A 57,671-nucleotide genomic window follows, 5' to 3' on the forward strand; every position below is an offset into this window, starting at 1 on the left:
CCGACAATTCGAACAACGGGCTCATCCGCGCTACCAGGAACACTCCGGCGGTGACCATCGTCGCGGCATGGATCAGGGCCGACACCGGGGTCGGGCCTTCCATCGCGTCGGGCAGCCAGGTGTGCAGGCCAAGCTGAGCCGACTTGCCCATCGCGCCGACGAACAGCAGCAGACAGCAGACGGTGATTGCGTTGATTTTCAGCCCCAGCACGGTCAGCGTCGCCCCGGCCTTGGCGGGAGCGGCGGCAAAGATCGCGTCGAGCCCGATCGTGCCGAACAGGGCGAACAGACCGAAAATCCCCAACAGGAAGCCGAAATCGCCGACCCGGTTGACGACGAAGGCCTTGATCGCCGCCGCCGAGGCCGAGGGCTTCTCGTACCAGAAGCCGATCAGCAGGTAGGAGGCGAGACCGACCCCTTCCCAGCCGAAGAACAACTGGACCAGATTGTCGGCGGTCACCAGCATCAACATCGCGAAGGTGAACAGCGACAGATAGGCCTGGAACCGCGGAATCGACGGATCGTGGGCCATGTAGCCGATTGAATAGAGGTGGACCGCGGCCGAAACCCAGGTCACCACCACCAGCATCACCGCCGTCAGGGTATCGACCTTCAGCGCCCAGGACAGCTCGAGCCCGCCCGACTTGATCCAGTCGGCCAGGATCACGGTTTCGGTCTGGCCGCCCAGCGCCACCCGGTCGAACACCATGGCAGCGGAAACCGCCGCCATCATCAGCAAGCCGGTGGTGACGATCTGGGATCCCCGCGCGCCAAGGACACGGCCGAACAGACCGGCGGCGACGGCCCCCAGCAGCGGCAGGAAAACGGTGGCGATGACGGTCATCTGACGGCTATCCCTTGAGCTGACTGATGTCCTCGACCGCGATGGAGCCGCGGCTGCGGAAGAAGACAACGATGATGGCAAGGCCAATGGCGGCTTCGGCGGCGGCGACCGTCAGAACGAACATCGCCAGCACCTGCCCGACCAGATCGTGCAGGACCGACGAGAACGCCACCAGATTGAGGTTGACCGCGAGCAAGATCAGCTCGATCGACATCATGATGATGATGACGTTCTTGCGGTTGAGGAAGATTCCGACCACTCCCGACGTGAACAGGATCGCCGCGACAGTCAGATAGTGGGAGAGGCCGATTTCAAACATCGCGGTCAAATCCCCCGTCCTGATTGGACCTTACGCAATTCGACCGAACGTGGGCTGCGGGCGATCTGATCGGCGATGACTTGGCGCCGTACCCCGCCACGGCGGCGATGGGTCAGCAAGATCGCACCGATCATCGCCACCAGCAGGATCAGCCCCGCCGTCTGGAACAAGAAGATGTAATCGGTATAAAGCAGGTGCCCCAGCGCCTGGGTGTTGGTGACCTGCATCGGATCGGGCTGGGGCGCGCGGGTCAGACCCTCGGCGCTTTCGCTGGGACGCCAGGCGAAGGCCACCGCCACCAGTTCGCCCAGCAACACCGCTCCCACCAGCCCGCCTAGCGGCAGGTAATGGAGGAATCCGGCGCGCAATTCGGCCCGGTTGACGTCGAGCATCATCACCACGAACAGGAACAGCACCGCCACCGCGCCGACATAGACGATGACCAGGACCATCGCCAGGAATTCGGCCCCCAGCAGCAGGAACAGCCCCGCCGTGTTGAAAAAGCATAAAATCAGCCACAAAACGGAATGAACCGGGTTACGGGCGGACACGACCATCGCGCCGCTCGCCACCGTCAGTCCCGCAAAGAGATAAAATATCAACGCCGTCGACATTCCGGGTTTCCCCCCTTCAGCGATAGGGAGCTTCGGCGGACAGACGGAAGGCCAGCTCGGCCTCCCAGCGATCACCGTTGGCGAGAAGTTTGGCCTTGTTGTACATCAGTTCTGACCGGGTCTCGGTGGCATATTCAAAGTTTGGTCCCTCGACGATCGCATCGACCGGACAGGCCTCCTGGCACAATCCGCAATAGATGCATTTGGTCATGTCGATATCGTAGCGCAACGTGCGCCGCGACCCGTCCTCGCGGGGCTCGGCCTCGATCGTGATCGCCTGGGCCGGGCAGATGGCTTCGCACAGTTTGCAGGCGATGCAGCGCTCTTCGCCATTGGGGTAGCGGCGCAGAGCGTGTTCGCCGCGGAACCGCGTGCTGAGAAAGCCTTTCTCATACGGGTAATTGATCGTCACCTTGGGCTTGAACAGGTAACGGAAGGTTACCGACAGGCCGGAGATCAGCTCGACCAGCAGGAAGGCGCGCGCGGTGCGGTCTATGAACGACATCGGTCGGGCTCTCCTATCCCTGTCCCGGCAACCGGCCGAGAGCGGTCAGCGTACCGGCGGTCAACACCACCCAGATCAGCGAGAAGGGCAGGAACACCTTCCATCCCAGCCGCATCAACTGGTCGTAGCGGTAGCGTGGAAAGGTCGCCCGGACCCAGATGAAGATGAACATCACCAGGCAGACCTTGGCGAAGAACCACACCGGTCCCGGCAGGAAGGTCCAGCCGAACGGGGCCAGCCAGCCACCCAGGAACAGAACCGAGGTCATCGCGCCGACGACCAGCATATTGATATATTCGCCCAGGTAGAACAGCGCGAATGGCATTGCCGAATATTCGACGTTATAGCCCGCCACCAATTCGGATTCGCATTCGGGCAGATCGAACGGCGAGCGGTTGGTTTCAGCCAGTCCCGAGGCGATGAACAGCACGAACAGCGGCAGGTGGGGCAGAACGAACCACATCTCCTCCTGAGCCCGGACGATCGCCGACAGGTTCAGCGATCCGGCGGTCACCAGCACCGACACCAGGATCAGGCCGATCGACACCTCGTAGGACACCATCTGCGCCGCCGAGCGTAGCGCGCCCAGGAAGGCATAGCGCGAGTTCGAGGCCCATCCCGCCATCACCACGCCATAGACGCCCAGGCTCGACACCGCGAAGACGTAAAGGATGCCGACATTGATGTCGGCCAGCACCAGACCGTCGCCGAACGGGATCACCGCCCACACCACCAGCGCAACGATGAAGGTGATCATCGGGGCGAACAGATAAATCCCCCGGTTCGCGCTGGTCGGCAGCACGGTTTCCTTGAAGAATAGCTTAACGCCGTCGGCGAAGGGTTGCAGCAGCCCGAGCGGCCCGACCACGTTCGGCCCCTTGCGCAGGTGCATCGAGCCGATGACCTTGCGCTCGGCATAGACCAGATAGGCCATCACAACCAACAGCGGCAGGATGATCACGACGATCTTTGCGACGATGACGATCAGCGTCCACAGAACGGGCGGAAACTGCGCGGCCACGAGGTCAAGCATGGTGTCCCGCCTTATGGTGGTTGCAGCCGCCACCAAACGCCGCCACGCAGGCGGCCATCGTGGTGGAGGCGCGGCTGATCGGATCGGTCATGTAATAGCTGTCGAGGATCGAGGCCAGCGGCCGGTCATCGGTCGCGCCGGGGCGGCCGAACGGCTCCCACAGCGCCCGCTCCAGGCTGCCCGGATGGCCGAACAGCGGGTTGAGATTGGTCAGTCGCGCCCGGATCTGATCGAGCGAGTCGAACGGCACGGTGTGGCCCAGCACCTCCGACAGCGCCCGGATCACCCGCCAATCCTCCTTGGCCTCGCCGGGCGGGAACACCGCGCGGCGGGTGCGCTGAACGCGGCCCTCGGTGTTGACGTAGGTGGCGTCCTTTTCGGTATAGGCGGCACCGGGCAGGATCACGTCGGCGCGGTGCGCCCCGGCATCGCCATGACTGCCGAGATAGACGACGAAGGCATCACCCAGGGCACCCATCTCGATTTCGTCGGCGCCGAGCAGGAACAGCACCTTGACCGCGCCCGAGGCGGCTCCGGCGATGATCGCCTTGGTGTCGCGTCCACCCGGTCCCGGCACGAAGCCGAGATCGAGGCCGCCGACCCGGGCGGCGGCGGTGTGCAGCACGTTGAAGCCGTTCCAATCCTCGCGGACCATCCCGGCGGATTCGGCGATGCGCCGGGCCAGACCGAGCAGAACCGCGCCATCGTCGCGGGCCAGCGCGCCTTGGCCGATAATCAGGGCCGGATGCTTGGCCGCCTTCAGGGTGGCGAGGAAGGGGTGACGGCCTTCGGCCAGCTCGGTCAGCAGAGCGGGGGAATCGCCCAGCCAGTCATGGGCGAAGGTCAGGTCGGCCTTCGGTCCGATCGCGGCGGCGGCAAGCCCGTGCTCCAGCCAGCGCTTGCGCAGCCGGGCGTTCAACACCGGGGCCTCGATCCGGGGATTGGTGCCGATCAGCAGCAGGGCGTCGGCCTGTTCGATCCCGGCAATGGTGCTGTTGAACAGATAGGAGGCGCGGACGGTGGGGTCGAGCGCGGCGCCATCCTGGCGGCAATCGAGATGGAGCGAGCCTAGCGCGGCGAGCAAATCCTTGGTCGCGGCCATCGTCTCGGCATCGGCCTGATCGCCCGCGATCGCGGCAATGGCGCTGCCCTCCAGACCGGTCAGCCGGGCGGCGATCGCGGCGAACGCCTCGGGCCAGGTCGCAGGCGTCAGCTTGCCGTCCTTGCGGACATAGGGGCGGTCGAGCCGCTGCCGCTTCAACCCGTCGCAGGCGAAGCGCGAGCGGTCGCCCAGCCATTCCTCGTTGATGTCCTCATTGATCCGGGGCAGCACCCGGATCACTTCGTTGCCGCGCGAATCGACCCGGATCGCGGCACCCAACCCGTCCATCGCATCGACGGTTTCGGTGCGGCGCAGTTCCCACGAGCGATAGCGGAACGATGCGGGCTTGTTGGTCAGCGCGCCGACCGGGCAGAGGTCGATCAGATTGCCCGACAATTCCGACGATACCGTCTCGCCGACATAGCGGGTCACTTCGAGATGCTCGCCCCGGCCGAGACCGCCCAGCACCGGAGTTCCGGCGATTTCGGCGGCGAAGCGGATACAGCGGGTGCATTGGATGCACCGGGTCATGTGGGTCGCGATCAGCGGGCCGTAATCCTTGTCCGGCTGGGCGCGCTTGGTCTCCTCGTAGCGGCTGCGGTCCGACCCATAGGCCATCGCCTGATCCTGAAGGTCGCACTCGCCGCCCTGATCGCAGATCGGACAATCGAGCGGATGGTTGACCAGCAGGAACTCCATCACCCCCTGGCGCGCCTTGCGCACCACCGGGGTGTTGGTCTGCACCACCATGCCGTCGGCGACCGGCATCGCGCACGACGCGACCGGCTTTGGCACTTTCTCGACCTCGACCAGACACATCCGGCAATTGCCAGCGATCGCGAGGCGTTCGTGATAACAGAATCGCGGAATCTCAATGCCCAGACGATCCGCCGCCTGGAGAATCGTGGTTCCGGGCTCGACGTCGATTTCCCTGCCGTCGATGGTCAGCTTGGGCATGTGTTCATTCCGTCCTCAAGCGGCCCGGCCCCGCGACTGGCGCTCCGCGATGCGGCGCTCCAGTTCGGGGCGGAAGGCGCGGATCAGTCCCTGGATCGGCCAGGCGGCGGCATCGCCCAGCGCGCAGATGGTGTGTCCCTCAATCTGGCGGGTCAGTTGGTCCAGCCGTTCGATCTCGTGCGGTTCGGCGTCGCCGGTGACCATCCGCGCCATGATCCGGGCCAGCCAGCCGGTGCCTTCGCGGCAGGGGGTGCACTGGCCACAGCTTTCGTGGGCATAGAATTTCGACAGGCGGGCGATGGCGCGGACGATGTCGGTCGATTTGTCCATCACGATCACCGCCGCGGTGCCGAGGCCAGAGCGCACGTCGCGCAGGCTGTCGAAATCCATCAGCACGGTGTCGCAGATATCCTTGGTCAGCACCGGAACCGACGAGCCGCCGGGGATCACCGCCAACAGATTGTCCCAGCCGCCGCGCACACCGCCCGCGTGAGTCTCGATCAACTCGCGCAACGGAATGCCCATTTCCTCTTCGACGTTGCAGGGATTGTTGACATGGCCGGAGATGCAGAACACCTTGGTTCCGCTGTTCTTCGGCCGACCCAGCGCGGCGAACCACGCGCCGCCGCGACGCAAAATCGTCGGGGCCACCGCAATCGATTCGACGTTGTTGACAGTGGTCGGGCAGCCATAAAGACCGACCCCGGCGGGGAAGGGGGGTTTCAGACGCGGCTGACCCTTCTTGCCTTCCAGGCTTTCGATCAGCGCGGATTCCTCGCCGCAGATATAGGCTCCGGCACCGCGATGAACATACAGCTCGAACGGCCAGCCCGACCCGCAGGCGTTGGGGCCGATCAGTCCGGCGGCGCGGGCTTCGTCGATCGCGGCCTGAAGGTTCTGGGCCTCGGCGACGAACTCGCCCCGAATATAGATGTAGCCGACCCGAGCCCCGATCGCGAAGCCGGCGATCAACGCGCCCTCGACCAGCTTATGCGGCTCGTGGCGGATGATGTCGCGGTCTTTGCAGGTGCCCGGCTCGCCCTCGTCGGCGTTGATGACGAGATAGTGCGGGCGCTCGCCTTCGACCTTGGGCATGAACGACCATTTGACCCCGGTGGGGAAGCCCGCGCCGCCGCGTCCACGCAGGCCCGAACTCTTCATTTCCTCGATCACCCAGTCGCGGCCCTTGGCCAGCAACTCGCGGGTGCCGCTCCAATCGCCACGCGCCTGCGCGCCCTTCAGCCGCCAGTCGTGGAAGCCATAGAGATTGGTGAAGATCCTGTCGCGGTCGCGCAGCATCACGCTCTCTCCGTCGCAGCGGCGGGGGACGTCAGGGTGGTCGGACCACCAGCGGGACACGAGGTCTGGCGGCCGGTCTGCGATCCCGTCTTCGGGGTCTCGCCGCGTCCCAACGCTTCCAGCACGGCGCGGGTGCTGGCGGCATCAAGATCCTCGTAATAATCGTCGTTGATCTGGATCACCGGGGCGTTGACGCACGCCCCCAGACATTCCGCCTCGGACAAGGTGAACAGACCGTCGGCCGTGGTCTCGCCGATACCGATCCCCAGCGTTTCCCGCACCGAGTCCAGCACCGCGTCCGAGCCGCGCAACATGCAAGGCAGGTTGGTGCAGATCTGGACGTGGAAGCGGCCGACCGGGCGGCGGTTGTACATCGTGTAGAAGGTGGCGACTTCCTCGACCTGGATCGGGGCCATCCCCAGCATGTCGGCAATCGCTTCGATCGCGGCGCGGCTGACCCAGCCTTCCTGACGCTGGGCGAGATCAAGCAGCGGCATCACCGCGCTCTGTTGCCGCCCAATGGGATAGCGGGCAATGAAGGCGCGGGCCTGTTCGGCGCTTTCCGCCGTGAAGGCGAAGGCGGCGGGTTCTGCGGGGCTGTCGCTCATCGGTCGATCTCGCCGAAAACAATGTCGATGGAGCCGATATTGGCCACCACGTCGGCCAGCATATGGCCTCTCGACATCATGTCGAGAGCTTGAAGATGGACGAACCCCGGCGGCCGGATTTTGCAGCGATAGGGTTTGCCGCTGCCGTCGGCGATCAGATAGACCGCGAACTCGCCCTTGGGCGCTTCGACGGCGGCATAGACCTCGCCAGCGGGGACGCGGAAGCCTTCGGTGAACAGCTTGAAATGGTGGATCAGCGCCTCCATCGAGCGCTTCATCTCGGCGCGCGGCGGGGGAGTCACTTTGTTGTCGTCGACCTTGACCGCGCCGCCCGGCATCTTTTCCAGACACTGGCGGATCAGCAGGATGCTCTGGCGCATCTCCAGCACGCGGACGAGGAAGCGGTCGTAGCAATCGCCGTTGCTGCCGACCGGAATGTCGAACTCAAGCTGGTCGTAGACCTCGTAAGGCTGGGCCTTGCGCAGATCCCAGGCGATGCCCGAGGCGCGCAAATTGGGTCCGGTGAAGCCCCAATCGAGCGCCTGCTCGGCGGTGACGATGCCGATATCGACGGTGCGCTGCTTGAAGATGCGGTTTTCGGTCACCAGCGCTTCGATGTCGTCGAGCGCCTTGGGGAAGGTCTGGGTCCATTCGCCGATATCGTCGAGCAGATCCTGCGGCAGATCGGCGGCGACGCCGCCCGGCCGGAAGTAATTGGCATGGAGTCGCGCGCCGCAGGCCCGCTCGTAGAACTCCATCAGCTTGTCGCGTTCCTCGAACCCCCACAGCATCGGGGTCATGCCGCCGACATCGAAGATGTAGGTGCAAATGTTGAGCAGGTGGTTGAGAACCCGGCCGATCTCGCTATAGAGGGTGCGGATGTATTGAGCCCGCGGCGGCAGGGTCAGCCCCAGCAGCTTTTCCGCCGCCAGGACGAAGGCGTGCTCCTGGTTCATCGTGCCGACATAATCCAGCCGGTCGAAATAGGGCACCGATTGCAGGTAGGTCTTGTGCTCGATCAGCTTTTCGGTGCCGCGATGGAGCAGCCCGATATGCGGGTCGGCGCGTTCGACCACTTCGCCCGACATTTCGAGGATCAGGCGCAGCACGCCGTGCGCAGCCGGATGCTGCGGTCCGAAATTGAGCGAATAGGTTTCGATCCGGGTCTCGGCCATGATCTTTAGACTCTCCCCCCGGCTTTCTCGTCGCCGGGAAGCGGACCGCCACCCTCCCACGGCGATTGGAAATCGAAGCGGCGGAAATCCTGGACCAGCTGCACCGGCTCGTAGACCACCCGCTTCTGCTCGTCGTCGTAACGGACCTCGACCCGGCCGGTCAGCGGGAAATCCTTGCGCAGCGGGTGTCCGTCAAAGCCGTAATCGGTCAGAATCCGCCGCAGGTCGGGATGGCCCGAGAACAGCACGCCGAACATGTCCCACACTTCGCGCTCGAACCAGCCGGCCGAGCTGAACAGCCCGGTCGCCGAGGGGACCGGATTGTCGTCGTCGGTCGCCAGCTTCACCCGGATGCGCTGGTTGTGCTTCATCGACAGCAGGTGATAGACGACGTCGAAGCGGGGGTCGCGGCCGGGCCAATCGACCCCGCAGACGTCGAGAAGCTGCTTGAACTGGCAGGCGGGATCGTCGCGCAGGAAGGCCAGAACCGACAGGATCGAGGCGGCGGAGACCTCAAGCGTCAGCTCGCCGACGCGATTGACCTCGGCCTGGCGCACGTCCTGCGGTAAGGCGGCGGCGATCAACTCGCCCAGATCCTTCAGCGCTTGCGTCATGGTTCGGCGGTCCTTACGTTCGATCGCTAGCGGGTGATCGCGCCGGTGCGACGGATCTTCTTTTGCAGTTGCAAGATGCCGTAGATCAGAGCCTCGGCGCTCGGCGGACAGCCGGGAACATAGATATCGACCGGGACAATGCGGTCGCAGCCACGCACCACCGAATAGCTGTAATGGTAGTAACCGCCGCCATTGGCGCACGATCCCATCGAGATCACCCAGCGCGGCTCGGCCATCTGGTCGTAGACCCGGCGCAGCGCCGGAGCCATCTTGTTGGTCAGGGTTCCGGCGACGATCATCACGTCGGCCTGACGCGGCGTCGGGCGGAACACCACCCCGAACCGGTCCATGTCATAGCGGGAACAGGCGGCGTGCATCATCTCGATGGCGCAGCAGGCCAGACCGAAGGTCAGCGGCCACAGGCTGCCGGTGCGAGCCCAGGCGGCCAGCGCATCGACATTGGCGACGACGAAGCCCTTGTTGGAAATCTCGTCGGTGACGGCGGCCAGCAGGGCATCCTGCTCCGGACCGGGAGGCAGCAACCGGGCGCCACCCGCCGGCAGGGCCGCCGGTGATTCCCCGCTTATTCCCATTCCAGGGCTCCCTTGCGCCATTCATAGACGAACCCGACGGTCAGCACCGCCAGGAAGACCATCATCGACCAGAAACCAAACATTCCGATTTTCCCCAGACTGATCGCCCAGGGGAACAGGAAAGCGATTTCGAGATCGAAAATGATGAAGAGAATTGAAACCAGATAGAAGCGGACGTCGAAGCGGGACCGCGAATCGCTAAACGGTTCGAAGCCGCATTCGTAGGGGGTGGCCTTTTCCGTGTCGGGCTTTTGCCGCGCCACCAGCCACGAACCGCCGACACACAGTCCGGCCATCGCAACGGCGATGCCGAAGAAGACGAGGATCGGCAGATATTCGACCAGCCAAGCGTCCATCATTCTTTCCCCGGCCCAAGTTTCTACACCACGAGGATCGCCCGGCACAGTGTCGCGCCCGCTTCGTCGAAGCGCGAGCGGAGCCGACGTTACCGCCGCCGCCGCTCGATGACGACCCCTGCTGAGACCGATCCGACTCCAACCCGGACCGATCGGGGCCGGGTGGCGGGAGTGACGGGGCTCGAACCCGCGACCTCCGGCGTGACAGGCCGGCGCTCTAACCAACTGAGCTACACCCCCTCCGTCCGGTCACCGGTACGGGGAGAGTCGGTCTAATACAGTGATCCCAGACTGTCAAGCAAACAAGGATGGGGCATGGATAATTTCGCGTCGGCATTCGTGACAAATACCTACATGCGAAAAGCGACCTTTCCATCCGTGGTACAGGCTGGGGTCAGCGATTAGACTATGTTTCCCTCGATTTACAGTATCATAAATATTGGATTGAGTTAACGGTACAAAATTACCAATAAGTCTTAGTATCCTTGGTTGGTCCGCCAAAAAGGCTCGGCGACCAGTGCCGCAGAGGGTGGCAAAGACATCGTTCCGCTTTTGCCGCTCATTCGGAAGGAGAGGATCTGCTTTGCCGAAGAGGCAATGCCCGCGACGGCGGGACGCGGTCAGATATCGTACATCAGGACCGGCTCGATCCGACCCCGTCGGCGCGACATGTCGATCAAGGTGGTGTTGTCGACGATCGCCGCCATGGCATCGCGAACGTCCTGCATCACGCCGCGAACGGCACAGGTCGCTTCGTCCTGACAATCGGGACAGGGGCGGTAGGCCGACCGCGACACACAGGGCACCGGGGCCAGCGGGCCGTCGAGGATGCGGATGATCTCGCCCGTCATGATCCGTTCGGCCGGGCGGGCCAGGGTATAGCCGCCGCCCTTGCCCTTCTTGCTCGACAGCAGGCCGTGATTCTTCAGTTCGAGCAGAATCGTATCGAGAAATTTCTTGGGAATGCGTTCGGCCTCGGCGATTTCGGCGATCAGAACCGGTCCCCGTCCTTCGCGTTCGGCCAAATGGACCATGGCCTTTAACCCGTACTTCGCCTTGCTCGACAGCATCACACCACCCAGTTGATAGATCATAAGAAGAAGCGATTGGAGCAGGGGCTGTCAATGCTCGAATCGGCCCGACGGGGAGGGTTGGGGCAATCAACGCCGAAAGCCCCCCGTCTCGATAGGACGGGAGGCGTCTGCCGTTGGGCCGGATCAGGGCTTCGCGGGCTTGTTCCAGGCGCAATATTCCTTCTTGGCGCGGGGTTGACCCAGGGTGCCGTCGGTGGCGGCTTCCTGATAGAACGCGACCGACCCGTCCGGCATACAGACCGGGTCGCCTAATCCGCCAAAGGGCTCGAAGCGGCCCTCGACACATCCGGCCAGCAGCAAAGCGGCCCCCATCACGATCCCTACTCTGCTCATGACGTCCTTCTCCGTGTTCATTAGGAATATGGACCAGATGGACGTGGTCATCCCCGGCACCGAAATCCAGTCCCTCGTCCTCGCTCTTTTTCAGCGCGGACTCATCTTGTCTCGTACCGGTTGTTGCCGGTGACGGACTTGTATGGTCGCGAGATACCTCTAATGCGCGAGACTTTCATGTCGGGGATGGATTTGCTATCATGGGAAAGCGGGAAGAAGTCCCGCCGCAATGATGGGGGTTAGAATGCCCAATATCGGATTTTCCGTGACCTCGCAGGGGATCGGCGCGCAGTCGCTGTTCCAAAGCATCCGCCAGACTCCGATCAAAGAGGACGTCTTCGCCCGAGCCGATCCGGACGCGAAGCGCCAGTTCGAGGATGCCATCAACATCTCGAAAAAGCTGGCCCAGGGCGCAAAGGATGCCCAGGCCTTCGCCACTACCAAAGATCTCGAAGCAAAGAAAGCGCGTCTCAAGCTCTTGAAGATGCTGGCCCAATCCGCGACCGATCCCCGGACGATCCGGGCGATTGCCCGGGAAGTCGCGGAAATCGCCCGCAGCCTCGGCAATGCTGCCGCAAGCGGGGGCGGCGGCGGCGGCATGGTTCAGGCCAATGCCACCGCCAGCGTCGCGTCGGGCGAGGGTGCCGCCACGCTCGATAATGCCACCGCCAGCGTCGCGTCGGGTGAGGGTGCCGCCACGCTCGATGCGGCATCCGGGACCGAAGCGGCGGCCTCGGACGCTGTCGTCGCGACCGGGGCCGGGGCGGAGGGGGCGGACGCGGAGGAGGGAAGCCAGACGGCTGACACCGCCGCCGCCCAATCCCAAGGCGAGGCGGTCGCGGCACCGGGGGCGGGCGGAGCCGACCCCTCGATCAAGGAACAGGTCCGGGAATTGCTGCAACTGGCGAAAAAAATCCTGGAGAATCTTCGTTCGAAGGTTCTGCCCGGCAGCCGGGCCTCCGAAGAGATCGAAAAGGCCAACCGCGAGGTTCTGAAGGCGGCGTCCGCGTTCGGAATCTCGCTCGACGGATCGTCCGACCCGGCGTCCTCCCCGGAAGGGGGCGGATCGGAAGCGGTTGCGGTCGGGTCCGACCTGTCGCTATCCGTCGTCGAAGTCACTACCGTCGCATCGATCAACATCGAGGTGTGACAGGAAGGAGGGCGTTGCCCTCCTTCCTTTCTCCTAATCGGGTAAAACCCGCGATTTCGATAAAATTCCATTAAAATTACGACTAATTACTCTACGGGTACCAGGAAAAACCCGCATTCCCTACGGTCAACGCCCCACCTACGCCTTTCCGTTGTTCGATATGGACCAAAGTCCACAATTGACACTAAGTGATCGCTGGTAATAATGGCGAGGATAGCTATCAATTCCGGGTGTTCGTATGACCGCAGCGGCGCAAGTTCAAAACGCGGCCCGCCCCCAGGGGAGCGGGGGGCTCGCCGCCGTGATGGAGCAGGAGCGGCAGCCGAAACCGGTGCTGCACCCGTCGCCCGGTCTTGGCGCCTGGTTGAAAGAGATCGGCGGCTCGCTCGCCTTTTCCACCTACCAATCCTCGCGCCTGTTCTTCCTGTTCGCCGACGAGGATGGCGCGACGGTGGCGCAAGAGCGGATCGTCGGTTCGGCGATGGGGCTGGCCGTCAACGAGCGCGCGCTGTGGGTCAGCAACAAGGAGCAGATCTGGCGGTTCTCCAACGTCGGCTCTCTCACCATCAAGGACGAGCTTTGGCAAGCGGTCTACATGCCGCGCAAGGGCTATTTCATCGGCCGCTGCGACACTCACGACATCGTTCCCGGCGGCATCTTCAAGGGACGGGGCTACGAACTGGCCTTCGTCAACACCGCCTTTAGCTGCATCGCCACGGTCGATCCCCATTACGGCTTCCGTCCGTTGTGGAAGCCCGATTTCATCACCGCTTTGTCGCCCGAGGACCGCTGCCATCTCAATGGAATGGGGGTCCAGGACGGCCAACTGGCCTATGTCACCCTGTGCGGCCGGTTCGACACCCCGATCGGTTGGAAAGCGGTCAAGAACGGCGGCGGCTGCGTCATCGACATCCGCACCGACGAGGTGCTGTGCGCAACCGGGCTGTCGATGCCGCACAGCCCGCGCTGGCACCAGGGGCGGTTGTGGCTGCTCAATTCCGGCGATGGCGATTTTGGCTATCTCGATAACGGGCGGTTCGTCCCGGTGGCGCTGTGCCCCGGTTTCGCGCGCGGGCTGTGTTTCATCGGCGATTACGCCGTGATCGGCCTGTCCAAACTGCGCGACAATTTCTTCTCGACCGGGATGGCCCTGAAATCGCGGCTGGAGGATTTGCACATCCCGCAGCGCGCCGGTCTGCTTGTCATCGACCTCCGCACCGGCCAGACTGTCCATTGGCTGACGATCGAAGGGGTGGTGACCGAATTGTACGACGTCGCCTTCTTGCCCGGTATTACCCGCCCCTACACGCCGGGATTCGCCGAGCCCCAGTTGCACCGGCGGGTCATTCACGCTCCCGAAGGGGAGTTCGTCTTTGCCCCGCCCCGGCCCCTGCCGGATTCCAAACCCGAGACCCTGACCGAGGGGACACCGTCATGAACGTGATCGTCAAGGACAGCAAGCGCAAGCATGGTCTGGCCTCTCCGCTGATCATGGCTTTGGAACCGCGAATGATGTTCGACGGTGCCGCCGCGTCCGACGCGGCGCATGCGGCCTCGGACTCGGCTCCCGCGGCGGAGGCCGCCGCCGCCGAAGCCGGGTCGGCCAGTGCCGCCGCGAGCGAGTCCTCCGATGCGTCCAAGACGAGCGAGGCAACGTCCAACACGGCCGGTTCGGATTCGGCGGCCGATCAGACTGCTGCGGCCAAGGAGGCCGACACGTCGAACGCGGCGAAGGAGGCGGCCTCGGCCGCCGGATCGTCGGCGCTGCCCTCGTTCGATGCGGTCAAGGAAGTGGTGATCGTCGATGGCACCGTCGATGATTGGCAGACCCTGGTGGCGGGGATCGATCCGTCGATTCCGGTGATCGTGCTGACCCCCGACGCCAACGGGCGGGGCGAATTGGCCGAACTGACCGCGATTTTGTCGAAATTCCACGATCTCGACGAGATTCATCTGGTCACCGAGGGCAGCAGCAGCGGCGTCGTCATCCTGGGCTCCGAAGGGTTGTGGAGCGAGAATCTCGACTCGGTGTCCGCCTGTCTCGATGCGATTCGCGGCGCGCTGAAAGAGGGCGGCGAGTTGTCGCTGTACGGTTGCTCGATCGCGGCGACCGACGCGGGCAAGGCCTTTGTCGATTCCCTGGCCGCCAAACTCGGCAACGACATCACGGTCGGGGCCTCGACCGATTTGACCGGTCCCACCCGCCTCGACGGCGATTGGACGCTGGAATACACCACCGGGGTGATGGATACGGTGCTGCCCTTCACCTTGCAGGGGATGCAGGACTTTTCCCATTGCCTCGGCTGCAATTTCAACGGGACGCTCAACTCGGCGGGAGCGACGATCACGTCACAAAGCGGGACGGTTTTGCTGACCTCGCAGGCCTATGGCGGTTCGTACTACTGGTTTGTGACCAACACGATTCACATGAACGGCCAGCAATTTGACGCCGGATATCAGACCGCCTACACGAACACAAACGATGGGGCGGCTAACACCGCTCTATTTGCCATGGTTGCCGAGTGCGCCGACAATGTCGCTCCCAACAATACGGCGATTCCGACGGTCAGCGGCGGGACGACGGTCGGGACCGGTTTCACGGCGACGACCGGAACCTGGGCCGATGCCAATAGCGACCCGATCACCTATAGCGAGCAATGGCAGGTCGCCAACGATGCCTCGGGATCGGGGGTTGCCGTCATTAACGGCGCGAACGGCACCACCTTCACCCCCACTTCGGCGCAGGCGCATAAATATATCCGGGTGGTGGTCAGCGCCTCCGACGACCACAGCAACACCGCCACGGCGAACTCGGCCTGGGTTCTTGTCGCCGACAGTGCCCCGGTCAACTCGGCCCTGCCCGCGATCTCCGGCACCGCGACCGAGGGGCAGACTCTGACCACCAGCAACGGCACCTGGACCGATGCTGACGCCGATTCCCTCACCTATACACGGATATGGCAGCGCGCGTCCGACGCCAGCGGAACCGGTATGGCGACCATCGCCGGGGCGACCGCGACCACCTACACCACCACCAACAGCGACGCCGGGTACTGGGTCCGCTCGGCGGTGACGGCCGCCGACGGTTATGGCGGTTCTGTGGTGGCCTATTCGGCCTGGACCTATGTCGCGGCGTTGCCGCCGTCGGTGTCGTCGATCGTCCGCGCCAGCGGGTCCGGTGCCACCAATGCCAGCCAGGTCAGCTATACCGTCACCTTCTCCCGGGCGGTAAGCGGAGTCGATGCCAACGACTTTACCGCGACGGCGGCGTCGGGAACGGTGGCCGGAACGGTGACCTCGGTCACCGGCAGCGGCACCACCTACACCGTCACCGTCGACAGCATCACCGGCGACGGCGCTCTCCGGCTCGATTTGAACAGTTCCGGCACCGGGATCACCGCCAATTCGGACAGTGCGGCGATTTCGGGCGGCTATACCGCCGGTGCGACCGTCACCTTCGACCATACCGCGCCGACGATCACCAACGTCACCCTGGACGGCATCGCCTACAAGATCGGCCAGACCCTGACGGCGACGATTACGGTGTCGAGCGATAGCGACAGCTACACGCTGGCTTCGGGCACGATCAACGGCCGGGCGCTCTCCAGCCTGGCCAGGATCAACGCCACCACCTATACCGCGACCTATACGGTTCAGGCTGGCGACACCGACGTCTTTTCCGGCAATCCCTCGGTTAGCATCGTCCTGACCGATGCCGTCGGCAACAGCAACACCGCCTACACCACCGCGATTGCCACCGCGACGACGATCGACGCCCATGCCCCCACCGACATCGTCCTCTCCACGACCACGGCGATTCTGACGGCGGGCTCGACGGTGAGCAGTCTGTCGGCGACCGACACCAACAGCGGGTCGGAGACCTTCACCTATGCCCTGGTGGCGGGCTATGGCAGCAACGACGCCGACAATTCCAGCTTCGTCATCAGCGGCAATAATCTGAATATCGGCCCGAACGCGCTGAATGTCGGAACCTACAAGATCTATGTCCGGGTGACCGATGCCGGTGGCAACGCCTATTACAAGGCGCTGGTGATCACCGCGGTCGATGCCCCAACGGTCAGTTCGATCACCCGTGTCGGTGGGTCCAGCCTGACCCAGGGGAGCAGCGGGCTCGATTTCACCGTCACTTTCAATCATGCGATCGACGGCCTCGATTCCAGCGATTTCACCGTCACCACCGGCGCCGGGGTGACCGGAACCCCGGTGGTCACGGTGACCGCCGGGGCGGACGGATCGTCGAGCTATACCGTCCACGTCGCCGGGTTGTCGGGCGACGGCACCGTCCGGCTTGATCTGAATTCCAGCGGGACCGGTATTGTCTCCCACTCCAACGGGACCACCGCGATCGTTTCCGGCTTCACTTCGGGCCAGACCTACACGCTTGACCACACCCCGCCCGCGATCACCAACGTCACCCTGGACGGCAGCGCCTACAAGATCGGCCAGACCCTGACGGCGACGATCACGGTGTCGAGCGACAGCGACAGCTACACGCTGGCTTCGGGCACGATCAACGGCCGGGCGCTCTCCAGCCTGGCCAGGATCAACGCCACCACCTATACCGCGACCTATACGGTTCAGGCTGGCGACACCGATATCATCGGCGGACATCCGGCGGTCAGCATCGTCCTGACCGACAGTGCGGGCAACAGCAACACCGCCTATACCTCCGCGATCGCCGCCGCGACGACGATCGACACCTATCTTCCGACCGATATCGCCATCGCCGGGGCGGATACCGCCACCCACGCTTATTCCGGCCTCGCGTCGGAAACGGTCGTCGGCGCGCTGTCGGCCACCGATGCCAGCACCGGCGACAGCTTCACCTATACCCTGTCGGGGGCCGATGCCGCCAAGTTCGAGGTGGTGGGCGGTGCCCTGCGGGTGAAGACCGGCCAGACCCTGGTCGCCTCGACCGTCTACAATGTGACGATTGAGGCGCAGGATCTGGGCGGCAACACCTATTCCAAGGCGTTCACCATCACCGGCGCGCCCGGCCCGACCGTCGCCGTCGGCGGCACCGCCGCCTATACCGAGCGGGGCACGGCGGTGACGCTGGAATCCGGGCTGACCCTGACCGCCAACGGGTCTGCGACGATGACCGGGGCGACGGTGACGATCTCGGCCGGAACGCTGGCGACCGGCGACACCCTGAATTGCGTCACCGCCGGCACCAACATCACCGCCAGCTATTCGGGCGGGGTGCTGACTCTGAGCGGCAGCGACACCGTCGCCCATTATCAGGCGGTGCTGGATTCGGTGACCTTCGTCAACAGCGTCAACCACGACCCGACCGTAGCCAGCGCTACCCGCTCGATCAGCTGGCAGGTGCGCGATCAGTACGCCTTCGGGTCGGCGGCGACGACGACTTTGACCATTACCCCGGTCAACGACGCGCCCAGCCTGTCGGCGACGGGGGCGACCCCGACTTATACCGAAGCCGGATCGGCGGTGGCGCTGTTCAGCGGATCGTCGATCAGCGTGATCGAAGGAGGGGGGCAGTCGATCACCCAGGTGGTGCTGACCGTCTCGGGGCTGGCCGACGGAGCCAACGAGAAACTGGTGATCGACGGTGTTGCCGTCGCGCTGACCAACGGGACCAGCGGCACCACCGCGACCAACGCGATCGGCTATGCTGTGTCGGTGACGGGGAGCACCGCGACGGTGACCCTGTCCAAAACCGACAGTGCCGCCAACTGGCAGGGCTACGTCAACGGGCTGACCTATCAGGATATCGGCACCGGGGCGGGGATTACCGGAGGAAATCGGGTGGTGACGCTGACCAGCGTCAAGGATAGCGGCACCACCGCGAATGGCGGGGCCGATACCAGTGCGGTTTCGATCGCGGCTACGGTGAGCGTGGCGCGGCTCAACCATGCGCCCTCCCTCTCCGTCACCACCGCGACCCCGACCTTTACCGAAGGCGGCACGGCGGTGACTTTGTTCAGCGGCGCTTCGGTCGGGCTCGGCGTGGGCGACAGCGGGCAGGCGATCCATGCCCTGACCTTCACGGTGTCGAACGTCAGCGACGGCAGCAGCGAAATCATCGTCGTCGATGGGCAGAACGTCGCCTTGACGGCGGGAACGACGACGACGACCGCCAACAGCTTCGTCGTCGCCATCAGCGGCGCGGGCAGCACCAAGACGGTGACGATCACCCGCGGCGGCGATTTCACCGAGGCGCAGGCGCAGACCCTGGTCAACGGGCTGCAATACAAGAATCTCAGCCAGGCTCCGACGGTTGCGACCCGGGTGGTGACGCTGACCGGCATCCAAGATAGCGGCGGCGGGTCGGACAGCGCCACCCTGACCGCGCATTCCGACGTGACCCTGGTCGCGATCAATTCGGCCCCGACGCTGACGGCGACGGGGGCCAGCCCATCCTATACCGTGATCGGATCGACGGTTTCGCTGTTCAGCGGTGCCGCGCTCGGCACGGTCGAGACCGGGCAGAGCGTCACCGAAGTGAAGCTGACCGTCTCGGGTCTGGCCGATGGGGCCAGCGAGATTCTGGTGATCGACGGCGTCGAGATCGCGCTGACCAACGGCACCAGCGGCACCACCGCGACCAACACGATCGGCTATGCCGTGTCGGTGACGGGAACCGTCGCGACGGTGACCCTGACCAAGTCCGACAGTGCCGCCAACTGGCAGGGCTACGTCAACGGGCTGGGCTACAAGAACGGCTCCGCCGCGCTGCCGACCGGCAACCGGGTGGTGACGCTGACCCAGGTCAAGGATGATGGCGGGACCGCGAATGGCGGGGCCGATACCACCACTCTGTCCGTTGCGGCGACGGTGATCGGGCAGAGCCCGGCGGTAACGCCGACGCCGACGCCGATTCCGGTGGTGACGGTGGATCCGACACCTGACCCGACGCCCGATCCGACCCCCGATCCGACGCCGATCGACACGACGCCTGAACCGCCGCTGACGGTGGTGCGCGACGAGACGCCCGCGCCCAAGGTCGAGACGCCGGTGATCTTGCCGCGTGACTCGAACCCCTCCACCCCGGTTACGCCGGTGACGATCATTCCGGCGACCTTCACCGTCTCGACCGAGGGGTCGTTCGCGGTCGCGGTCGCGGCCAAGGCGGCGGGCGCGCCCGACGCCTTGGTGGTCAATTCGCCGATCCGGAATGCCGATTTCGCCCTCGGCCAGCGGATTTCGGTGACCATCCCGGCGGATTCCTTCGCCAGCACCAGGACGGATGCGGTCGTGACGCTGACGGCGACGCGGGCCGACGGGGCGGCGCTGCCGGGCTGGCTGGTGTTCAATCCGAAGACCGGGACGTTCGAGGGAACCCCGCCGCCCGGTTTCAGGGGGGTGGTGACGGTCAAGATCATCGCCCGCGACAATGAAGGCCGTCAGGCGGTGCAGACCTTCCGGATCGAGGTCGGTGTCGCGGGCGAGGGGCGTGCCCAGCCGGACGGCCAGGATGGCCAACGTCCCGGTGGCCAACGTCCCGGCGGCGAACGTCCCGGCGGCGGTGGCCGGACGGGGCAGACGGGCGGCGCTGGCGACCGTGTCGCGGCGGACAAGCCGGTGGGACGGCCGGGGCTGCTCGAACAATTGCACTCGATGAGCAAGGAAGGCCGTCTGGCCAAGCAAATCGCGGTGGTCGAAGGGCTGACACGCCTGAACAAGGTCGCGTAACGGTCTGTTTTATCCTGTGGCGGGAATGATCCGGCACCCGGGCGGTGCCGGACACGGAGGGGGAGAGTATGGTGGTTTCCGTTTCGTTGGTAAAAAAGCTGATGGCATCGGTTTCCGTGGCGGTTCTGGTGTCTGCTTGCGCGCTGACGCCCGATCCCTTTACCGCCGAGGAATTGAACACTCAGGCAGCCAAAGACCGGGCCGAGATGTTCAAAGGCGGCGAGCCGCTGACGGGGCCGTTGACCGTATCCGACGCAATCGCCCGAGCGTTGAAATACAATCTCGACAAGCGGTCGAAGATGATGGAAGAGGCGCTGGCCCTGGGCCAGACCGAAATCGACAGCTTCGACCTGCTGCCCAAGCTGATGGCCAATGCCGGTTATACCGAACGCTCCGAGCCCAATGCGACCCGGTCGCGCGATCTCTACACCCAATCGACCTCGGCCGACGTCAACCCGACCTATTCCTCCGACCGGTTTCTAAAGACAGCCGATCTGACGATGTCGTGGAACATTTTGGATTTCGGCGTCACCTACTTCACGGCGAAATCGAACGCCGACCGAGCGTTGATCGCGACCGAGCGCCGCCGCAAGACGGTTCACATCCTGGTGTCCGAGGTCCGCTTCGCCTTCTGGCGCGCCGCCGCCTATCAGGAATTGAAGGGCGACGTTGACCGCGCCGTCGCCGAGGCCCGTCAGGCCCTGGCCCGCGCCAAGACGGTCGAGCGGGAAAACCTCCGCGCCCCGGTCGAGTCGCTGCGCTATCAGAAATCGATGCTGGAGACCCTGCGTCAGTTGACTGCGATCCAGCAGGAATTGTCGACGGCGAAGGTCGAACTGGCCGCGCTGATCAATTTGCCGCCGGGAACCGAACTGACGCTGGCGGTGCCCGAGACGCTGGAGGTGCCGAACTGGACCACCTCGCTCGAGCGGATGGAGGAACTGGCGTTCGTGCAGAATCCCGATCTGCGCGAGCAGGGCTATCTGACCCGGATTTCGGTCGATGATACCCGCAAGGCGATCTTGAAGCTGCTGCCCGGCATCACCTTCTCGGCCGGGACCAATTACGACAGCAATTCCTTCGCCGCCTATAATCAATGGAACGAAGCCGGGGCCAAGCTGTCCTGGAACCTGATGAATCTGGCCTCGGGCAAGTCGCAGATCGATTATGCCGAGACCAACGAAGAGGTGGTCAAGGCCAAGCGTCTCGCCCTGCGGATGGCGGTGTTGGCCCAGGTTCATGTCGGCCAGTTGCATTTCCAGAACGCGGTCAGCCAGTATCAGCAATCCGACGAATTGTGGCAGGTCGATCGTCGGCTGTTCCAATTGTCCGAAGCCCGTACCGCCAATGACGCCCAGGGCGTGCTGGAGCGGGTGGCGGGCCGGGCCTCGGCGATCGCCTCGCAATTGCGCCGCTTCCAGAGCTACGCCCAGGTCGAGCAGGCCTATGCGAAGATGCAGGCGACCCTGGGCCAGGATCTGATCCCCGACACCGTCGCCGCGACCGATCTGAACGGCCTGTCCACCACCATCGCCGCCCGGCTGGAACGGTGGAACAAGGGCGAGGATCTCGAGTCTCCCGCTCCCGCTCCCGTCGTCGCCAGCGCCGCCCCGGTTTCGCCCCCGCCCGTCGCTCCCGAACCGGTGCGTGTCGCCACCACTACCGCACCGCTGGCGGCGTCATCGACCGAGGCGCAGTCGTCCGCTCCGGCTCTGCCCGCCGATCAGCCCGATCTGTTGAAGCGGGCGATCGCCAACGTCCAGGAGATGTTCGAATCGCCGAGACGATGAGAATGACCCGTTCGGTCTTGGGCGTTGCCGCGATGCTGCTGTGCCTCGCGGCGACGTCTGCCATGGCGCAAGAGATTCGCGCCCAGCTCAGCCCGCGCGACTTCACCACCCTGGCCGCCGAAATCGGCGCCAAGGTCGAGCGGATCACCGCCCGCGAAGGGGAGCATTTCACCAAGGGCCAGATGCTGATCTCGTTCGATTGCTCGGTCAATCGGGCCCAGTTGGACGAGGCGCGGGCGTCGCTGTCGGCCGCCGACAAGACGGTTTCGGTCAATCAGCGCCTGCTTGAACTGCAAACGGTGGGCAAGCTGGAAACCGAATTATCGGTGGCGGAATCGCAAAAGGCCCGGGCCAAGGTCGCGGCGATGTCGGCGATGGTGTCGAAATGTTCGGTCGCCGCGCCGTTCGACGGACGAGTCGTCGAACAGAAGGTGCGTCAGCAGCAATTCGTTCAACCCGGTCAGGCCCTGCTCGACATCCTGGACGATTCGGTGCTGGAGCTTGATTTCGTCGTGCCGTCGAAATGGCTGATCTGGCTGAAGCCGGGTCACCAGTTCCAGGTCGCGATCGACGAAACCGGCAAATCCTATCCGGTCAAGCTGATGCGGGTCGGAGCCCGGATCGACCCGGTCAGCCAGTCGGTTCGGGTGGTCGGCGCGATCGGCGGACGCTATCCCGAACTGACCGCCGGGATGTCGGGCAGGGTGCTGCTGTCGCCGCCGTCATGACCTCCCACAATCCGGTTGTCGCCTGGCTTGAGCTCGAGGGGCGCCTGCTCCAGGCCCGGCGTCCGGTCGAGGTCGCCTTCATCGCCGTCAACGAGGCGCTGGCGCTGGCCCATTACCGGCAGTCGGTGCTGTGGAGCGGCGAGAGCGGGGTGGTCGCCCTGTCGGGGGCGGCCTTGGTCGAACCCGGCAGTCCCTATGTGCTGTGGCTGGATCGGGTCTTCCGCCATCTCGCGGGGGGAGAGGCGGCCGCCACCCCCCGCGCCATCACCGCCGCCGATCTGCCGCCGGTTATGGCCGAACAATGGGACGAATGGCTGCCGGCCTTTGCCCTTATCGTGCCGATGGGGGCCGAGGCGATCTTGTTCGCCCGCGAAGAACCGTGGGTCGAGGCCGACCTGTTTCTGCTCTGCCGTCTGGCCGATCTGGCCCGCCTCACCCGTCTGGCGTTGCGGCCCCGTTCGCCCTGGTCGGATCGGCTGAAGAGTCTCAGGACGCGCAAGGCCCGGATCGTCGCCGCCTTGGTGGTGCTGATCGGGCTGTTTCCGGTGACGGGGTCGGTGCTGGCCCCGGCCGATCTGGTCCCCGCCCATCCCGAAATCGTCCGTTCGCCGATGGACGGGGTGGTCGATCGCATCCTGGTCCGCCCCAATCAGCGGGTCGAGGCGGGGGAGTCCCTGTTCGACCTCGACACCACCCTTCTCGCCGGACGCCTGAGCGTGGCGCGCCAGCAGCAGGGCACCGCCGAAACCGAATATCGTCAATCGGCCCAGGCGATGGTGTTCGACCCCAAGGCCAAGGCCCAGGCGGCGTTGCTGGCGGGCAAGGCCGAGGAAAAAGCCGCCGAATCGAAATGGCTGCAAAGCCAACTGGACCGGATTCAGGTCAAGGCCCCCAAGGCCGGATTGGCCGTGTTCGACGACGCCTCCGACTGGACCGGCAAGCCGGTTTCGGTCGGCGAGCGGGTGATGATCGTCGCCGACGAGATCGACACCGAGGTCGAGGCCTGGGTCGCGGTGGCCGATATTGGCGAGGTGACGCCGGGCGCGCCGTTGACCCTGTTTCTCAATACCCAGCCGCTGACCCCGGTTCGCGCGGTGGTTCGCTCGGTCGGCTATGAAGCCTCGGCCCGGCCCGACGCCACCCTGGCCCATCGCGTTCGCGCCGTTCTGGCCGAGGGGCACGACAAGCCGCGGCTGGGGATGAAGGGGACGGCGCGGATCGACGGCGATCAGGTGCCGCTGGTGTGGTGGCTGTTCCGCCGTCCGCTGGTGACGTTGCGCCAGACCCTGGGAATCTGAGCCATGACGGCGCTCCGGCTGCCCCCGCTGCGCGATGAATTGTCGGTTCATCCCGGACCGGTCGGCCATGACGGCGCGCCGAGTTGGACCCTGCACGATCCGTTGCGCAACCAGTTCTTTCGCCTGAGCTGGCCCGCGTTCGAGGTGCTGTCGCGCTGGCATCTCGGCGATCCCGAGGCGGTCGCCCAGGCGATCCGCCACGAGACGACGCTCGATCTCGACGCCGACGAGGTGATTGGCGTCGCCGACTTCTTCGCCCGTACCCAGTTGCTGAAGAGCGGCGGCCCCAAATATACCGCCCAGTTGCTGGCGATGGCCGACGCGGCGAAGACCTCGCTGGCGACGTGGCTGCTGCACCATTACCTGTTCTTCCGCATCCCCCTGGTGCGGCCCGACCTGCTGTTGGGGCGGATGCTGCCGCTGGTGTCCTGGCTGGGCGGGCGGTCGTTCCGACTGGCCACCCTGGCGGCGCTGCTGGTCGCGCTGTTTCTGATCGGGCGGCAGTGGAACAGCTTCGCGACCACCTTCGTCGATCAATTCTCGCTGTCGGGGCTGGCGGCGTTCGGCGTGGCGCTGGGGCTGGCCAAGATCGTTCACGAACTGGGTCACGCTCTGACCGCGAAGGCGATGGGCTGTCGGGTGCCGACGATGGGGGTCGCCTTCCTGGTGATGATGCCGGTGCTCTATACCGACGTCAACGAGGCGTGGAAGCTGACCAGCCGCCGCCAGCGCCTGCTGATCGGGGGCGCCGGGATCTTGTCGGAACTGACGCTGGCGGTGTGGGCCAGTCTGGCCTGGGGGATGCTGCCCGACGGCGATCTGCGCGGGATGGCCTTCACCCTGGCGGCAACGACCTGGATCAGTTCGCTGGCGATCAATCTCAGCCCGTTCATGCGCTTTGACGGCTATTTCCTGCTGATGGACGCGCTCGACATGCCCAACCTGCATCCGCGCTCGTTCGCGATGGCGCGGTGGTGGCTGCGCGAGACCCTGTTTCGCTTGGGCGAGCCCGCCCCCGAAGCGCTGCCGCCGCCGCGGCGAGCCGCCTTGATCGCCTTTGCCTGGGTGGTGTGGGCCTATCGTCTGGTCCTGTTCCTTGGCATCGCGGTGCTGGTCTATCATTTCTTCGTCAAGGTGGTCGGAATCTTCCTGTTCGTCGTCGAAATCGGTTGGTTCGTGCTGCGGCCGTTCTTTCTCGAATTCGTCGAATGGCGCAAGCGGGCCGGGCGGATCGGGGCGTCGCGGCGCTCGTGGCTCAGCTTTGCCGTCCTGGTCGGGCTGGTGGGGCTGTGCGTCGTGCCGTGGAGCGGGCGGGTCGCCGCCCCGGCGATCCTGAAAGCGTCCGATCACGCCACGCTCTACGCCCCGTCCCCGGCGATTCTGCACGCGGTTCTGGTCAAGGAGGGGCAGCGCGTCGCCAGCGGGGACAGGTTGGTCGATCTGGAGAATCCCGACAGCGTCTATCGCCTCGAGTTGGCCGAGCGGCGGATCGCGATGCTGAAATACGAACTGGGGTCGGTCAGCTTCGAGGACAGCTTTCGCGGCCGCTCGCAGGCGATCGCCAAGGAACTGGAGGCGGCCGAGGCCGAACGCGAGGCGGCGCGGAAGGACATTGCCCGCCTGACCCTGACCGCTCCGCTGGACGGTCTGGTCACCGATCTGTCGCCCGATCTGCAACCGGGGCAGTGGATCGGCGTCAAGGATCCGATCCTCAGTCTGCGCCAGGGCGCGGTGCTGGAAGCCTTCGTCGCCGAGCAGGATCTGCCCCGTATCGAGGTCGGTGCCTTCGCCGCTTTCCTGCCCGACGGTGCCGGTCCGGCCCGAGACGCCACCGTCGTCGCAATCGATCGGATGGCTGTCCGCAGTCTGATGGAACCGGCGCTGGCAGTCCCCTATGGCGGCACCATTCCCGCCCGTTTCGACAAGCAATCATTGATTCCGGATGTCGCGGTCTATCGTATTCGGTTAAGCTTGGCCGAACCGATCAACGCAACCGTGGTCCAGCGCGGGCAGGTCGAGATCGACGGCGAGCGGCGCTCGCTGCTGGGGCGTCTTGCCCGCACCAGCGCCGCGATTCTGATCCGCGAGTGGGGAACCTGATCGACCGAAGCGGAGGATGCGCCATCATCACTAGGCGAACGCTGTTACACCACTCGGCGGGACATGACCTCCGAGGCTCATCGGAAAATCCAGGCGTGTCGGCTGAAAAGGAACTTTGACCGTCGATTGACAGTCCTGACGGTGCAGGGTAAATCAAGTGCCAGCAGCGGTCCCCGGAGACGGGGTTCACAAGGGAACACGGTGTAAGTCCGTGACTGTTCCCGCAACTGTAAGGGGGGAGGTCCTTCCCACAACGCCACTGGGTAACCGGGAAGGCGGGATAGGACCAGAGATCCCCAAGTCAGGAGACCTGCCGTTGCCAGTATCACCCATCCGTCGGGCGGGATACCCGGTCGGAGCGACTCTTGTCGCCTCGTGGTGGTGCGCTGTTGCGTCGCTGCGGGGGTGATTATGATATTCGGCCTGAACAGACACTGACCAATCAACCGGCGGGAGTAATCCCTGTCCGGCAGTCTTTCCGTGCCTTTTGCGTGGAAGACGAGTCTGTTTTTGCCGAGTGACCAATCCGTTCGCACGACGCGTGAGCATGGCGTTTCGCCCGATGGGGCGAGGCGTCGTCGGCAACGCATGGGTCGTAAGGTTGTGAACGCACGATGAGGATGACGCAGAACGGGCGGATGGCACATCTGCTGGTAACGGGGGCGGTTCTGGCCACCTTTCCCGCTTGGGCCGAAACCGAAGGCTCGATGGACGAAATGCTGGTGACCGCCACCCGCGTTGCCACGCCGATCGATCAGATCGGCAGTTCGGTGACGGTGATTACGCGTGACGAGCTTGACGCCCGCCAGACTCCCAAGGTCGACGAGGTTCTGAAAAGCGTTCCTGGGCTGTCGGTGACCCGGCAGGGCGGGATGGGATCGACCGCGCAGGTCAGGATACGCGGTGCCGAAGCCAACCATACCCTGGTGTTGATCGATGGCCAGAGGGCCAATTACCAGGACACGATGTACAATTTCGATTTCGATTGGATGGTCACCGACGATATCGAGCGGATCGAGGTTTTGCGAGGCCCCGCCGCCGGACAGTGGGGGTCGGACGCGGTCGGAGGCGTCATCAACATCGTCACCCGCAAGGGCAAAGGCCCGATGACGGTGACGGTTCAGACCGAACTGGGCAGCTACGACACCAACCGCGAGAATGTCGCGGCCCGAGGCGGTGGAGACTCTTACGATTATTCCTTCGGCTGGTCGCGCTACCGCACCGCCGGCTGGTCGGTCGCTTCCCAAGACCGGGGCATGGGAACCGAGCGCGACGGGGCGCAGAACAATACCTTCAATGGCAAGGTAGGCTTTTCGCCCTCGGACAATTCCGAGATCGAGATTCGGGGCTCGCACACCGATTTCTGGGCCGAGACGGACGGCACCAAAAGCGGGAGCGGGACGCTCGACACCAACCGCTCGAAGGCAAAGCATACCGACACCGGAGCGATCAAAGGCTCGCTCGCCTTGTTGGACGGAATCTGGACCCAGACCGTCAATGCCAGCGCGATTCGCAATGATCAATGGAATATGGGTGGGACGACCTCGGGCTGTACCGTGGGGTCGCCGCTCTGTGCGGCTTACCTGGGCACCACCGTCAACGCCTCGTGGCAGAACGATCTGCGCTTCGATAAGGATCATGTGACGACGATCGGCTACGAGGATAACCGCGACTATTACTGGCAGCGGCAGTATCAGCAGAAAAGCAAGATCACCAGTTCGTCGATGCAGGCGACCGCGCCGTTCTTCCAGCATCAGGCCCACCTGTTCGACCAACTCGATCTGGGGGGAGGCTGGCGCGGCACCGATCATGATGTGTTCGGCTGGAATCCGACTTGGTTCACCACCCTGGCCTGGCACCTGCCCACCGATACGACGTTGAAGGGCTCGTATGGCACGACGTTCAAGGCCCCGCTTCTCTACCAGATCTATTACCCGTCCGGGCTGTCCAATCCGGGATTGAAGGCGGAACAGGGGCGCGGCTGGGATGTCGGAATCGAACAGAAGCTGTTGGAAGGCGCGGCCAAGACCGGGGTGACGTGGTTCCGCAACGACATCGACAATCTGATCAATTACGTCACGATCGGCAATACGGGACAATACCAGAACACGGAAAAGGCGACGACGTATGGCGTCGAGACCTTTTTCACCTGGACGATCTTCAACGATGACGACGGATCGCTGGAGGTCTCGCCCAGCTATACCTACACCCAGGCCTATGACCGGGCGACCTGGGCGGAATTGCCGCGCCGCCCGCGCCACAAGGTCGCCAATGATCTGTCCTGGCGCTTTCTCGAAAAGAAGGCCCGTCTGACGGTCTCGACGATCTACGGTTCCGACTTCCAGGAAAATCGTTCGACCTCGCCGAAGATCCCGAATCGGATGGGACAATATGTCCAACTCGATATCTCTGGCAGTTACGATGTGACCGACCGGGTTCAGCTCTATGGCCGGGTCGAGAATCTGGCCGAGGATTATCACGAATCCGCCTACGGCTATGCCGAGACCGGGGGCCGCGCGTTCTATACCGGGGTCAAGATCGCGTTCGAGCCGCTCACCCTGGCCCGCGAGGCAATGAAATGAGGCCGGTCCCCGCCGTCAGCCCCCGCCAGGGTGCCGTCGGCGGGGGGCTTTCGCTGGCCCTGCATGCCGGGGGGCTGGCGCTGGTGCTGTGGGGAATGGGGCAGACCGCGTTGCCGCCCGCCGAGACGGTGGTCGAAATCGCCCTGGTCAGCGCCGCCGACGGAGCGGCCCAGTCGGAGTCCGGGGGGCAATCCCCGTCCGCGCCCGCAGCGACGGCGGCGGCGGTTCCCTCCGTGCCTGCGGCGGTTCCCGCTCCGGTCGTCGTGCCGCAACGTCCTGTCAAGCTCACCCGTCCGGTCCGACCGGACGCCGTGTCCCGGACCGTTCCGGCTCCGGCGCCCGTGGCGCGGGCCGCGCCGGTGTCCGCCGCCCCAACCGCCGAGGCGGCAGCGCCCACCGGCGAATCCGGATCGGGCGGACCCGGTCCAAGCGGGCCGGGGGAGGGGAGGGCGTCGGCGAGCGACGGCGGTGCCCCGGCGGGCAGCCCAAACGCTCATGGGAGCGGAGGGCGGGGCGACGACCGACAGGCCGAGCCGCTGGATTCTCCGCCGCCTCCTTACCCGCTGTCGGCACGGCGGCGCGGGCTCGAAGGCCGGGTTCAGCTTCGAATTGCCATCGATGCCAGCGGTCGGGTCGAAACGGTCGATGTCGCCACCTCCAGCGGGTCCGAGACTCTTGACGACGCGGCGGTCGAAGCGGTGCGGCGCTGGCGGTTTCGCCCGGAGCGGCGGGGCGGCGAGACTCGTGCCGCGACGATCGTGGTTCCAATCCGGTTTCAACTGGGCGGCGTTGTCGTCGCTCGCAGCGAATGAGAAGGGGGCGCATGTACCGCCTGACGATCCTTTCCATCCTGATCCTGAGTCTGGCCGGTCCGGCGGGGGCCGGGGATAAGGTTCGGGTGATGTCGATCGACAATTGTGCCAACCAGTTGATTCTGGTGCTGGCCGACCGCGATCAGATCGTCTCGCTGGCCAAGGGGGGTGAAGTGACCACCTTGCCCGAGATCAAGGCCCTGGCCGAAGGCTTGCCCCGCAACGAACGCAGCGCCGAGGAGATCATCCGGGCGCGTCCCGACGTGCTGTTCTATGGCACCTGGACCGGATCGACCGCGATGACGGTCAAGCGGCTGGGGATTCGGGCGGTTCGGCTGGAACCGCCCCGCGATGTCGAGCAGGCGAAGCGACAGATCGTCGATATCGCCAGGATGTTGGGCCATGAAGAGCGCGGCCGTGCCCTGGCCGCCCGCATTGCCCATCAGCAGGAAGACGCCGCCGCGCGCAGACCCGAGACTCACCTGCACGGGCTGGTCTATCGCAGCGGCGGCTATGCCTATGGGGCCGACACCCTGGTCGATTCGATCATGCAGACCGCCGGAATCGACAATGTCGCGGCCCAACTGGGGCAAAGGCTGGCCGGAACGATCGAGATGGAAACCGTGCTGATGGCAGCCCCCCAGGTGCTGCTCGACGATCAACTCCGCGATCGTGCCGACCCTCGGATCGCCACCGATTTTCTTGCTCATCCGGCGCTGCGGCGCGGGTTGCCGCAAGTCGCCCGCATTCAGTTTCCGATGGCGTTCTGGTTGTGCGGCGGGGCCGCGACACCGATCGCCATCGACACCCTGTCGACCCTGGTCGACACGCATCGCGCCATTCTGGAAGGAAGACGATGAGGTCGATTTTGTCCGCCCGCCCCTCGGGGCTGGCTTCGTTCACCGCCCATGACGGTCGGTTGCTCCTGTTGCTGGGCGGGCTGGTCGCGATACTGGCCGTGCTGTCGATGGTGATTGGTCCCGCCGACGTGCCGCTGTCGGCCCTGTTCGCCCCCGGCGATGATCCGACGACGATCATCATGCAGGAATTGCGTCTGCCGCGTGTCCTGCTGGCGATCTGTGTCGGCGGTACGCTTGGCCTGTCCGGGGCGGCGTTGCAAGGCTTGCTGCGCAATCCGCTGGCCGAACCCGGTCTGGTCGGGGCCTCCTCGGCGGCGGCGCTCGGGGCGGTGCTGGTGCTGTATTTCGGCCTCTATACCGCCTTTCCGCTGGCGTTGCCGGTCGCGGCGATTGTGGGCGCCCTGCTCGCCATCGCCCTGGTTTATCTGCTGGCGGGGCGCGATCCCGGCGTGCTGACCCTGATTTTGGCCGGAACCGCGGTCAGTTCGCTGGCCGGGTCGGTGATTTCGTTGGCGATCAACCTGTCGCCCAACCCGCATTCGGCCTCGGAAATCGTCTTTTGGCTGATGGGGTCGCTGAAGGATCGCAGCCTCGACCATTTCACGCTGTCGCTGCCGTTCATGGCGGTGGGAGCGGCGTTGCTGCTGTCGTCGGGCCGAGCCCTCGACGCCCTGGCATTGGGCGAGGATACCGCGCGGACCCTGGGCTTTTCGCTGGGGCGGGTGCGGTTCTTTCTGGTCGCGGGCACCGGTCTCGCTGTGGGGGCCGGGGTGGCGGTGACAGGCGCAATCGGTTTTATCGGCCTCGTCGTGCCGCATCTGTTGCGCCCGTTCGTCGGCCATCAGCCGCGCCGGTTGCTGCCCGCCAGTCTGCTGGGAGGCATGGCTCTTCTGTTGGCCGCCGACATCGGGGTGCGCCTGATACCGACCCAGCTTGAACTGAAGCTGGGCGTGCTGACCGCGCTGGTCGGGGCTCCCTTCTTCCTCGCTTTGGTGCTGAAGACCCGCAAGGTGATGGCATGATCCTCGAAGCCACCGGTCTGTCGTTTGTACGCGACGGTGCCACGATCCTGCACGATGTCGATTTCCGTCTCGATCCGAACGAGGTGGTCGGGCTGATCGGCCCCAACGGCGCGGGGAAGACCACCCTGCTGCGTTGTCTGATCGGGTTGGCTCGCCCGGAACGCGGCGACATCCGTCTGGACGGACGGTCCTTGGCCGAGTGGCCGTCGCGTGCCCGCGCCGGGGCGATGGCCTATCTGGCGCAAAATCCCGATTGCCACTGGCCGATGAGTGTCGAGCGGGTGGTGGCGCTGGGGCGTCTGCCCCACCTCGACCCCTGGCAGGCGATTGCTCCGGGCGATATCGCGGCGGTCGAGCGGGCGATCCAGGCCACCGATATCGGCCATCTGCGCGACCGGCCGGTGACCTGCTTGTCGGGGGGAGAGCGGGCGCGGGTGTTGCTGGCCCGCGCCCTGGCTGTCGATGCCCCGTTTCTGTTCGCCGACGAACCGGTCGCCGGGCTCGATCCCGGTCATCAGATTCAGGTGATGGGCCTGCTGCGCCGGTCGGCCGGACGCGACCGGGCGGCGGTGGTGGTGCTGCATGATCTGACCTTGGCGGCGCGGCATTGCACCCGGCTGGTTCTGCTGGCCGAAGGGCGGGTGGTGGCCGATGGCCCGCCGGGCGAGGTGCTGACCGCCCCTATTCTGGCCCGGATCTATGGCATCGCCGCCCGGATCGAAACCCATGACGGAGCCTTGATGGTGGTGCCGGAAGGGCTGGCCCAGGTCGATGCCTGAGACCATGCCTCGTCCCGGTCTCGATCTGCTGGTGGTGTGGGTAACCACGCGGTGCCAATTGTCCTGCCGCGCCTGTTATCTGAGCGCCGGGCCGGTGGGCGAGGATCTCGACCCCGCTTTGGCCGGGCGGGCCATCGCCGCTCTGGGTCTTGCGCCGGGGGCGCAACTTCAGATTGCCGGGGGCGAGCCGGGGCTGGTGCCCGATATCGTCGATCAGGTCGCGTTCCTGGCTCGGGCGGCTGGCGCCGGGCGGATCGCGATTCAGACCAACGGTCTGGCCATCGACGACCGCTTCATCGCCCTGGTGCGTCGGCATCGCCTGGGGGTCGGGGTCAGTCTCGACGGCCCGCCACCACTCAATGACCGGGTGCGCGGACAGACGGCGCGGGTACTGGCCGGGCTGCATCGGCTGGAGGCAGAGGGGATCGCGTTCGGAGTAACCGTCACTCTGTCGGCGGAAACGCTGCCCGGTCTGGTCGATCTGGCCCTGATGCTGGGCGGGTTCGCGATGGCCCGTTCGCTCGGGCTCGACATCCTGCGTCCGCTCGGGCGGGGGGCCGACATCGCCTTGCCGCGCCCCGCCGATCTGGCCGGAAGCTACCGCGCGCTGGTCGAAGCTCTCGACTGGGTCAATCGCCGCCGCCAAAGGCCGCTGGTTCTGCGTGAAGCGGGAATGGTCGGCTGCGGCCCCAGCGAGTCCTATTGCGCGGCGGAACGGGGACGCGCCGCCGTGCTGGTCCCCGGCGGTGGGCTGTGGCCCTGTTCCAGTCTGGTCGGACGGGACGGATTCAGCCTGGGCACTGTCGATCGCCCGGACCTTTCCGGGTCCGCTTTGCGTCCGAGCCGCACCCTCTGCGGGTCTTGCGCCGTGTCCGGGTGCCGGGGGCGGTGTCCGGCCCGCGCCATCGTTTCGTCCGCCGCGTCGGCGCTTGATTGCGTTCTGCGCCGCGCCGCCCATCATCCTTCTGCTTCGGAGACGATCCGTGTCCCAGCCTGAATCCCTGATCGTCGTGATCGATTCGACCGGTTCCTCCCTGGGCAATCTGGGACAGGCGGTGCGAACCATCGGACCCGGATTGGGGCTGGCGGTGGCAGCGCGGTCGCGTGACGATCTGTTCGACCGTGCCGCGATCGAGCGGGCGGCGGCTCTGGTCGCCACGGCCCATGCCGTCATCATCTTGCCCCATGGCGGGACCGAATCGATTCCTGGGTTCGAGACGATCGTTGCGGCGGCGGCCGGGCGGCTGGTTCATGTCCAGCCCGCGCCCGCCTCGCCCGAGGGGATGGCGATCGCGAAGGATCATTCCAGCGATTTCGGCAGCCCGGCCTATCGCCGCCGCACCGCCTATCTGGCCCAGGGCGGGCCGGAGAATCTGGCCAACCTGCTGCGCTTTGTGAGGGGGGACGAGGACGCGCCGCCGCCTGCGCCGGTGCCGATTGATGGGGTTTACCATCCCGCTTATGCCGGTCCCTCCGACCCGGACAGCTATCTCGCCTGGGCGCGTGGGCGCTTTGCCGACGGCGAAACCCGCCCGGTGATCGGGCTGTGGTTCTATCGCCCGCATTGGCTGTCGGGCGACCTGGAGACCTATGATGCCCTGATCGCCGAGATCGAAGGACAGGGAGGGCTGGCGCTGGCCCTGTTCCACATCCGGGCCGGTGGCGCGACCCAGGGCGGATTGTCGGTGCCCGATCTGGTCGCGCGCTGGTTCGCTGGACGGATCGGAGCGTTGCTGTCGCCGCTCAGTTTCTCGCTGGCGCAATTGGGGGCCGACACGGCGCGGGTGCTGGGCGATCTCGACGTGCCGGTGCTGCAACTGATCCTGACCGCCAATCCGCGCGCCGAGTGGGAGGACAGCCTTCAGGCGGTGACTCCGCTCGACGTCTCGGCCAATGTCGCCCAGCCGGAATTCGACGGCTGTTTGATCGGCAGCGTCGTTGCCACCCGCGAACATGCCGAGGCGGATGCATCGACCGGAACCCGGCTGATCCGCCGCCGCCCGGTGGAGGAGCGGTGCCGTCACGCCGTTTCGCTGGCACTGAACTGGGCACGGCTGCGCTCGGTTCCACCGGCCGAGCGCAAGGTGGCGATTCTGTTCCACCATTATCCGCCCCGCAACGATTGCCTGGGCTCGGCGGTGGGGCTGGACAGTTTCGAGAGTGTCCGGGCGATTCTCGACCGTCTTGCCGCCGAGGGCTATCGGCTCGACCATTCCTATCCCGATGGCGAGAGTCTGGCCCACGATCTGCTGTCACGGCTGACCAACGACCGGCGCTATCTGCCGCCCGCCCTGATGTCGCAGAAGGCGGCGGCACGGATCAATCGCGACACCGCGATCCGCTGGGATGGCGAGCGAAACGACAAATTGCGGGCCGAGATCGCCGCCAAATGGGGCGAGCCGCCGGGGCGGACCTTCGTTCATGATGGCGAGATCCTGGTCGGCGGGGTGATCAACGGCAACGTCTTCATCGGTATGCAGCCGCCGCGTGCCCGGATGGAGGATGGCGATGATGCGGTGGCGCAGCCGGACGGCAAGGCGGTGCACGATCCCTTCCTGCCCGCGACCCATCATTACCTCGCTTATTACCGCTGGCTGCGCGACGGGTTCGGCGCTCAGGCGGTGTTTCACATCGGCACCCACGGCACGTTGGAATGGATGCCGGGCAAAAGCGTCGGTCTGTCGGATTGGTGCCATCCCGACGCGGCGATCCGCGATCTGCCCAACCTCTACCCCTATAATGTCGGGATCATCGGCGAGGGGACCCAGGCCAAGCGGCGGTCCTATGCCTGCATTCTCGACCACATGATTCCGGCGCAGACCAGCGCCGATCTGTCCGAGCCGCTGGCCCGGGTCGAGACCCAGATCGAAACCGCTTATTTTACCGCTCAGGAAGACCCGGCCAAGCTGCCGTTGGTGTTCGACCGGCTGTGGGAAGCGATCGAAGCCGCTCATCTCGACCGCGACATGGGGCTGACACGCGCCGATTTCGACCATGACGCGACCGACGCGTTGGGGCGGCTGCACGGCTATTTGAGCGAAATCGAGGTTACCGCGATCAATGACGGGCTCCATGTCTTCGGCCGCCCGCCCGAGGGGGACCGGCTGGTCTCGACCCTGGTGCATCTGACCCGGCTGCCCAATGGCGCGGGCGGCTCGTTGTGGGAGGCGATCGCTGCTGCTGCTGGTCTTGATCTGCTTGAATTGGCCGACGATCCTGGCGGAGCCTTGCCGGGCGGGGGCACCAAGGGACAGGCCATCGCCCGGATCATCGACAGCGCCGAAGCGGCCTTGGCGGCGCTCGATGCCGCCGGGTGGAGTGACGCGGCCCTTGATGAAGCCGTCGCCGAGCGGTTCAACGGATCGGCTCGGGTGGCCCGCGCGCTCCGCTTCGTTCGCGACGATGTCCGCCCCCGTGTCCTTGCCACCACCGACGAACTGGAATTTGCCGCCCGTGGTCTGGCCGGGCGGTTCGTTCCCCCCGGTCCGGGCGGGGCACCGACGCGAGGCGCGATCGATGTTCTGCCGACCGGGCGCAATTTCTATTCGCTCGACCCGCTGAAGATTCCCTCGGCCGAGGCATGGGTGTCGGGCCAAGCGATGGGTGACGCCCTGGTCGAGCGCTATCGCGCCGATCACGGGCGCTGGCCGGAACAGATCGGCATGGTGTTGTGGTCGAGCCCGACGATGCGGACCCGGGGTGACGATGTCGCTCAAATTCTCTATCTGATCGGGGCGCGTCCGGTGTGGGAGGCCGGCAGTGGACGGGTCAGCGGGGTCGAGCCGATTCCGTTGGAGGAACGCTACTTTCCCCGGCTTGACGTCACGGTGCGGGCCAGCGGCCTGTTCCGCGACACCTTCCCCAATGTGATGGAGCTGATCGACACGGCAACGCGGATGATCGCCGCTTTGGCCGAGCCACCGACCCAGAATATGCTGGCCCGCAATGTCGCGATCGAGGCCGCCGAACTGCGCGCCGCCGGGCTGGGCGAGGACGAGATCGCGCGGCGTGCCGCCTTTCGTGTGTTCAGCGACCAGCCGGGCTGTTACGGCGCCGGGGTCAACGCCCTGTTGCGCGATGGTGGCTGGGAAACCGCCGCCGATCTGGGCGAGATCTATCTGCATTGGGGCGGCCATGCCTATGGGGCCGGAACCTATGGCGAGGAAAGCCGCGAGTCCTTCCGTCGGCGGATGGGCGCGCTCGATCTGACCGTGAAGAATTCCGACACCCGCGAACACGACATCTTCGTCAGCGACGATTACAACGCCTATCACGGCGGGATGAATGCGGCGGTGCGGGCGGCGGGGGGTGGCACGGTTGCCAGCTATACCGGCGATTCCAACGATCCCCGCCGTCCGCGCGTGCGCTCGACCGCCGAGGAAGGGCGCTTCATCTTCCGCACGCGGGTGCTGAACCCGAAATGGATCGAGGGGATGATGCGCCACGGCTACAAGGGCGCGGGCGACCTCGCCAAGCTGGTCGAGTACTGCTTCCAATGGGACGCGACCAGCAACATTCTCGACGATTGGCAATATGCCGAGATGGCGCGGACCTACGCCTTCGATCCGAAGATGCGCGACTTTTTCGCCCGTCATAATCCCCACGCCCTTCACACCATCGCCGAACGTCTGCTCGAAGCGATCCGGCGCGGCCTGTGGGCCGAGCCGGGTGCCGATCGCGACCGGCTGGAAACCCTGTTCCTTGATGCCGAAGGGCTGATCGAGGACACGATGTCGTCCCCCGGAGAGTCCCGATGATCCGCGTCACCTTTTTGTTCAGTCACCCGGTGCTTGACCGCGTCTGGGACCGGGCCGCCGCCCGTCTTGCCGTGCGGGGGATCGCGGTGCGCGTCCTCAGCCAGTCGGCCGCGATCGATTGGACGGCGTTTGCCGAGGAATCGGTGGCCCTGGTCGATGCCGCCTGGGTCGAGGTCACCCGCGCCTCGGCCGGGTTCGGCGCGGTGATTGCTGCGGCGCAACGCTGTCCGTTCGCCGTTGCCGCCGGGCTGGAAAGCCGGGCCGCCCTGGGCGATGCTCGTGCCGCCTGCCGAACGACGGTGTCGTCCTATCTGCGCGCCGGGACCGAGGCGGACCTGGAGAATGCGGTTCTGGCCCTGCTCCAGGGGGCCGGTCGGATTGATCAAATGCCGCCGCCGCCGACCGAGCCGTTGCTGCTGGGCGTCCATCATCCCGCCGCATTCCAGCCCTGGGACGATTCTGCCGCCTATCTCGACTGGGCCGCCTCGCGTCTTGCCGCCGAGGCTCCGGCGGTTGCGATATTGTTCGACCGCAATGCCTGGCTGAATGACGATCTGGCGGCGATTGATGCCCTGATCGACGGGCTGGAGGAGGCTGGTCTGGTCCCGGTGGCGCTGTTCTGCGCCTCCGATCTGGCGCGCGGCTGGGGGCTGCCCGATCATCCGTTGTCGCTTTGGCTGGAGGCGCTGGGGCCACGGCTGGCCGTGATCTGGAACGCCGCCGGTCTGCACGGAGCCGACATCGAGTCCGATCCCTTCACCCGCCACGCCGTGCCGGTGATTCAGCTTCTGCGCGATTGGAGCCATGACGAGGAAGGGTGGCGCGCCGATGAGCGGGGGCTCAATCCGGTTTCGGTGATCTTTGGCCTGACCCGGCCCGAGATGATGGGGACCACCGATCCCACCTTGTTCGCCTGTACATGGCGCGGCGACGGAGAAATCCGCCGCGCCGTTCCCGTCGCCGATCAGATCGCCCGGCTGGTTGGCCGTACCCGCGCCCTGATCCGCCTGCGCCAGAAAGACAAATCCGACAAATCCGTCGCGATCCTGCTGCACAATCCGCCCTGCAAGGGAATGGAAGCGACGATTGGCTCGGCCCCCGGCCTTGATGCCTTGGACAGCACGGTACGGCTGCTCCATCGCCTGGGAGACGAAGGCTACGATGTCGGCACGCCCCCCGCCGACGGCGCGGCCCTGCTCGATCTGATCCGCGACCGCCGCGCGGTGCAGGAATTCCGCTGGACCACGACGGGCGAAATCATCGCCCGGGGTGGTGCGTTGGCTTTGATCGACGAAGCGAGTTACCGCGCCGATTTCGCATCCTTGCCCGAGCCGGTGCAAACCGCGATCGACGCCGCCTGGGGAGCCTTTCCCGGTCAGGCGATGGTGGCGCCCGCCTCGGTTGGGGGTGGCCCCGCCCTGGTGATCAGCGGCTTGCGCTTTGGCAACATCCTGGTGATGACCGAGCCCAAGCGCGGCTGTCACCGGGCGCGCTGCGACGGCGAGGTCTGCCGCATCCTCCACGATCCGCAGATTCCGCCGCCGCACCACTGGCTGGCGACGTTCTGGTTCCTGCGCCGCACAATTGATGCCGTGGTGGTGATGGGCAGCGAAAGCCCGCTCGAATATTTGCCGGGCAAGCGCACCGCTTTGTCCGAATCGTGCTACCCCGTTCTCAGCCTGGGCGATCTGCCGGTGATCCAGCCCTCGCTGATTTCGGCGATGGGCGAGACGATGATGGCGCGTCGTCGCGGCCGTGCCGTGACTATCGGCCATCTTGGTGCCCCGGTCGCACGCGCCGACAGTCTGGGCGGCGATTGGGACGAACTGGAAGAGATCACCCGTCAGTATCGGGGGGCCGAGGGCGCGCGCCGGGGCGAACTGGCGGCGCGGTTGAGCCTTGCTCTGCGGGCGATGGGACTGATCGGGGACGCGCCCGCCGCCGCCGAATTGGAAACCGCGATCGAATCCCTGCCGCGCCGATTGCGCAGCCTGCGGGCGCGAACCCTGGCGCTCGACCCGCATGTGTTGGGACGGGTGCCAGACGAGAGCAATACCGGGCTTTATGTCGCGGAGGCGCGGGGGACAAGCGGTCGGCCGGTTGACGAGGATCGTCTCCGCGCCGCCCTGGCCGAGACCGGAGGCGAGCTCGACGCGGTGCTGGCGGCTCTGTCCGGCCGGTTCGTCACCCCCGGTCCCGGTGGGCATCTGTCGCGAGGTCGGGTTGAGTGCCTGCCCACCGGGCGCAATCCGTTCGGGGTCGATCTGCGCCGGATTCCGACCGAAGCCGCCTGGGCGGTGGGGGCGCGGATGGGTGAAAAGCTGCTCCGGGCCTGGAGCGCCGACAGTGACGAGCCGTTTCCCCGCACGGTCGGTCTGTCGCTGTGGTCTAGCGATGCCTTCCAGGCGGATGGGGAAACCACGGCTCAGGCTTTGTGGCTGCTCGGCTGCCGCCCGTGTCGCGATGCCAATGGGCGGGTCGAGGGGGTCGAGCCGATCCCGCTGGCCGATTTGGTGATCGTCGATCCCGATGGCTCGGTTCGGCCTCGTCCCCGCCTCGATGTGGTGGTGCAGATCAGCGGAGTGGTGCGCGACACCCTGCCGGGGCTGTGCGGGCTGATCGACCGCGCCGTCGCCCTGGTCGCCGCTCTGGACGAGCCGCCCGACCGCAATCTTCTGCGCGCCCATGTCGAGGATCGTCTCGCGGTTCTGGGCAAGACGATGAACGCGGAGCGGTCGGTGCTGCGCCGTCTGGCCCAGGCCCGCGTGTTCGGTCCGGCCGAGGGCGGCTATGGCGGCGCGATGGGACTGGCGCTTGATGCGTCGGCCTGGGACAGCGATGCCGATCTGGCCGAAATCGTCGTCAACCGCGCCGGACAGGCCTATGGCGCGGGCGGCATCGCGCTGGCTGGGGGCGAGGCGATGCTGGGGGAATATGCCGAGGCGTTGCGGCGGACCGATCTGTGGTGTCAGCGCCAGGGATCGCCCGAGGCCGATTTGCTGTCGAGTTCCTGTGGAATCGAGGGCGGCGGCGCGGCGGCGGCGGCGCAACGCGGTCTGGGCGGGGGCCGGATGCGACTGTTTTGGTCGGACAGTCAGACCGGTCCCGAGGGCGAGGTCCGCTCGCTGGCCGAGGAACTGACCCAGTCGCTGGCGTTGACCCTGCTCAATCCCGCCTGGCTGGCCCGGACCAGGACACAAGGCTATGGCGGCGCCCAGGCGATGAGCGACCGGGTCAACCGGCTGTTCGGCTGGTCGGCGACCGCTCATGCCGTCAGCCGGGCGCAGTTCGACGCGGTGCATGACCGTCTGGTCGGCGATAGCGCCACCCGCGACTGGTTGTTGCAAACCAACCCGCATGCGCTGGACGAGATCGTTCGCCGTCTGCTCGAAGCCCAGGCGCGCGGCCTGTGGCAGATCGACGCGGCCAGGCTGTCGGCGCTTCAGGCGGCCATGCTGGCGGTCGAAGGCGATCAGGAAGAGCGACGCGGGACCGTCGAGGGCGAGTTTCAGGGCGGCGCGGTGACGATCCTGACCGAGAGCGCCGTCAAGGAGTGGACCCATGTCTTTCGTGTCCGATAGCGTCTATCCCTTCGCCGCGTTGTGCGGTCAGGAGCGGATGAGGTTGGCGCTGGTGCTGGCGGCAATCGATCCCGCCATCGGCGGGGTGCTGATCCGGGGCGAGAAGGGGACCGCCAAATCGACCGCCGCGCGCGGTCTGGCCGCGCTGCTGCCCCGGCTTGCCGAGGGACGGGCGGCCCCGTTCGTCGATCTGCCGCTGGGGGCCACCGAGGATCGGGTGATCGGCTCGATCGATCTGGAGGCGGCCCTGGCCGAGGGGCAGGCCCGTTTCCAGCCGGGTCTGCTGGCCCGCGCCGATCAGGGCATCCTTTACATCGACGAGGTCAATCTGCTCGACGATCATCTGGTCGAATCGATCCTCGATGTTGCCGCAAGCGGGGTCAACCGGGTCGAGCGCGAAGGCCAGAGCCTCGTCCATCCCGCCCGGATCACCCTGATCGGCACGATGAATCCCGAGGAAGGCGACCTGCGACCGCAATTGCTCGACCGTTTCGGGCTGGCGGTCGCGGTGAGCGGGGAGAGCGATCCCGCGACCCGTGTCGCCCTGATGCGGGCGCGGGAAGCGTTCGAGCAGGACGGCACCGCTTTCGCCCAGGGCTGGGCCGAGGCTCAGTCCGTCCTGGCCGGGCGGATCGTTCGCGCCCGGGCCGCTTTGGCCCAGATTACCCTGCCGCCTCCGATGCAGGGCTTTATCGCCGAAATCTGCCGCCGCAATCATGTTGCCGGTCATCGCGCCGATCTGGCGATCGCCCGCGCCGCCCGCGCTCATGCCGCCTGGGATGGTCGCGATATCGTCACCGCCGAGGATGTCACCGAGGTCGCGCCGCTCGCCCTGCTGCACCGGATGCGAGGGGCCACGCCCGATCTGCCCCCCCCGCCGCCGCCGCCTGCTCCGCCGCCGCCACCGTCCGACGATTCAGCGGAATCAGACCAGGACGGGGAGAGCGAGTCCGCGCCGAATTCCGACGGATCGGAGGACAAAGAGGAGAGCGGGGCCGAGGAGGGCGACGAAGCGCCGCCGCCGCCCTCTGCTGCCGAGTCGGCGGAGCAAGCCCCTGGCCCTGCCGGGGACGATGGCGATGTTCAGTCCATCGGCACGCCGTTCACGCCGCGTCCGCTGGGGTCCGAGCCGCGCGATGCATTGCTGCGGACCGGGTCGGGGCGGCGGGCCCGCTCGCTGTCGGCCAGCCGCCAGGGACGGATGGTCGCCAGCACGCCCCGGCGCGAGCGCGACGATATCGCCTTCGACGCCACCTTGCGCGCCGCCGCGCCGCATCAATTGCGCCGGAGGGCCGAAGGGCCGGGGCTGGCCATCCGCATTCGTCCCGAAGACATCCGCGAGAAGCGGCGCGAACGTCGGGTCGGCTCGTTCCTGCTGTTCGTCGTCGATGGCTCGGGCTCGATGGGGGCGCACCGGCGGATGGTCGAGACCAAGGCGGCGATTCTCAGCCTGCTGCTCGACGCCTATCAAAAACGCGACCGGGTGGCGATGGTGGTGTTTCGCGGCACCGGGGCCGAAACGGTGCTGCCGCCCACCGGGTCGGTCGAACGCGCCGCCCGCCTGCTGGCCGATCTGCCAGTGGGGGGACGGACCCCGCTCTCGGCCGGTCTGGTCGAAGCGGCTCGTCTGCTCGACCGGGTCGGCCGTCGTGACCCCGCCACCCGGCCGCTGGTCTTGGTCCTGACCGATGGCCGCGCCAATGCCGGTCTGGGCGGCGGTCCGCCGCACGAAGAGGCGCTACGTCTGGCCGCCGCACTGGGGCAGCGGTTTGCCACCGCACGCTTCATCGTCATCGACACCGAACCGCCCGGCCTGATCCGGCTTGATCTGGCCGGGCGGCTGGCCGCCGCGCTGGCCGCCCCCTGCCTGCGCACCGAGGATCTTCGCGCCGAGGATCTGGTTCATTTCGCCAAGGAGTTCCAATCGTGAGCCTTATCGACCCCCTCCGCCCGCTCTATCCCTTCGCGGCGATCGTCGGCCAGGAGCGGCTGAAGACGGCGTTGATCCTGAACGTGATCGATCCCAGCCTGTCCGGCGTGCTGATCCGGGGCGAGAAAGGGACCGCCAAATCGACAGCGGTTCGTGCGCTGGCCGCGTTGCTGCCCGATATCGCTGTGGTCGAGGGCTGCCCGTTCCAGAGCGACCCCGATGATCCCAAGGCGATGAGTTCCGAGGTGCGGGCGCGGGTCGCCGCGGGCGAGTCTCTGCCCACCGTCACCCGGCGGGTGCGGGTGGTGGAATTGCCGATCAGCGCCACCGAAGACCGGGTGGTGGGAACCCTTGACCTTGAACACGCCCTGACCGAGGGCAAAAAACGGATCGAGCCGGGTCTGCTCGCCGCCGCCCATCGCGGCATTCTGTATGTCGACGAGGTCAATCTGCTCGACGATCATGTCGTCGATGTGCTGCTCGATTCGGCGGCGATGGGGGTCAACACCATCGAACGCGAAGGGATCAGCGTCAGCCATCCCGCCCGCTTTACCCTGATCGGGACGATGAATCCCGAAGAAGGCGAGTTGCGCCCGCAATTGCTCGACCGCTTCGGCTTGTGCGTTCAGGTCGAGGGGCTGGCCGTGCCGGAACAGCGGGTCGAGGTGATCAAACGCCGCGCCGCGTTCGAGGCCGATCCCGAATCGTTCGGCCTGGGTTGGGCAAGAGAGACCGAGGCGTTGCGCGCCCGCATTGCCGCCGCGATCGCGCGTCGTCCCCGCCTTGTCGCGACGGATGCGATTTTGCTCGATATCGCCCATCGGTGCCTTGCCACCGGAGTCGATGGGCATCGCGCCGACATCGTGATGCTGAAGACCGCCAAGGCCCTGGCCGCCTGGGCCGGACGCGATGAGGTCATCGCCGCCGATCTGGACGAGGCGCAGAGTCTGGTTCTGCCGCATCGGCAGCGCCGCCGTCCGTTCGAGGATGTGTTCCGTCCCGATGCGGCCTGACGAGGATCGTGTCGCGCTCTTTGGCCAAGATCTCGGGCGGGGCTATTTCAGGAAGAATTCGATCGGGACCACCAGTTCGATGGTGTCGCCTTTGACGTCGGGGGGCGGGACGGGCAGGGGCTGCGCTCGCTCCAGCAGAGCCAGCCCTTCGTCGTCGAGGATGGCGGCTCCACTGCTTCGCTCCAGCCGGGACGAGACGATTTCGCCGCTTCGGTTCATCGTGAAGCGAACGGTGACGATACCTTCCTGTCGTCGCGCCTGGGCGGAGCGGGGATAGCGTTTGTGGCGTTCCAGATGGGCCCGCAATGCACCCTGCCACGCGCGGCGGGCGTCGATTGCCGCCGCCGATGGTTGGGCCGGAGCGGGTTGTGTCGCAGGAGCGATGGCGGGTTGTGGCGGTTCGGGCGGCGCAGCCGCCGTGGGAGGGGTCGGGGGGGCTTCGACCGGCTTGGGCAACGCGATTTCGGCCTTGCGGACCAGCGGGGGCGGACGTTTGACCGGCTCAACCACTTTGCGCTCGACCGGCTTCGGGGGCGGCGGCGGTGTAACAACCGGTTTGGGCGGTGCCTCGGGCATCGGCGGCGGTGCCAACTCGATCATCATCGGCTCTGGCGGCGGCGGGGCGGGGGGATGGGCCGTTTTCCACGAGATCGCGCTGGCGATCAGGCTGGCATGCAGCAGCAGCACCAGCCCGCCCGACACGCCCCACAGCCGGGCGCCGGTCTCGTTCCAGGACTCGGCTCGTGCCGCCCCGGTCATGACCGTCCTTCCAGCCCGACCAGGGCCACTTTCAGGTAACCCGCGTCGCGAAGGCTATCCATCACCTCCATCAGCGCACCGTATTCGATCGTCTTGTCGGCGCGCAGGAACACCCGTTGTTCGGTGTCGCCGTTGCTGGCGGCGGTCAGGGCGTGGGACAGCGCCTCCTTCGCCACCGTGTCGTTGCCGATGGCCAGGGTGCCGTCGGCCCGGATCGTCACCGTCAGCGGCTTGTCCGGCTTGGGGGCCGGTTCGGCGGTGGAACTGGGCAGGTCGATCTTGACATCGACCGTCGCCAGCGGGGCCGCAACCATGAAGATGATCAGCAGAACCAGCATCACGTCGATGAACGGGGTGACGTTGATTTCGTGCATTTCGCCGAGATCGTCGCCGGACTGGGGCTTGACCGTCATTACTCCGCCGCCTCGCGCAAGGGCAGGGCCCGGCGGTCAAGATCGCGGCTGACCAACCGCAGCACCAGGGCGGCGGCGTCGCCCAGCAATGACTTGTAGCCGGAGACCGAGCGGGCAAAGGCGTTATAGATCACCACCGCCGGAATGGCCGCGACCAGTCCCAGCGCGGTGGCCAGCAGGGCTTCGGCGATGCCGGGGGCCACCACCGCGAGATTGGTGGTTTGCGATTTGCTGATACCGACAAAGCTGTTCATGATTCCCCATACCGTGCCGAACAGGCCGACGAAGGGGGCAATCGAGCCGATCGTCGCCAGGATGCCGGTGCCCATTGCCATCCGCCGTCCCGCCGCCACCTCGATCCGCTCCAGCCGGGTCGCCACCCGTTCCTTCAGCCCCTCACCACGACTTCCGGCCGACAGTTTGGCTTCGGCCATCGCGGCGCGGATCAGGTGGGCTTCCGGCCCGGAGCGGCCCTCGATCAGGCGATTCGCCTCGGCCAGCGAGCGGATTCCGTCCAGTCCGTCCAGCACGGCCTGGACCCGCTGCCGCGCCCGGTAGAGTTCGATTGTCTTGGCCAGCCAGACCGTCCAGGTCGCGACCGAGGCCAGGGCCAGCCCGATCATCACCGTCTGCACCACCGGATCGGCATGGGTGAACATCCCCCACGGCGACAGATCGTGGGGAAGCGGCCCGGGAACGGAAACGGGGGCGGGCTGAGCCTGGGCCGTTCCGCCCGCCAGGACGAGGGCGAGCCCCAGGCCAGCCAAGGCCAAAGGATGAATGGTCGCAGCCTTCACCATGATGTCGATGCCTTGTTGCTGTCGATGCCACCCCTCGGTCAAGAGGGATATGATCGGAATTGATATTGCGAACGATAATGGATTGCAATACGACTTTTGGTCGTTTCCCCCGCTTTTCCAATCCGCGCTAATCATCGCCCGCTTTCGGCCCGTACCGGCCGCCTCCCGAAAAATATCTTGAGATTAATAGTTAAAATCATCATTGTTCGGGGCTTCTTCGGCGAAGGTTCGGGGAACCGGCGATCGCCTCGAACAGGACGGAGGTCTCCTTGTACGAGTTGCGCTCATCGGAATTTTTCAGCGATTTCAGCCCGGCGACGGCGGACAGGCCACCGGGAATCGCGGTCAAACCGGTCGATCTGCTGCCGGGGGTCTCGGTCTCGCTGGTGTCGTTCCAAAACGAGGCGCCGGTTCGGATCGCCGCGTGCAACGATCACGCCTGCGTTCACTTTAGTTGCCTGTTCGATGGACCGGTCGATGTCGCGTTCGGTCGCGACGCCTTTTTGCTGGAAGCCGGCAATCTGCTGACCAGCTATGCCCCGGGCGAGCGGTTCAGCCTGACCCTTCCGGGCCACTACCGAAATGTCGAGCTGATGATAACGCCGGACGCCCTTTCCGATCTGGCGGGCAGCGATTACGACCGGATCGCGGCCGATCTGTGCGGTGGATTTTGCGTTTACCGCAACGGGCATAACCGCCGCGCCTGCGATGCCGCCGCCCGTCTGGCCCGGCTGATCGACGACCCGACGCCCCGGCGTCTGCTGATCCATGCCGCCGCGCTGGAGTTCCTCGCCTGGCACCTGGGGTCGTATCAATCCAAAGAGGCGGGCGGTCCGATCTCGCTGCGCGAGCGCAAGGCGCTGCTGGCGGCGCGGGAGCGGCTGCTTCTGGATATTGCCGCCCCGCCGACGATTGCCGACCTCGCCCGCGAGACCGGGCTTAATCAGCTCAAACTGAAACGCGGGTTCAAGGCGCTGTTCGGCGACAGCATCTATGCGCTGTTCCAGCGCGAACGGATGGACCGCGCCCGCGCCCTGTTGCAGCAGCACGGCGTGACCGAAACCGCGATGAGGCTGGGCTACAGCAACGTCAGTCATTTCAGCGCCGCCTTTCGTAAGCAATTCGGAGTGCTGCCGCGCGAGGCGCGCCGGGGCGCGCTCGATTGATCCGTTCCTAACGGCCCTGGTCCTGCCAAAGCTCCGCGTACAGGCCGCCTTGGGCGAGCAGCGCCTCGTGCCGTCCCTGTTCGACCAATCGTCCCCGGTCGAGGACAAGGATCTGGTCGGCATGACGGATGGTGTGGAGACGGTGCGCCACCACGATCACCGTCCGGTCGCGGGCCAGCCGCGACAGCGCCTGCTGAATCTCGTACTGCGCCTCCGGGTCGACCGAGGCGGTGGCTTCGTCCAACAGCAGGATCGGCGCATCTTTGAGCAGGGCGCGGGCAATCGACAGACGCTGACGCTCGCCGCCCGACAGGCATTGGCCGTTCTCGCCGATCCGGGTGTGCAGCCCACCCGGCAGACGCGACAGGAAGCCGTCGCAATAGGCCGCATGACAGGCGGCGGCGACCTCTTCGTCGCTGGCCTCGGGCCGTCCGATCCGCACATTGTCGAGAATGGTGCCGTCGAACAATTGGACGGTCTGGAACACAATGCCGAGATGACGGTAAAGCTGGTCGGATTCGAGGTCGCGGCAATCAATCCCATTGTAGCGGACCGCGCCGGATTGGGGATCGAAGAAGCGGGCGAGCAGGTGCAACACGGTACTCTTGCCCGCGCCCGACGGACCGACGATCGCCGTCATCGTTCCCTTGGCGGCGTGGAATGACAGATCGCGCAGAACCCATTCGTCTTGGTAGCGGAAGCTGACGCCATCGAAAGCGACGTCGCCTGCGGCCGACAGCGATTGGGGTCCGTCTGGCAACAACGGCTGCTCCAACACCGCGCGCACCCGGCCTTCCCCCAACGTCATCGAGCGTAATTCGGTCAGGAACGCCGAAGCGTCGAGCAGCGGTTCGAGCAGCTTTGCCGCCACCAGCCCGAACAACAGCCAGGTCAGCGGGCGGAGATCGCCGGACCCGGCCAGCCAAGCCGCCGTCAGCAGCAGCGTCACCAGACCGAGTTCGAGGCAGAACCGATAGAGCTGGATCGAGCCGCCGCCCCAGGCCTCTACCCCCAGACTGGCATGGCGGATCGCGGCAAAGCGGCGGTCGAGGCGATCCAGCCACGGACCTGCCTGATTGAACAGGCGCAAGGTGCGGATGCCGGTGACGAATTCGACGATCAGTCCGGAGGTATCGAGGAGTAATTCCTGCTTGTGCCGTCCCCGTTCCAGAAAGAAGCGGCTGGCGGCGTTCAGTCCGATCACCGCCAGCGGCAACGTCACCACCAGCCCCAGCGACAGCCGCCAATCCACCCAGGCCAGCACGGCCAGATAGAGCAGCGGCACGGCGGCGGCGGTGACCAGTTCGGCGGATATGTGGGTGAAGATGTCCTCGACCCGCTTGACGTCCTCGGTGACGATCCCGGCCAGATGCCCCGCCCGCTGTCCTTGCGAAAACCCCAGCGGCAGACGGCCGATATGGTCGATCACCCGCTCCCGGTATCCGATCATCAGATCGTAGGCCCCGAGGAAGCAGTGCAATTGGCCCAGATACGAACAGAGCAACTGCCCGGCCAGACAGGCGGCGAGACACACGGCAAGCAAGCCGATCGAACGCTCTGGCGCACCGCCCGACAGCGTGTCTTCCAGCCACAGATAGGCCAGGAAGAAGGGGGCGATGGCGCAGACCCGTTCCAGCACCCGCAGCGCCAGTCCGCGCCACAATCGGCCGGTCGGTCTGCCGCTGGCGGCAACGACCCGTGTCATGCTCTCAAGAAAGGGCGGCATTGGCGGTCGCTCCAGGTCGGATGGTCCAGGTCTCGCTGTCGAACTGGCGCTGCCACAAGGCGCGGTAGAGCGGGCAGCGGGCGATCAGGTCGGCGTGGCGGCCGCAATCGACCATTCCCCCGTCCTTCAGAACCAGGATCTGATCGGCCCGTTCGATCGAACTCAGCCGGTGGGCGATGATTAGCAGCGTCTTGGCCGGATAGGCTTCGCGCAGGGATTGATAGAACCGGCGTTCCGTCCGGCTGTCGGCAAAGGCGGTTGCTTCGTCCAGCACCAACAGAGGGGCATCGGTCAACAGGGCGCGGGCAATGGCGATGCGCTGGCGTTCACCGCCGGACAGGCGGGCTCCCTGTTCGCCGACCATGGTGGCGAACCCGTCGGAGAGCGTTGCGACAAAGTCCGCCACCTGGGCGATCCTGGCCGCCCGGTGACCATCGTCGTCGGTCGCGTCGGGCCGACCCAGCCGCACATTCTCCAGCAGCGTTCCGCGAAACAGAAAGGCGTCCTGCGCCGCCACCGTGATCCAGGCGCTGCGTTCGGCCTCGTCCAGCGCCGAGAGGGATGTGCCGTTGACCAGAATGTCACCGGAGGAGGGGGCGGCAAGCCCGCCGATCAGATGGGCGATGGTGCTTTTCCCCGCGCCGGAGGGGCCGACCAACGCGGTGACCGTCCCGGCCTCCAGGGTGAAGCTGACATCCTTCAGAATCGGACGGGATTCATAGGCGAACGAGACGTGGCGAAAGCTGAGCCGGAGCGTCGGGGGAGTCTCGCGCGGTCCTGAATCCTGGCTCGGCGCAAAGGCGAGAAGGGGGGCGATGCGGCGCAATCCGGCGGCGATCTCGCGGATTTCCGATGAGAAATGGGCCACCTTGAACAGCGGTTTCAACATGACGCTGCCCAGCGTCAGGGCCAGGATCGTTTCGGCCGGGCTGATCGTGCCCTGGCGGACAAGCCACAGGGAGACCGGCAGCAGAAACACCAGATTGGCCCCGAGCAGGACCATGAACACCGACCAGCCGGGAACCGTCTGCCGGGTCATCGCGGTGATCAGATCGTGATAGCGCGCCAGTAAATCGCTCATCCGTCGGAAGGAATGGGCGTTCAGACCGAACGCTTTCATCACCGGGGCGTTGCGGACATATTCGACGGCGGCTCCGTTCAGGTCGCCGATGGCGCGGTTATACGCGTCGATCCGTGGTCCCAGCCCCCGCATCAGCGCCGCCTGAGCCAGCGCCGCCAGCGGAACCGTCACCAGAGCGGCGGCGGCCAGACGCCAATCGATCCAGGCGAGGACCAGGGCGACAAACAGCGGGCTGCTGATCGCCGCCAGGCATTCCACCGTGTGATGGGCGATGAATTGCTCCAGTCGCTCGACGTCCTGAACCACGATTTTTTTGAGATGCCCGGAACTGTGCCGGTGCAGCCAGTTCATCGGGGCGGCGGCGAGGCGGCGGACCAGGGTCTGGCGGATGTCGGCCAGCAGCCGGAAGGCGGCAACATGGCTGAAATAATAGGCGAGACTGTAAAGCAGGTATTTGAGGACCAGGGCCGCCCCGACCAGCCCGGCGATCCCGACCAGATCGTCGGGGGATGCCGTGCCCGATACCACCGCCCCGACTGAATAACTGAGAATGGCATAGGGCAGCAGATCGGCCAGCGCTGCCAGCGGGGCGAGCGCCACGGCCAGACCCAGCCGCACTTTCTCGGGCGACAGCAGCGAGACCAGCAGGACATGGGCGGGATGCTCGCCCTGGTCGCTCGTGCCATCCGTCATGTTATCCCCGCTTCCGATCACAGCCGTTTGATCTGCTTTGATAGGACAAGCGGGCGGCTGGCCTCTCCCCCGATCGGGTCCGGCGCGGCTCGGATCGGGATTATTTTGCACGTGGACTATGGGCCGTTGGCTGTGGGTGGCGGCGGGGTGGTGAAATGATTCCGTTTCGGGCATTCGCCGACCGGATTCGGGGAGAGCTGTGGTTATCGCCTAATTATGATTTTCATTCGCATATTGCCGTTGGCCGATGCGGGGGAGATCCTTGGTTAGGGGAGTGGAATGAAATTGGTGACGAAGGCGAAACGCAGCCGGAGCATGCCCGGTATGGTCGGATTGGTCGTGGCCCAGATGATGAGCGGCGCGGTCGCCCTGGCCGAAGAAAAAGATGCCGCCGCCGTTGCGGCTTCGGGCGACGAGGTGCATCAGCTCAAAGCCGTCACCGTCACCGCCGAAAAAATGTCGTCCACCGAGCAGGACACCCCGGTCAGCATGACGGTGGTGACCGGCGAGGATCTCGACCGCTCGGGCGGCAAGGACACGATTGATGTCGTTCGTCAGGTTCCCAACATGCACATGACCAAGGCGGGGCAACATGCCAGCGTCGCCTTTCTGTCGATGCGCGGCGTCACCCCGTTCATGGAAGCCGAACAGCCGGTCGGGTTCTTCGTCGATGGGGTTCATTACCGCAATATCGACATGGAATTGCTCGATATCGACCGCGTCGAGGTGCTGCGCGGTCCGCAATCGACCCTGTATGGCCGCAACACCGAGGCCGGGGCGGTCAACATCATCACCCGCGATCCCGAACCCTATCGCGAGGGACAGGTCACGGTCGGTTACGGCAATTACAATCGCAAGACCGTCAGCGCGATTACCGGCGGATCGCTGGGAAGCCAGGATTGGTCCTATCGGGCGGCGATCCAGGCTCTCGACACCAACGGCTATTTCACCCGCGATCCCGGCGACACCAACCGGGCCGACGATGCCAACGACATCAACGCGCGGTTCAAGGTGCGGTGGAAGCCCAAGGAAAGCTGGGATGTCGTCGCCACCTATGACGGGCAGCGCTACCGCGAGGGTTCGACCAACATCGCCCTGCTGAGCCAGTTGCGCGACGATCCGCACACGGTGTCGTCGAACTTCATCGGCTCGAACAATAGCGACAGCCACGGCGGCAATCTGCGGGCCAGCTATGAGGCCCCGCTGTTCAACATCACCTCGATTTCCGCGTTTACCAGCGAGCGCAAGAAGACCTCGTATGACGTCGATGCCACCGCCGCCGATCTGTTGCGGCTGAGGACCGAGGTCGATTATTCGCGCTTCACCCAGGAAGTCCGCTTGAGTTCGCTCGAAGGGGCGACCGGGCCGCGCTGGGTCGGCGGCCTCTATTTTTTCGACCAGACCGACCGCAATCATTTCGATATGGACATGGATCTCAGCGCCTATGGGATTCCCGGCCTGACGCGTGGGGTCCAGTCGGTCGATACCACCACCGACACCCGCAACATGGCGGCGTTCGGTCAGGTCAGTTGGCCGCTGGTCGATACCCTGTCGCTGATCACCGGCCTGCGCTACGACATCGAGCGCAAACAGGTCGAAAGCCGTCAGACCCTGGCGGCGTTCGGCACCGATTTCAGTTCGGATCCGACGATGACGTTCCACGCCTGGCTGCCCAAGCTGGGGCTGGAATATAAACCGCTCGATAATCTGTTGAGCTATGTCACCTATTCCGAAGGCTACAAGGCGGGCGGGTTCAACAATCTGGCCGACCAGGGCCAGGAACTCTATCGGCCGGAATACACCAAGAATTACGAAATCGGCGTCAAGCATACCGGGTTCGGCAATCGCCTTCAGAGCAAGCTGTCGCTGTTCTGGATCGACTGGACCGACCAGCAGGTCGAGGAACTGGTCCTGTCGCAATCGAACATTACCAATGCGGGGCGCAGCGTCAGTCGCGGTGTCGAACTGGAACTGGCGTGGCAGGCGAGCAAGGCGTTGCTGCTGAAAGCGGGCGGCGGCTGGAACGATGCCCATTTCGTCAGCTATGTCGATAACGGCAACGATTACGCCGGGAATCGTCCGCCGAACGCGCCCGCTTACACCTACAGCCTGGGGGCGGATTACCGCTTCGACGAAGGGGTTTACGCTCATATCGACTGGCTGGGGACCGGCGAGGTCTATTACGACTCGGCCAACACCCAGAAAGAAAAGCCCTATGGCCTGCTTAACATGAAGACCGGCTATCAGTTCGACAGTTACGAAATCGCCTTTTGGATCAAGAACGCCCTGAACGCCACCTATGCCACCCGGGCGTTCAATGTCGGCTCCGTCGCCGCTCCGGTCTATGCCGGTATCGCCGGTGATCCGCAGACCTTCGGCGTAACGATGACGGCGCGGTGGTAAGCATGATGACCCACACCGCACGGGCCACAGAAGGGCCGAATCTTCTGGCGATGATCGGGTGCCTCTATCTGGTGCAGGGGTTGCCGGTGGGGTTGGCCTTTCAGGCCTATCCGGTGCTGCTGCGAGACGGTGGCGCCTCGCTCAACCTGATTGCCTTGGTGCCGCTGGCCAGTCTGCCATGGGTGTTCAAGTTCTTCTGGGCCTCGATGGTCGAGAATCGCTGGTCACCCCGCCTCGGTCGCCGTCGCAGTTGGATTTTGCCGATGCAGACGGGGCTGGCCCTCAGTCTTGCCGCGATGGCTTTTCTGCCTTTCACCGCCGACAACGCACCCGCTTTGCTGGCCTTGGTCGCGGTCGCTTCACTGGTCAGCGCCACCCAGGATATCGCCACCGATGGGCTGGCGTCCGAGCGTCTGCACGGGACCGGGCTGGCCCATATCAATACCTTCCAGGTCGCGGGCTTCATGATGGGGATGTTGGCGGGCGGGCCGGGGGCGATGATCGGAATCGGCACCATCGGCCATGTGGCAACCCTGCTGGGACTGGCGGCGATGGTTCTGCTGTGCGGGGTTCCCGTCGCTTTGTGGCGCGAGCCGGAACCGCCGCAAGGCACGAACCCGGCTCCGGCATCGCTGCGGGCCTTCTTCCACCGTCCGGGGGCGCTGCCCCTGCTGCTATTGGGGATGTGCGCCACCATGGGGGGCGCGGTGTCCTTTGGGGTGGCAAAGCTGTTCCTGATTGATGCGGGCTGGTCCCTGGATGCGGTCGGCACCCTGTCGGGAACCGGCAACACCTTGATGATCGTCGCGGGGTGCGGAATCGCCGGGCTCACGGTGGTCCGCTTCGGCCCGCTGCCGACGCTGGTGCTGGGGGGGAGTCTGGTCGGAGCCAGCTCTCTGTTCTGGACGGTTCTGGCGCTGGACCCGACCCTGGCCGTTCCGGCGGCGGTGTGGGGGCTGGCGACGGCGAGCGGTCTTGGCATCGGCATCTGCACAGTCGCGTCCTATACCCTGCTGATGCGCTTCGCCCAGCAGGGAAAGCAACCCGGCACCGATTATTCGGTATTTCAGGGGTTGCAGACGATGGGCGAGATTTTGGTGATGGCGGCGACAACGGCGCTGGCAGCCCGCGCCGGATACGCTGCGGCTCTGTCCGTCGGACTGGTGATCGCCTTGATCCTGGTGGTGATGATTGCGCGGTGGCGGACCGGACCGGGTTGGAAGGATTGGTGATCTCGGGACGCGATATTCGGTATTGTTCTGGTTTCGCCGATTAGAGCCCAACTCGAAAAGAGTTGAGCGGTTTTAGAGGGGTGAGACTCCGTTTCGCTGCGAGACGAAACGGAGAGATCGATGCCCTGGTCTAAAACCGCTCGCTGGGCTTGAATCGCCAGTTGCTATTGCAACTGGCGTATTTCATCTCTCGTTAAAAGTTTTTCTCCCAGTTCGTTGAGTCTCCCGGCACCGACGACCTGGAAGGGACTGCGCTCATCGTACCCCTGCTGCTCCCGCAACCGCCGATTCCGGTCCTCCTCTTGACGCTGCCGCGGCGGCTGTTGCTGACCGTCGTCGTTCCCGCCGCCATAACCGACGACCTCGAAGGTGATGATCGACGGCAGATCGGTTTGGCGCGGGCCGGTCTGGCGGGAGGCGCGGGCCGCATCCTCGGCCGCGCCGGCGGCTTGGCCTGCCGTCGCGGAAGCGGCGGTCAAGGTCCCGATGTTGGGCGCTCCCGCCACCACCGGCAGGCCCTTAGAGGAGCCCTGCACCTGGATGTTGGCGGCGTTGAGCACACGCAGCGCGGCAATGTTGATGTTGCCGGAAACACGGATACCCGCCTCGCCGGCGTCGATGGTGCCCAAGGGCGCGATCAGGTCGATGTCGCCCACCGGCACCTCCGGGATCGGGTTGAGGGTGGCGATGCCGGCGCCCGAGGACGGCACGCTCGGCGACAGGGTGACTTTGCCATAGTTGTCGTAAACACGTTTCGGCGGGGTATAGATGATGGTGGTCTTGGCGCCGCGACCGGCATTGATGTCACCTTCCGCCGTCCAGGCCAGGATATCGCCGCCAAAGGTGGTCATGATGCGCGACAGGCCGAGCAGGATGCTGCCCTTGCTGTAGAATTGTATGTCCCCCTGGCCTTGGGTAATCACGCCAGAGGTGGAGGGCGGCACCGTTCCCTCGACGCCGACGAGGATCTTCCCACCCGGTGTCAGCATCTGGATGTCGCCGCCGAAATTGGTGCGCACCCCCGAGCCGCCGAACATAATGATGTCACCGGAGCGCGAGATCGGTTTTTGCTCCGCATCCGTTTCAGGGAACAGCGTGGCGATGACATTGCGGCCCCGCAGATAGGAGAGGAAGCGCACACTGCTACCGTCATTGTATTCGCGGCCTCCTTCGCGCAACTCGGCGAAGTAGACTTGGCGCAGGAAGATGCGCTGCTGCTCGGGTGCCAGCGTTCCGAAATAAGCGCGGACGTTCTCGTCCGTGCCGGTAAAGCCGTAGCGATTCTCCAGCCAGTCGGCCAGTTCCTTCTCGTAGGTCTTGGCGACCTTGCCCGAGCCGTCGAGCGGCGTGCCCGCAGGAAGCAGATTAGCCGGATCGAGATATTTCAGCATCGCCGCGTAATCTGGACCCGACGCGCCGATTCCTGCCTGCATCAGGATGCTGGTGCCGGGGCGCGTGTCGCCGGTCGCGATCGGGCCAATCGAGGTAATCGAGCCCTTGTCATCCTGAAGAATGTTGCGTCCGGCCGAAACTTCCAACGTGCCGGGGCCGGCGATGTTGAAATTGGTGTAGAGGATGTCGCGGCCCGCCGAGACGACCGACACATCCGTCTCGTTGCTGTGGACGATGAGGTTGGTATAGCCCAGGACTGCGGACGCTCTCGCGGCGGGCATGCCGCTGGCGACGATGTCGCGACCCGCCATCATGCGGAGCGGCCCATTGCTTCGGTAATAAGCCGTGACGGCCGCGTTGCTGTAGTTTATCAGCTCGCCGATTCCAAGGCCGACGATGTCGCCACCGACCGCATAGATCCGGATCGGTTCGGCATCGGCGTCGCGCGTCGGCGCCGTCGCGGCGGTGTTGGGACCGAACGTGAAGAGGGAGTAGGTCCCGTTCCAATAGCTTAGTCTGTTGGTGACGCCGCCAGTGAAGAGGACTGCGTCGCCCTCATCCGAGAGATTGGACACGATCTGGTCGTAGGCTCCCCAACCTGTTCGTCCGACGAACGCCGGATCGAACGGCGTCGGCAGCGGCGTGCCCGAGGCTGACGCAATAAGCGCATGCCGTGATTCATAAGGATCGTTGGAAATCCTCTGCCCGGCATAGATCGAGCCCGTGGCCAGGATCGACAATTCGCTTGAAAGCGACGGTGCCAGCGTGTCGCTGGTGTAGCCGACGATGGTGTCCCCGGCGGACGCGCCATAATAAATGTTTCCGCCGAACGCCGCGACGCGGAGGATCGCTGGCCAAGTATCGGCCAGGTCTGTGGACAGAGTCTGGCCGCCGGACGCCGTGTCCACGGCCGCCTTGCTCGGCGCTATATTGCCGCCAGCCGAGATCAGATTGATCGCCGTGTGGTCGGTCCAGAGCGAGAACCAGCTGTTGCCACCGCCGTCATAGTCCGTTCCGTTCACGGTGAAGGGCGAGGTGTTGAGCTGATAGCTGCGCGTGGCGTCCCCGGCACCGGCGATCACCATGTCGCCCAGCGTTTGCAGATAAACCGCCGAGTCGCCGGGCACCAGCACCAGCCCTGAGAGCGATTGCGCGCTCGACGATTCGAACGGATCGGCACCGCGTGGATCGATGGGATTGGCGACAGTGCTCGACGAACGATAGATCGTCCGGATCTCGCCAATCGATTCCGCCTCAACCTGCGTCGTCCCGCGAAGGTTGATGATGCTACCGCTGAGCGCCGTCTTCGACGCCCGTTCATCGGCTTCCCCAAGGGGATTGAGCGCACCGGCGATGCGCATATCGAGGTCGCCACCGCCGGTCAGGGTCAGCGTGCCGTCAACACCGACCCGCCCGGTCGAACCGACCGCGACAACGAGGCCCTGGCTGCGGCTCGCCGAACTCGCCCCCTGCCCCACCGAACCGCGGGATTCGATCTTGCCTGCATCGCCGCCGACCCGGATGGTGACGTCGCCGCCGCCGAGCGTACCGAACCCGGTGAAGCCGACCAGGGTCACCGGTTCGACCGTGCTTGACGAGGCGTCGTCAACCCGGGCATAGGTGCCGAAATTGATCCACCAGGCGGTCGGGATCGCCGTATCAACAGTCGCGCTGCCGGAACCCTGCCGCCACAGCCAGTCGCCGACGAGACTGGTCGAGGTGCTGGCGGCTTCTCCCTGATTACCGCTCGAATTGCGAATATCGCCGATCAGGTTGCCGCCGGCCACGATCAGCAGATTACCGCCCTGGTCTGGGTACCAGGCATGATAGCTGGCCAAGGCGGCGGAATAGTCGCTGGTCTGAATGCCAAGGATGGAACCGTCCGTCAGCACTCCCCGCGCCTGATCATAGGCCGCCGCGACAGTCGTCGCGGTTCCGGCCGTATAGACACCGTAGAGCGAGTTCATGCGGACGTCGCCGGTCGCGATCAGCGAGAGGTCGCCGGTCCCGGTGCGGATCACGCTGTATGCTGGCGCCGTCGCCGTGCGAACAAGCGGCAAATTGCCCAGCACGCTATAATTGCCCGAAGACTCATTCCAGAAGTCTGGCGAATAAAAATCATCCCATGAAACGGCTCCGTATAGGCTGACGATTTCGGCTTCCGTCATTCCCAGCAAATCGCTCTTTCCCAAGTTATCAGGAATCCATCCCCACATGATTTCATCGACCAAGTAATCCACGCCCTGTTGATTAATCCCTTTCAGGATGCCCCCGCCGGATTGCTTGATGGTGTAGTGGGTATCGGCGAGAATGATGCTGCCGGTTCGCGAGGGGCTTCGCGCGCGCGTATCGGCCGACGCCAGATCGGCACCCGCCACAAGCTGCATATCCCAAGAGGTCGAGCCTGCGCCCAGCATTGACGCGACGGCCCAGTTGCTTCCCTGGAACCCTGCGCTCGCGGGCCGCAGATCGATGGAGGCA

40 protein-coding genes, 1 tRNA gene and 1 riboswitch (2 of these 42 only partly in view) are annotated in these 57,671 nt (G+C 65.4%); of the genes, 20 read left to right on the forward strand and 21 right to left on the reverse strand.

Annotated features, from left to right (window positions below):
• The 15 genes from nuoL to BLW40_RS06640 all read right to left on the reverse strand — a co-directional run.
• Positions 1 to 844, reverse strand: partial view of an NADH-quinone oxidoreductase subunit L gene (gene nuoL / locus BLW40_RS06570; RefSeq protein WP_074766735.1) — the 5' portion only. 1,088 nt of this gene lie to the left of the window's left edge; only the first 844 of its 1,932 coding nucleotides appear in the window; the start codon lies at positions 842 to 844; the stop codon falls past the left edge of the window.
• Between the two features lie 7 nt (positions 845 to 851).
• Positions 852 to 1,163: an NADH-quinone oxidoreductase subunit NuoK gene (gene nuoK / locus BLW40_RS06575; protein WP_074766859.1), complete on the reverse strand. Its 312-nt coding sequence runs from the start codon at positions 1,161 to 1,163 to the stop codon at positions 852 to 854.
• A 5-nt stretch (positions 1,164 to 1,168) separates the two neighbouring features.
• Positions 1,169 to 1,777: an NADH-quinone oxidoreductase subunit J gene (locus BLW40_RS06580; protein WP_074766737.1), complete on the reverse strand. Its 609-nt coding sequence runs from the start codon at positions 1,775 to 1,777 to the stop codon at positions 1,169 to 1,171.
• A gap of 16 nt (positions 1,778 to 1,793) precedes the next feature.
• The gene (nuoI, locus tag BLW40_RS06585) at positions 1,794 to 2,282 is read right to left on the reverse strand and encodes an NADH-quinone oxidoreductase subunit NuoI (protein WP_074766739.1); all 489 of its coding nucleotides are present in this window, start codon (positions 2,280 to 2,282) and stop codon (positions 1,794 to 1,796) included.
• 13 nt (positions 2,283 to 2,295) lie between these two features.
• Positions 2,296 to 3,315: an NADH-quinone oxidoreductase subunit NuoH gene (nuoH, locus tag BLW40_RS06590; RefSeq protein WP_074766741.1), complete on the reverse strand. Its 1,020-nt coding sequence runs from the start codon at positions 3,313 to 3,315 to the stop codon at positions 2,296 to 2,298.
• Positions 3,308 to 5,374, reverse strand: coding sequence for an NADH-quinone oxidoreductase subunit NuoG (nuoG, locus tag BLW40_RS06595; RefSeq protein ID WP_074766743.1), 2,067 nt, complete (start codon positions 5,372 to 5,374; stop codon positions 3,308 to 3,310). Before nuoG ends, nuoH begins: the two co-directional genes overlap by 8 nt.
• Positions 5,375 to 5,389: 15 nt before the next feature.
• Complete coding sequence (nuoF, locus tag BLW40_RS06600) at positions 5,390 to 6,673, reverse strand: NADH-quinone oxidoreductase subunit NuoF (RefSeq protein WP_074766745.1); 1,284 nt, start codon at positions 6,671 to 6,673, stop codon at positions 5,390 to 5,392.
• Complete coding sequence (gene nuoE, locus BLW40_RS06605; protein ID WP_074766747.1) at positions 6,673 to 7,281, reverse strand: NADH-quinone oxidoreductase subunit NuoE; 609 nt, start codon at positions 7,279 to 7,281, stop codon at positions 6,673 to 6,675. The genes nuoF and nuoE overlap by 1 nt, the downstream gene beginning before the upstream one ends.
• Positions 7,278 to 8,456: an NADH-quinone oxidoreductase subunit D gene (locus BLW40_RS06610; RefSeq protein WP_074766749.1), complete on the reverse strand. Its 1,179-nt coding sequence runs from the start codon at positions 8,454 to 8,456 to the stop codon at positions 7,278 to 7,280. Before BLW40_RS06610 ends, nuoE begins: the two co-directional genes overlap by 4 nt.
• A gap of 5 nt (positions 8,457 to 8,461) precedes the next feature.
• The gene (locus BLW40_RS06615) at positions 8,462 to 9,070 is read right to left on the reverse strand and encodes an NADH-quinone oxidoreductase subunit C (RefSeq protein WP_074766751.1); all 609 of its coding nucleotides are present in this window, start codon (positions 9,068 to 9,070) and stop codon (positions 8,462 to 8,464) included.
• 26 nt (positions 9,071 to 9,096) lie between these two features.
• Positions 9,097 to 9,663, reverse strand: a complete 567-nt coding sequence (locus tag BLW40_RS06620; RefSeq protein ID WP_139305523.1) for a NuoB/complex I 20 kDa subunit family protein — start codon at positions 9,661 to 9,663, stop codon at positions 9,097 to 9,099.
• The gene (locus BLW40_RS06625; RefSeq protein ID WP_074766755.1) at positions 9,654 to 10,022 is read right to left on the reverse strand and encodes an NADH-quinone oxidoreductase subunit A; all 369 of its coding nucleotides are present in this window, start codon (positions 10,020 to 10,022) and stop codon (positions 9,654 to 9,656) included. Before BLW40_RS06625 ends, BLW40_RS06620 begins: the two co-directional genes overlap by 10 nt.
• 160 nt (positions 10,023 to 10,182) lie before the next feature.
• Positions 10,183 to 10,259 (reverse strand) — tRNA-Asp (locus BLW40_RS06630).
• A gap of 380 nt (positions 10,260 to 10,639) precedes the next feature.
• The gene (locus BLW40_RS06635) at positions 10,640 to 11,089 is read right to left on the reverse strand and encodes an RrF2 family transcriptional regulator (protein ID WP_074766861.1); all 450 of its coding nucleotides are present in this window, start codon (positions 11,087 to 11,089) and stop codon (positions 10,640 to 10,642) included.
• Positions 11,090 to 11,236: 147 nt separating this feature from the next.
• Positions 11,237 to 11,446: a hypothetical protein gene (locus tag BLW40_RS06640; RefSeq protein WP_074766758.1), complete on the reverse strand. Its 210-nt coding sequence runs from the start codon at positions 11,444 to 11,446 to the stop codon at positions 11,237 to 11,239.
• A gap of 244 nt (positions 11,447 to 11,690) precedes the next feature.
• Between BLW40_RS06640 and BLW40_RS06645 the strand changes: the two genes are divergently transcribed.
• The 17 genes from BLW40_RS06645 (at position 11,691) to BLW40_RS06725 (ending at position 43,525) form a co-directional block, all read left to right on the forward strand.
• Positions 11,691 to 12,596, forward strand: a complete 906-nt coding sequence (locus BLW40_RS06645; RefSeq protein ID WP_074766760.1) for a hypothetical protein — start codon at positions 11,691 to 11,693, stop codon at positions 12,594 to 12,596.
• A 238-nt stretch (positions 12,597 to 12,834) separates the two neighbouring features.
• Positions 12,835 to 14,034 (forward strand): TIGR03032 family protein, encoded by a 1,200-nt coding sequence (locus BLW40_RS06650; RefSeq protein ID WP_074766763.1) that lies wholly within the window; start codon positions 12,835 to 12,837, stop codon positions 14,032 to 14,034.
• The gene (locus BLW40_RS06655) at positions 14,031 to 20,273 is read left to right on the forward strand and encodes a DUF4347 domain-containing protein (RefSeq protein ID WP_074766766.1); all 6,243 of its coding nucleotides are present in this window, start codon (positions 14,031 to 14,033) and stop codon (positions 20,271 to 20,273) included. Before BLW40_RS06650 ends, BLW40_RS06655 begins: the two co-directional genes overlap by 4 nt.
• A gap of 68 nt (positions 20,274 to 20,341) precedes the next feature.
• Entirely contained in the window at positions 20,342 to 22,063 is a 1,722-nt protein-coding gene (locus BLW40_RS06660) for a TolC family protein (RefSeq protein WP_074766768.1), read from the forward strand.
• Between the two features lie 2 nt (positions 22,064 to 22,065).
• Positions 22,066 to 22,791, forward strand: coding sequence for an efflux RND transporter periplasmic adaptor subunit (locus tag BLW40_RS06665; protein WP_074766769.1), 726 nt, complete (start codon positions 22,066 to 22,068; stop codon positions 22,789 to 22,791).
• Positions 22,788 to 24,089: an efflux RND transporter periplasmic adaptor subunit gene (locus tag BLW40_RS06670; protein ID WP_074766771.1), complete on the forward strand. Its 1,302-nt coding sequence runs from the start codon at positions 22,788 to 22,790 to the stop codon at positions 24,087 to 24,089. The genes BLW40_RS06665 and BLW40_RS06670 overlap by 4 nt, the downstream gene beginning before the upstream one ends.
• A 3-nt stretch (positions 24,090 to 24,092) precedes the next feature.
• A complete protein-coding gene (locus BLW40_RS06675) occupies positions 24,093 to 26,189 on the forward strand; it encodes a site-2 protease family protein (RefSeq protein WP_074766773.1) in 2,097 nt (698 codons plus the stop codon).
• 150 nt (positions 26,190 to 26,339) lie between these two features.
• Positions 26,340 to 26,521, forward strand: a riboswitch (cobalamin riboswitch).
• A 282-nt stretch (positions 26,522 to 26,803) separates the two neighbouring features.
• A complete protein-coding gene (locus tag BLW40_RS06680) occupies positions 26,804 to 28,771 on the forward strand; it encodes a TonB-dependent receptor plug domain-containing protein (protein WP_083386669.1) in 1,968 nt (655 codons plus the stop codon).
• Positions 28,768 to 29,583 (forward strand): energy transducer TonB, encoded by an 816-nt coding sequence (locus BLW40_RS06685; RefSeq protein WP_074766776.1) that lies wholly within the window; start codon positions 28,768 to 28,770, stop codon positions 29,581 to 29,583. The genes BLW40_RS06680 and BLW40_RS06685 overlap by 4 nt, the downstream gene beginning before the upstream one ends.
• A gap of 11 nt (positions 29,584 to 29,594) precedes the next feature.
• Complete coding sequence (locus tag BLW40_RS06690) at positions 29,595 to 30,443, forward strand: ABC transporter substrate-binding protein (protein ID WP_074766778.1); 849 nt, start codon at positions 29,595 to 29,597, stop codon at positions 30,441 to 30,443.
• Positions 30,440 to 31,465 carry a FecCD family ABC transporter permease gene (locus BLW40_RS06695; protein WP_021132120.1) on the forward strand — a complete coding sequence of 342 codons (1,026 nt, stop codon included), beginning with the start codon at positions 30,440 to 30,442 and terminating at the stop codon, positions 31,463 to 31,465. Before BLW40_RS06690 ends, BLW40_RS06695 begins: the two co-directional genes overlap by 4 nt.
• A complete protein-coding gene (locus BLW40_RS06700; protein ID WP_074766780.1) occupies positions 31,462 to 32,244 on the forward strand; it encodes an ABC transporter ATP-binding protein in 783 nt (260 codons plus the stop codon). The genes BLW40_RS06695 and BLW40_RS06700 overlap by 4 nt, the downstream gene beginning before the upstream one ends.
• Complete coding sequence (locus tag BLW40_RS06705) at positions 32,237 to 33,241, forward strand: radical SAM protein (RefSeq protein WP_074766782.1); 1,005 nt, start codon at positions 32,237 to 32,239, stop codon at positions 33,239 to 33,241. Before BLW40_RS06700 ends, BLW40_RS06705 begins: the two co-directional genes overlap by 8 nt.
• Positions 33,228 to 37,001, forward strand: coding sequence for a cobaltochelatase subunit CobN (cobN, locus tag BLW40_RS06710; protein WP_074766784.1), 3,774 nt, complete (start codon positions 33,228 to 33,230; stop codon positions 36,999 to 37,001). The genes BLW40_RS06705 and cobN overlap by 14 nt, the downstream gene beginning before the upstream one ends.
• Positions 36,998 to 40,582 (forward strand): cobaltochelatase subunit CobN, encoded by a 3,585-nt coding sequence (locus BLW40_RS06715; RefSeq protein ID WP_074766786.1) that lies wholly within the window; start codon positions 36,998 to 37,000, stop codon positions 40,580 to 40,582. Before cobN ends, BLW40_RS06715 begins: the two co-directional genes overlap by 4 nt.
• On the forward strand, positions 40,563 to 42,512 hold the full coding sequence (locus tag BLW40_RS06720; protein WP_074766787.1) for a VWA domain-containing protein: 1,950 nt from the start codon (positions 40,563 to 40,565) through the stop codon (positions 42,510 to 42,512). Before BLW40_RS06715 ends, BLW40_RS06720 begins: the two co-directional genes overlap by 20 nt.
• Entirely contained in the window at positions 42,509 to 43,525 is a 1,017-nt protein-coding gene (locus tag BLW40_RS06725) for a magnesium chelatase ATPase subunit I (protein ID WP_074766789.1), read from the forward strand. The genes BLW40_RS06720 and BLW40_RS06725 overlap by 4 nt, the downstream gene beginning before the upstream one ends.
• Before the next feature lie 42 nt (positions 43,526 to 43,567).
• On the opposite strand, the gene BLW40_RS06730 is transcribed toward BLW40_RS06725, so the two are convergent.
• From BLW40_RS06730 to exbB, 3 genes are read right to left on the reverse strand one after another with little or no spacing between them, the layout of a single operon-like run.
• The gene (locus tag BLW40_RS06730; protein ID WP_074766791.1) at positions 43,568 to 44,284 is read right to left on the reverse strand and encodes an energy transducer TonB family protein; all 717 of its coding nucleotides are present in this window, start codon (positions 44,282 to 44,284) and stop codon (positions 43,568 to 43,570) included.
• Positions 44,281 to 44,697, reverse strand: coding sequence for a TonB system transport protein ExbD (exbD, locus tag BLW40_RS06735; protein ID WP_074766793.1), 417 nt, complete (start codon positions 44,695 to 44,697; stop codon positions 44,281 to 44,283). The genes BLW40_RS06730 and exbD overlap by 4 nt, the downstream gene beginning before the upstream one ends.
• Positions 44,697 to 45,497: a tonB-system energizer ExbB gene (exbB, locus tag BLW40_RS06740; RefSeq protein WP_074766795.1), complete on the reverse strand. Its 801-nt coding sequence runs from the start codon at positions 45,495 to 45,497 to the stop codon at positions 44,697 to 44,699. Before exbB ends, exbD begins: the two co-directional genes overlap by 1 nt.
• A gap of 269 nt (positions 45,498 to 45,766) precedes the next feature.
• Between exbB and BLW40_RS06745 the strand changes: the two genes are divergently transcribed.
• Positions 45,767 to 46,663, forward strand: coding sequence for a helix-turn-helix transcriptional regulator (locus tag BLW40_RS06745; RefSeq protein WP_074766797.1), 897 nt, complete (start codon positions 45,767 to 45,769; stop codon positions 46,661 to 46,663).
• Between the two features lie 7 nt (positions 46,664 to 46,670).
• Here BLW40_RS06745 and BLW40_RS06750 read toward each other — a convergent pair whose 3' ends face one another.
• Together BLW40_RS06750 and BLW40_RS06755 are read right to left on the reverse strand one after the other, a co-directional pair.
• Positions 46,671 to 48,389, reverse strand: coding sequence for an ABC transporter ATP-binding protein (locus BLW40_RS06750; RefSeq protein WP_074766798.1), 1,719 nt, complete (start codon positions 48,387 to 48,389; stop codon positions 46,671 to 46,673).
• Positions 48,373 to 50,163: an ABC transporter ATP-binding protein gene (locus tag BLW40_RS06755; protein WP_074766800.1), complete on the reverse strand. Its 1,791-nt coding sequence runs from the start codon at positions 50,161 to 50,163 to the stop codon at positions 48,373 to 48,375. The genes BLW40_RS06750 and BLW40_RS06755 overlap by 17 nt, the downstream gene beginning before the upstream one ends.
• Positions 50,164 to 50,487: 324 nt before the next feature.
• On the opposite strand from BLW40_RS06755, the gene BLW40_RS06760 reads away from it, so the two are divergent.
• Complete coding sequence (locus tag BLW40_RS06760) at positions 50,488 to 52,566, forward strand: TonB-dependent receptor (protein WP_244511075.1); 2,079 nt, start codon at positions 50,488 to 50,490, stop codon at positions 52,564 to 52,566.
• Between the two features lie 2 nt (positions 52,567 to 52,568).
• A complete protein-coding gene (locus tag BLW40_RS06765) occupies positions 52,569 to 53,798 on the forward strand; it encodes an MFS transporter (RefSeq protein ID WP_244511076.1) in 1,230 nt (409 codons plus the stop codon).
• A 164-nt stretch (positions 53,799 to 53,962) separates the two neighbouring features.
• Here the strand turns inward: BLW40_RS06765 and BLW40_RS06770 are convergent, their stop codons facing one another.
• Positions 53,963 to 57,671 carry the 3' portion of a filamentous haemagglutinin family protein gene (locus BLW40_RS06770; RefSeq protein ID WP_074766804.1) on the reverse strand. The gene runs 9,239 nt beyond the window's last position, so 3,709 of the gene's 12,948 nt are visible here — the last part of the coding sequence; the start codon falls outside the window, past its right edge — the gene reads right to left on this strand; the stop codon is at positions 53,963 to 53,965.

This window comes from Magnetospirillum fulvum (genome assembly GCF_900108475.1).
Classification (GTDB): Bacteria; Pseudomonadota; Alphaproteobacteria; order Rhodospirillales; family Magnetospirillaceae; genus Phaeospirillum; species Phaeospirillum fulvum_A.

Excerpts from the sequence above, each read along its gene's own strand:
- BLW40_RS06680 (WP_083386669.1), top strand. The coding sequence starts at position 26,804 with ATGAGGATGACGCAGAACGGGCGGATGGCACATCTGCTGGTAACGGGG.
- BLW40_RS06645 (WP_074766760.1), top strand. The coding sequence starts at position 11,691 with ATGCCCAATATCGGATTTTCCGTGACCTCGCAGGGGATCGGCGCGCAG.
- exbD (WP_074766793.1), bottom strand. The coding sequence starts at position 44,697 with ATGACGGTCAAGCCCCAGTCCGGCGACGATCTCGGCGAAATGCACGAA.
- BLW40_RS06625 (WP_074766755.1), bottom strand. The coding sequence starts at position 10,022 with ATGATGGACGCTTGGCTGGTCGAATATCTGCCGATCCTCGTCTTCTTC.
- BLW40_RS06705 (WP_074766782.1), top strand. The coding sequence starts at position 32,237 with ATGCCTGAGACCATGCCTCGTCCCGGTCTCGATCTGCTGGTGGTGTGG.
- BLW40_RS06690 (WP_074766778.1), top strand. The coding sequence starts at position 29,595 with ATGTACCGCCTGACGATCCTTTCCATCCTGATCCTGAGTCTGGCCGGT.
- BLW40_RS06765 (WP_244511076.1), top strand. The coding sequence starts at position 52,569 with ATGATGACCCACACCGCACGGGCCACAGAAGGGCCGAATCTTCTGGCG.
- nuoE (WP_074766747.1), bottom strand. The coding sequence starts at position 7,281 with ATGAGCGACAGCCCCGCAGAACCCGCCGCCTTCGCCTTCACGGCGGAA.
- BLW40_RS06635 (WP_074766861.1), bottom strand. The coding sequence starts at position 11,089 with ATGCTGTCGAGCAAGGCGAAGTACGGGTTAAAGGCCATGGTCCATTTG.
- BLW40_RS06660 (WP_074766768.1), top strand. The coding sequence starts at position 20,342 with ATGGTGGTTTCCGTTTCGTTGGTAAAAAAGCTGATGGCATCGGTTTCC.
- BLW40_RS06615 (WP_074766751.1), bottom strand. The coding sequence starts at position 9,070 with ATGACGCAAGCGCTGAAGGATCTGGGCGAGTTGATCGCCGCCGCCTTA.
- BLW40_RS06665 (WP_074766769.1), top strand. The coding sequence starts at position 22,066 with ATGACCCGTTCGGTCTTGGGCGTTGCCGCGATGCTGCTGTGCCTCGCG.
- nuoI (WP_074766739.1), bottom strand. The coding sequence starts at position 2,282 with ATGTCGTTCATAGACCGCACCGCGCGCGCCTTCCTGCTGGTCGAGCTG.
- BLW40_RS06655 (WP_074766766.1), top strand. The coding sequence starts at position 14,031 with ATGAACGTGATCGTCAAGGACAGCAAGCGCAAGCATGGTCTGGCCTCT.
- BLW40_RS06700 (WP_074766780.1), top strand. The coding sequence starts at position 31,462 with ATGATCCTCGAAGCCACCGGTCTGTCGTTTGTACGCGACGGTGCCACG.
- BLW40_RS06730 (WP_074766791.1), bottom strand. The coding sequence starts at position 44,284 with ATGACCGGGGCGGCACGAGCCGAGTCCTGGAACGAGACCGGCGCCCGG.
- nuoH (WP_074766741.1), bottom strand. The coding sequence starts at position 3,315 with ATGCTTGACCTCGTGGCCGCGCAGTTTCCGCCCGTTCTGTGGACGCTG.
- BLW40_RS06670 (WP_074766771.1), top strand. The coding sequence starts at position 22,788 with ATGACCTCCCACAATCCGGTTGTCGCCTGGCTTGAGCTCGAGGGGCGC.
- BLW40_RS06685 (WP_074766776.1), top strand. The coding sequence starts at position 28,768 with ATGAGGCCGGTCCCCGCCGTCAGCCCCCGCCAGGGTGCCGTCGGCGGG.
- BLW40_RS06675 (WP_074766773.1), top strand. The coding sequence starts at position 24,093 with ATGACGGCGCTCCGGCTGCCCCCGCTGCGCGATGAATTGTCGGTTCAT.
- BLW40_RS06640 (WP_074766758.1), bottom strand. The coding sequence starts at position 11,446 with ATGAGCAGAGTAGGGATCGTGATGGGGGCCGCTTTGCTGCTGGCCGGA.
- nuoG (WP_074766743.1), bottom strand. The coding sequence starts at position 5,374 with ATGCCCAAGCTGACCATCGACGGCAGGGAAATCGACGTCGAGCCCGGA.
- BLW40_RS06650 (WP_074766763.1), top strand. The coding sequence starts at position 12,835 with ATGACCGCAGCGGCGCAAGTTCAAAACGCGGCCCGCCCCCAGGGGAGC.
- BLW40_RS06760 (WP_244511075.1), top strand. The coding sequence starts at position 50,488 with ATGGTCGGATTGGTCGTGGCCCAGATGATGAGCGGCGCGGTCGCCCTG.
- BLW40_RS06720 (WP_074766787.1), top strand. The coding sequence starts at position 40,563 with ATGTCTTTCGTGTCCGATAGCGTCTATCCCTTCGCCGCGTTGTGCGGT.
- BLW40_RS06580 (WP_074766737.1), bottom strand. The coding sequence starts at position 1,777 with ATGTCGACGGCGTTGATATTTTATCTCTTTGCGGGACTGACGGTGGCG.
- nuoK (WP_074766859.1), bottom strand. The coding sequence starts at position 1,163 with ATGTTTGAAATCGGCCTCTCCCACTATCTGACTGTCGCGGCGATCCTG.
- BLW40_RS06715 (WP_074766786.1), top strand. The coding sequence starts at position 36,998 with ATGATCCGCGTCACCTTTTTGTTCAGTCACCCGGTGCTTGACCGCGTC.
- exbB (WP_074766795.1), bottom strand. The coding sequence starts at position 45,497 with ATGGTGAAGGCTGCGACCATTCATCCTTTGGCCTTGGCTGGCCTGGGG.
- BLW40_RS06755 (WP_074766800.1), bottom strand. The coding sequence starts at position 50,163 with ATGACGGATGGCACGAGCGACCAGGGCGAGCATCCCGCCCATGTCCTG.
- BLW40_RS06610 (WP_074766749.1), bottom strand. The coding sequence starts at position 8,456 with ATGGCCGAGACCCGGATCGAAACCTATTCGCTCAATTTCGGACCGCAG.
- nuoF (WP_074766745.1), bottom strand. The coding sequence starts at position 6,673 with ATGCTGCGCGACCGCGACAGGATCTTCACCAATCTCTATGGCTTCCAC.
- BLW40_RS06620 (WP_139305523.1), bottom strand. The coding sequence starts at position 9,663 with ATGGGAATAAGCGGGGAATCACCGGCGGCCCTGCCGGCGGGTGGCGCC.
- BLW40_RS06750 (WP_074766798.1), bottom strand. The coding sequence starts at position 48,389 with ATGCCGCCCTTTCTTGAGAGCATGACACGGGTCGTTGCCGCCAGCGGC.
- BLW40_RS06695 (WP_021132120.1), top strand. The coding sequence starts at position 30,440 with ATGAGGTCGATTTTGTCCGCCCGCCCCTCGGGGCTGGCTTCGTTCACC.